General features: G+C 65.5%; 50 protein-coding genes (1 of these 50 only partly in view). 20 read left to right on the forward strand and 30 right to left on the reverse strand.

Annotated elements, in window-relative coordinates; translation table 11 throughout:
• The 6 genes from C5L14_RS13235 to C5L14_RS13265 form a co-directional block, all read right to left on the reverse strand.
• On the reverse strand, positions 1 to 1,402 hold the 5' portion of the coding sequence (locus C5L14_RS13235) for an ABC transporter permease (protein WP_105862488.1). Its footprint begins 350 nt before the window's first position; the window shows 1,402 of its 1,752 coding nt (coding positions 1-1,402); its start codon is at positions 1,400 to 1,402; the stop codon falls past the left edge of the window.
• A 690-nt stretch (positions 1,403 to 2,092) separates the two neighbouring features.
• Complete coding sequence (locus tag C5L14_RS13245; protein ID WP_105862490.1) at positions 2,093 to 2,890, reverse strand: ATP-binding cassette domain-containing protein; 798 nt, start codon at positions 2,888 to 2,890, stop codon at positions 2,093 to 2,095.
• A complete protein-coding gene (locus C5L14_RS13250; RefSeq protein WP_105862491.1) occupies positions 2,890 to 3,876 on the reverse strand; it encodes an ABC transporter permease in 987 nt (328 codons plus the stop codon). The genes C5L14_RS13245 and C5L14_RS13250 overlap by 1 nt, the downstream gene beginning before the upstream one ends.
• A 97-nt stretch (positions 3,877 to 3,973) precedes the next feature.
• Positions 3,974 to 4,993 carry a substrate-binding domain-containing protein gene (locus C5L14_RS13255; RefSeq protein ID WP_105862492.1) on the reverse strand — a complete coding sequence of 340 codons (1,020 nt, stop codon included), beginning with the start codon at positions 4,991 to 4,993 and terminating at the stop codon, positions 3,974 to 3,976.
• Between the two features lie 143 nt (positions 4,994 to 5,136).
• Positions 5,137 to 6,699 carry an FGGY-family carbohydrate kinase gene (locus C5L14_RS13260; protein WP_105862493.1) on the reverse strand — a complete coding sequence of 521 codons (1,563 nt, stop codon included), beginning with the start codon at positions 6,697 to 6,699 and terminating at the stop codon, positions 5,137 to 5,139.
• 199 nt (positions 6,700 to 6,898) lie between these two features.
• On the reverse strand, positions 6,899 to 7,942 hold the full coding sequence (locus C5L14_RS13265) for an LLM class flavin-dependent oxidoreductase (protein WP_105862494.1): 1,044 nt from the start codon (positions 7,940 to 7,942) through the stop codon (positions 6,899 to 6,901).
• A 119-nt stretch (positions 7,943 to 8,061) separates the two neighbouring features.
• On the opposite strand from C5L14_RS13265, the gene C5L14_RS13270 reads away from it, so the two are divergent.
• Positions 8,062 to 8,529, forward strand: a complete 468-nt coding sequence (locus C5L14_RS13270) for a winged helix-turn-helix transcriptional regulator (protein ID WP_245443376.1) — start codon at positions 8,062 to 8,064, stop codon at positions 8,527 to 8,529.
• On the opposite strand, the gene C5L14_RS13275 is transcribed toward C5L14_RS13270, so the two are convergent.
• Both C5L14_RS13275 and msrB read right to left on the reverse strand, forming a co-directional pair.
• On the reverse strand, positions 8,501 to 9,010 hold the full coding sequence (locus tag C5L14_RS13275; protein WP_105862496.1) for a hypothetical protein: 510 nt from the start codon (positions 9,008 to 9,010) through the stop codon (positions 8,501 to 8,503). The genes C5L14_RS13270 and C5L14_RS13275 overlap by 29 nt on opposite strands.
• A gap of 106 nt (positions 9,011 to 9,116) precedes the next feature.
• Positions 9,117 to 9,593, reverse strand: a complete 477-nt coding sequence (msrB, locus tag C5L14_RS13280) for a peptide-methionine (R)-S-oxide reductase MsrB (RefSeq protein WP_105862497.1) — start codon at positions 9,591 to 9,593, stop codon at positions 9,117 to 9,119.
• Between the two features lie 204 nt (positions 9,594 to 9,797).
• Between msrB and C5L14_RS13285 the strand changes: the two genes are divergently transcribed.
• From C5L14_RS13285 to C5L14_RS13300, 4 genes are all read left to right on the forward strand, one after another.
• Positions 9,798 to 10,163 carry a Rap1a/Tai family immunity protein gene (locus C5L14_RS13285; RefSeq protein ID WP_105862498.1) on the forward strand — a complete coding sequence of 122 codons (366 nt, stop codon included), beginning with the start codon at positions 9,798 to 9,800 and terminating at the stop codon, positions 10,161 to 10,163.
• A 235-nt stretch (positions 10,164 to 10,398) separates the two neighbouring features.
• The gene (locus tag C5L14_RS13290; RefSeq protein ID WP_105862614.1) at positions 10,399 to 10,725 is read left to right on the forward strand and encodes an ArsR/SmtB family transcription factor; all 327 of its coding nucleotides are present in this window, start codon (positions 10,399 to 10,401) and stop codon (positions 10,723 to 10,725) included.
• Complete coding sequence (locus C5L14_RS13295) at positions 10,722 to 11,153, forward strand: SRPBCC family protein (protein ID WP_105862499.1); 432 nt, start codon at positions 10,722 to 10,724, stop codon at positions 11,151 to 11,153. The genes C5L14_RS13290 and C5L14_RS13295 overlap by 4 nt, the downstream gene beginning before the upstream one ends.
• Before the next feature lie 53 nt (positions 11,154 to 11,206).
• Entirely contained in the window at positions 11,207 to 11,419 is a 213-nt protein-coding gene (locus C5L14_RS13300; RefSeq protein WP_105862500.1) for a hypothetical protein, read from the forward strand.
• A 40-nt stretch (positions 11,420 to 11,459) separates the two neighbouring features.
• Here the strand turns inward: C5L14_RS13300 and rocF are convergent, their stop codons facing one another.
• A complete protein-coding gene (gene rocF / locus C5L14_RS13305) occupies positions 11,460 to 12,395 on the reverse strand; it encodes an arginase (RefSeq protein ID WP_105862501.1) in 936 nt (311 codons plus the stop codon).
• Between the two features lie 125 nt (positions 12,396 to 12,520).
• Between rocF and C5L14_RS13310 the strand changes: the two genes are divergently transcribed.
• Entirely contained in the window at positions 12,521 to 12,958 is a 438-nt protein-coding gene (locus tag C5L14_RS13310; RefSeq protein WP_105862502.1) for an Lrp/AsnC family transcriptional regulator, read from the forward strand.
• Positions 12,959 to 13,190: 232 nt separating this feature from the next.
• Positions 13,191 to 13,745 carry a GNAT family N-acetyltransferase gene (locus C5L14_RS13315; RefSeq protein WP_105862503.1) on the forward strand — a complete coding sequence of 185 codons (555 nt, stop codon included), beginning with the start codon at positions 13,191 to 13,193 and terminating at the stop codon, positions 13,743 to 13,745.
• On the opposite strand, the gene C5L14_RS13320 is transcribed toward C5L14_RS13315, so the two are convergent.
• The 3 genes from C5L14_RS13320 to C5L14_RS13330 all read right to left on the reverse strand — a co-directional run bounded on the left by C5L14_RS13320 (position 13,714) and on the right by C5L14_RS13330 (position 19,084).
• Positions 13,714 to 16,767, reverse strand: a complete 3,054-nt coding sequence (locus C5L14_RS13320) for an efflux RND transporter permease subunit (protein WP_105862504.1) — start codon at positions 16,765 to 16,767, stop codon at positions 13,714 to 13,716. The two genes, C5L14_RS13315 and C5L14_RS13320, sit on opposite strands and share 32 nt — an antisense overlap.
• Entirely contained in the window at positions 16,764 to 17,822 is a 1,059-nt protein-coding gene (locus C5L14_RS13325) for an efflux RND transporter periplasmic adaptor subunit (protein WP_181161156.1), read from the reverse strand. The genes C5L14_RS13320 and C5L14_RS13325 overlap by 4 nt, the downstream gene beginning before the upstream one ends.
• Before the next feature lie 143 nt (positions 17,823 to 17,965).
• Entirely contained in the window at positions 17,966 to 19,084 is a 1,119-nt protein-coding gene (locus C5L14_RS13330; RefSeq protein WP_181161157.1) for an efflux RND transporter periplasmic adaptor subunit, read from the reverse strand.
• A gap of 286 nt (positions 19,085 to 19,370) precedes the next feature.
• On the opposite strand from C5L14_RS13330, the gene C5L14_RS13335 reads away from it, so the two are divergent.
• On the forward strand, positions 19,371 to 19,892 hold the full coding sequence (locus C5L14_RS13335) for a TetR/AcrR family transcriptional regulator (protein ID WP_181161158.1): 522 nt from the start codon (positions 19,371 to 19,373) through the stop codon (positions 19,890 to 19,892).
• Between the two features lie 9 nt (positions 19,893 to 19,901).
• Here the strand turns inward: C5L14_RS13335 and C5L14_RS13340 are convergent, their stop codons facing one another.
• Positions 19,902 to 20,852, reverse strand: coding sequence for a LysR family transcriptional regulator (locus tag C5L14_RS13340; RefSeq protein ID WP_105862508.1), 951 nt, complete (start codon positions 20,850 to 20,852; stop codon positions 19,902 to 19,904).
• Between the two features lie 93 nt (positions 20,853 to 20,945).
• Between C5L14_RS13340 and C5L14_RS13345 the strand changes: the two genes are divergently transcribed.
• Positions 20,946 to 21,821, forward strand: a complete 876-nt coding sequence (locus tag C5L14_RS13345) for an aldo/keto reductase family oxidoreductase (protein WP_105862509.1) — start codon at positions 20,946 to 20,948, stop codon at positions 21,819 to 21,821.
• A 139-nt stretch (positions 21,822 to 21,960) separates the two neighbouring features.
• On the opposite strand, the gene C5L14_RS13350 is transcribed toward C5L14_RS13345, so the two are convergent.
• From C5L14_RS13350 to C5L14_RS13360, 3 genes are all read right to left on the reverse strand, one after another.
• Positions 21,961 to 23,628, reverse strand: coding sequence for an OFA family MFS transporter (locus C5L14_RS13350; protein WP_105862510.1), 1,668 nt, complete (start codon positions 23,626 to 23,628; stop codon positions 21,961 to 21,963).
• 103 nt (positions 23,629 to 23,731) lie between these two features.
• Positions 23,732 to 24,544 (reverse strand): SDR family NAD(P)-dependent oxidoreductase, encoded by an 813-nt coding sequence (locus tag C5L14_RS13355; RefSeq protein WP_105862511.1) that lies wholly within the window; start codon positions 24,542 to 24,544, stop codon positions 23,732 to 23,734.
• Between the two features lie 301 nt (positions 24,545 to 24,845).
• Positions 24,846 to 25,772 carry a LysR family transcriptional regulator gene (locus tag C5L14_RS13360; RefSeq protein WP_105862512.1) on the reverse strand — a complete coding sequence of 309 codons (927 nt, stop codon included), beginning with the start codon at positions 25,770 to 25,772 and terminating at the stop codon, positions 24,846 to 24,848.
• Between the two features lie 268 nt (positions 25,773 to 26,040).
• On the opposite strand from C5L14_RS13360, the gene C5L14_RS13365 reads away from it, so the two are divergent.
• The 3 genes from C5L14_RS13365 (at position 26,041) to C5L14_RS13375 (ending at position 29,009) form a co-directional block, all read left to right on the forward strand.
• On the forward strand, positions 26,041 to 27,069 hold the full coding sequence (locus tag C5L14_RS13365) for an aldo/keto reductase (protein ID WP_105862513.1): 1,029 nt from the start codon (positions 26,041 to 26,043) through the stop codon (positions 27,067 to 27,069).
• A 300-nt stretch (positions 27,070 to 27,369) separates the two neighbouring features.
• Positions 27,370 to 27,954, forward strand: a complete 585-nt coding sequence (locus C5L14_RS13370) for a histidine phosphatase family protein (RefSeq protein ID WP_105862615.1) — start codon at positions 27,370 to 27,372, stop codon at positions 27,952 to 27,954.
• 173 nt (positions 27,955 to 28,127) lie between these two features.
• The gene (locus C5L14_RS13375) at positions 28,128 to 29,009 is read left to right on the forward strand and encodes an NAD(P)-dependent oxidoreductase (RefSeq protein WP_105862514.1); all 882 of its coding nucleotides are present in this window, start codon (positions 28,128 to 28,130) and stop codon (positions 29,007 to 29,009) included.
• Positions 29,010 to 29,067: 58 nt separating this feature from the next.
• On the opposite strand, the gene C5L14_RS13380 is transcribed toward C5L14_RS13375, so the two are convergent.
• The 4 genes from C5L14_RS13380 to C5L14_RS13395 form a co-directional block, all read right to left on the reverse strand.
• The gene (locus C5L14_RS13380) at positions 29,068 to 29,814 is read right to left on the reverse strand and encodes a FecR family protein (protein WP_105862515.1); all 747 of its coding nucleotides are present in this window, start codon (positions 29,812 to 29,814) and stop codon (positions 29,068 to 29,070) included.
• Positions 29,815 to 30,100: 286 nt separating this feature from the next.
• A complete protein-coding gene (locus tag C5L14_RS13385; RefSeq protein WP_105862616.1) occupies positions 30,101 to 31,615 on the reverse strand; it encodes a multicopper oxidase family protein in 1,515 nt (504 codons plus the stop codon).
• Positions 31,616 to 31,630: 15 nt separating this feature from the next.
• Positions 31,631 to 33,961, reverse strand: coding sequence for a heavy metal translocating P-type ATPase (locus tag C5L14_RS13390; protein ID WP_105862516.1), 2,331 nt, complete (start codon positions 33,959 to 33,961; stop codon positions 31,631 to 31,633).
• Between the two features lie 141 nt (positions 33,962 to 34,102).
• Entirely contained in the window at positions 34,103 to 35,314 is a 1,212-nt protein-coding gene (locus tag C5L14_RS13395) for an alpha-hydroxy acid oxidase (protein ID WP_245443378.1), read from the reverse strand.
• A 246-nt stretch (positions 35,315 to 35,560) separates the two neighbouring features.
• Between C5L14_RS13395 and C5L14_RS13400 the strand changes: the two genes are divergently transcribed.
• Positions 35,561 to 36,799: an MFS transporter gene (locus C5L14_RS13400; RefSeq protein ID WP_105862517.1), complete on the forward strand. Its 1,239-nt coding sequence runs from the start codon at positions 35,561 to 35,563 to the stop codon at positions 36,797 to 36,799.
• A gap of 100 nt (positions 36,800 to 36,899) precedes the next feature.
• Here the strand turns inward: C5L14_RS13400 and C5L14_RS13405 are convergent, their stop codons facing one another.
• Positions 36,900 to 37,784: a LysR family transcriptional regulator gene (locus C5L14_RS13405; protein ID WP_105862518.1), complete on the reverse strand. Its 885-nt coding sequence runs from the start codon at positions 37,782 to 37,784 to the stop codon at positions 36,900 to 36,902.
• Between the two features lie 172 nt (positions 37,785 to 37,956).
• Between C5L14_RS13405 and C5L14_RS13410 the strand changes: the two genes are divergently transcribed.
• On the forward strand, positions 37,957 to 39,456 hold the full coding sequence (locus tag C5L14_RS13410; protein WP_105862519.1) for a CoA-acylating methylmalonate-semialdehyde dehydrogenase: 1,500 nt from the start codon (positions 37,957 to 37,959) through the stop codon (positions 39,454 to 39,456).
• Between the two features lie 139 nt (positions 39,457 to 39,595).
• Here the strand turns inward: C5L14_RS13410 and C5L14_RS13415 are convergent, their stop codons facing one another.
• The 3 genes from C5L14_RS13415 to C5L14_RS13425 form a co-directional block, all read right to left on the reverse strand.
• Positions 39,596 to 41,020 carry an aldehyde dehydrogenase family protein gene (locus tag C5L14_RS13415; protein WP_105862520.1) on the reverse strand — a complete coding sequence of 475 codons (1,425 nt, stop codon included), beginning with the start codon at positions 41,018 to 41,020 and terminating at the stop codon, positions 39,596 to 39,598.
• Between the two features lie 255 nt (positions 41,021 to 41,275).
• Positions 41,276 to 42,619 carry an NAD(P)/FAD-dependent oxidoreductase gene (locus C5L14_RS13420; protein ID WP_105862521.1) on the reverse strand — a complete coding sequence of 448 codons (1,344 nt, stop codon included), beginning with the start codon at positions 42,617 to 42,619 and terminating at the stop codon, positions 41,276 to 41,278.
• A 72-nt stretch (positions 42,620 to 42,691) separates the two neighbouring features.
• Entirely contained in the window at positions 42,692 to 44,059 is a 1,368-nt protein-coding gene (locus C5L14_RS13425) for a glutamine synthetase family protein (protein WP_105862618.1), read from the reverse strand.
• Between the two features lie 114 nt (positions 44,060 to 44,173).
• Between C5L14_RS13425 and C5L14_RS13430 the strand changes: the two genes are divergently transcribed.
• Positions 44,174 to 44,869 carry a GntR family transcriptional regulator gene (locus C5L14_RS13430; protein WP_105862522.1) on the forward strand — a complete coding sequence of 232 codons (696 nt, stop codon included), beginning with the start codon at positions 44,174 to 44,176 and terminating at the stop codon, positions 44,867 to 44,869.
• Positions 44,870 to 44,889: 20 nt separating this feature from the next.
• Here C5L14_RS13430 and C5L14_RS13435 read toward each other — a convergent pair whose 3' ends face one another.
• The 4 genes from C5L14_RS13435 to C5L14_RS13450 all read right to left on the reverse strand — a co-directional run bounded on the left by C5L14_RS13435 (position 44,890) and on the right by C5L14_RS13450 (position 49,265).
• Positions 44,890 to 46,320 (reverse strand): sensor domain-containing diguanylate cyclase, encoded by a 1,431-nt coding sequence (locus C5L14_RS13435; protein ID WP_105862523.1) that lies wholly within the window; start codon positions 46,318 to 46,320, stop codon positions 44,890 to 44,892.
• A gap of 282 nt (positions 46,321 to 46,602) precedes the next feature.
• Positions 46,603 to 47,112, reverse strand: coding sequence for a nucleoside deaminase (locus C5L14_RS13440; protein WP_105862524.1), 510 nt, complete (start codon positions 47,110 to 47,112; stop codon positions 46,603 to 46,605).
• Between the two features lie 127 nt (positions 47,113 to 47,239).
• Positions 47,240 to 48,613 (reverse strand): sensor histidine kinase, encoded by a 1,374-nt coding sequence (locus C5L14_RS13445; RefSeq protein WP_105862525.1) that lies wholly within the window; start codon positions 48,611 to 48,613, stop codon positions 47,240 to 47,242.
• The gene (locus C5L14_RS13450; protein ID WP_105862526.1) at positions 48,600 to 49,265 is read right to left on the reverse strand and encodes a response regulator transcription factor; all 666 of its coding nucleotides are present in this window, start codon (positions 49,263 to 49,265) and stop codon (positions 48,600 to 48,602) included. The genes C5L14_RS13445 and C5L14_RS13450 overlap by 14 nt, the downstream gene beginning before the upstream one ends.
• 157 nt (positions 49,266 to 49,422) lie before the next feature.
• On the opposite strand from C5L14_RS13450, the gene C5L14_RS13455 reads away from it, so the two are divergent.
• The 5 genes from C5L14_RS13455 (at position 49,423) to C5L14_RS13475 (ending at position 54,276) form a co-directional block, all read left to right on the forward strand.
• On the forward strand, positions 49,423 to 50,175 hold the full coding sequence (locus C5L14_RS13455) for an ABC transporter ATP-binding protein (protein WP_105862527.1): 753 nt from the start codon (positions 49,423 to 49,425) through the stop codon (positions 50,173 to 50,175).
• 16 nt (positions 50,176 to 50,191) lie between these two features.
• Complete coding sequence (locus tag C5L14_RS13460; protein WP_105862528.1) at positions 50,192 to 51,058, forward strand: ABC transporter permease; 867 nt, start codon at positions 50,192 to 50,194, stop codon at positions 51,056 to 51,058.
• 95 nt (positions 51,059 to 51,153) lie between these two features.
• Positions 51,154 to 52,131 carry an ABC transporter substrate-binding protein gene (locus tag C5L14_RS13465; protein ID WP_245443385.1) on the forward strand — a complete coding sequence of 326 codons (978 nt, stop codon included), beginning with the start codon at positions 51,154 to 51,156 and terminating at the stop codon, positions 52,129 to 52,131.
• 233 nt (positions 52,132 to 52,364) lie between these two features.
• The gene (locus C5L14_RS13470) at positions 52,365 to 52,994 is read left to right on the forward strand and encodes an ankyrin repeat domain-containing protein (protein ID WP_210203236.1); all 630 of its coding nucleotides are present in this window, start codon (positions 52,365 to 52,367) and stop codon (positions 52,992 to 52,994) included.
• 22 nt (positions 52,995 to 53,016) lie between these two features.
• Positions 53,017 to 54,276, forward strand: a complete 1,260-nt coding sequence (locus tag C5L14_RS13475) for a cyanate transporter (RefSeq protein WP_105862531.1) — start codon at positions 53,017 to 53,019, stop codon at positions 54,274 to 54,276.
• 66 nt (positions 54,277 to 54,342) lie between these two features.
• Here the strand turns inward: C5L14_RS13475 and fghA are convergent, their stop codons facing one another.
• Together fghA and glmM are read right to left on the reverse strand one after the other, a co-directional pair.
• Entirely contained in the window at positions 54,343 to 55,179 is an 837-nt protein-coding gene (gene fghA / locus C5L14_RS13480; protein WP_105862532.1) for an S-formylglutathione hydrolase, read from the reverse strand.
• Between the two features lie 322 nt (positions 55,180 to 55,501).
• A complete protein-coding gene (glmM, locus tag C5L14_RS13485; protein ID WP_105862533.1) occupies positions 55,502 to 56,845 on the reverse strand; it encodes a phosphoglucosamine mutase in 1,344 nt (447 codons plus the stop codon).
• Between the last annotated feature and the right edge of the window lie 227 nt (positions 56,846 to 57,072).

Consider the following 57,072-nt stretch of genomic DNA (forward strand, 5'->3'; position numbering starts at 1 on the left):
TCGCGCCGGCGATGACGTTGAACAGGATGTACCACTGCGTCCCCAGCACCATCAGCGGCGACAGCCAGATGTCCGGGCTTGCCCCGGTCGCGACGATGGCGATCACGGCGAAGGGAAACAGCACGTTTGCCGGGAAGGCGGCGAGGAACTGCGCCATGGGCTGGACCCGCTCGGCCAGAGCCGGGCGCAGGCCGATCAGCACGCCGATGGGAACCCAGATCAGGCTTGCCACCGCGATGAGGACGATGACGCGCAGCAGTGTGACCAGGCCGCCGCCCAGCGCCTCGAGGGCATCGGTCCAGGACAGGGTCTGGCGCATATAGGCAATCGCCAGGAAGATTCCCCAGGTTGTGACGGCCAGGACGAGGCCGAGCCACAGGCGGTCGATCCAGGGCGAAGCCGTCCGCGCGCGGCGAAAGGATGCCCATCCCGATCGTCCGGTACCCACCAGCATCAGGCGCTGCCAGCCCCGGACCAGCGGGGCGGCCAGGCGCTTCATCAGCCGGGTGTGGCGGACGAGGTCATAGACCCAGGAGCGCGGCCTTTGCTGGCTGGCCGTCTGTTCGACGCGGAACTTGTCGGCCCAGGCCACCACCGGCCGGAACAGGAGCTGATCGTAGAGCACGATCAGGATGGCCATGGCCGCCACGGCCCATGCCACCGCCACGAAATTCTTCTGGTCAATGGCGAGCGCCAGGAAGGAGCCGATACCGGGAAGCTGCACGGTGGTGTCGCCCACCGTGATCGCTTCGGAGGCGACCACGAAGAACCAGCCGCCGGACATCGACATCATGGTGTTCCAGATCAGCCCCGGCGCCGCGAACGGTGCCTCGAGGCGCCAGAAGCGCTGCCAGCCGGACAGCCTGAAGCCACGGCTCACCTCGTCCAGGTCGCCGGGCACCGTGCGCAGGGACTGGTAGAAGGAGAAGGCCATGTTCCAGGCCTGGCTGGTGAAGATCGCGAAGATCGAGGCGCATTCCGCTCCGAGCTGGCTGCCGGGAAACAAGCCCATGAAGAAGGTGACCGTGAAGGTCAGGAAGCCGAGCACCGGAACCGACTGCAGGATGTCAAGCGCCGGGATGATGATCAGCTCCGCCCGCCGGCTCTTGGCCGCCAGCGTGGCCACCGTGAAGGTGAAGACCAGCGAGGCGATGATGGCGGCGAACATGCGCAATGTGGTGCGCAGCGCATAGTCCGGCAGACGGGCCGGATCGAGCGAAACCGGAGAAACGGAGAGGGCGTCCAGCGGTGTTTCCATCGCAGAGGCGCCATGCAGCACCAGGGCGATGAGCGCGATCACCAGCCCGCAGGCAATCACATCATAGAGATTGGGCAGGAGGCGCCCGCGGGCGAAAGCCGCGACGGAGCGCTGACCGGACCGGTCATGGGGCAGGAAAACCATGGCGAACCTCGTGGGAAGGCAAGGTCGTGGAGGCGGAATGTTGGAAGGAAGGCAGGCTCTTGCGGCGCCCGCACAGGGAGACGCTCAGCGCCAGTCGGCGGCCGTTCCGGCGCATTTCGAACAAAGGAGCTGGGAGGCATCCGCCCCGCCCTGGCAACCGGACAGGTCCCAGCGGCATTCGAGACGTCCCGTGTCCGGATTCAGGAGGCAGGAAGGCCGGAGAGCGGCGCGGATCGCGCCAGGCGCAACCTTCTGCCCCCTGCCCCGGACGACAGGGATGACGGCGCCGCGAACAGCCGGCGTGGCGGCCGCGACTCGGTCACGGAGCGGAATGACGTTGTTCATGTTTCACCTCGTCGGGCCGCCTTTGGCCACACCCGCGAGGCAAGCCGACGCGGACTAGAGCCGGCCGGTCATCGCCCGGCGCGCGAGACCGCCGGCGTTCCAGATCGATGGCGCACCCCTCCGGCGATGGCTGGAAGCCGAAGCCGGACGGCTACTGCGATCGTTGTCCATGAGCTTCCACAGCTGATTTTTCGGGTGTTATCCAAGGTGCCGGGCACCGCAGATACGGAGCCCTTCTGTCACTGCCCCAAAGCGGCGTCAACGGTGCTTTGGTGTGTGCAAACAATACCTTGGTATGGGTCGCGCCTTGCTAGGCTCCGGCTCGGCCCAAGGCCTCCGGCGGCATCACCCCTGCCCGCGCTTCTCGAAATCTTCGACCTTGGCCGCGCCGGTCATGATGGCCACCACATCGGCCATCGAATGGGTCTTGGGGCTCACCACCGCGGCCCGGCGCCCCAGGCGCATAATGTGGATGCGGTCGGCCAGTTCGAACACGTTGGGCATGTTGTGGCTGATCAGCACGACCGGCAGGCCGCGATCGCGGATGGCGCGGATCAGTTCCAGCACCTGGCCGGTCTCGCGCACGCCGAGGGCCGCCGTCGGCTCGTCCATGATCGCCAGCTTCTTGGCGAACAGGGCTGCGCGGGCCACTGCCACGCCCTGGCGCTGGCCGCCCGAAAGGGCCTCCACGGCATTGTGGATCGACGGCAGCCGGAACTTGAGTTCCGCCATCGCCTTGCGAGCTTCTTCGCGCATGCGCGTCTTGTCGAGGCGGCGGAACACGGTGCCGAGCACGCCTTGCATGCGCAATTCGCGCCCGAGGAAGAGGTTCGAGGAGATGTCGAGGGCCGGCGCCACCGCCAGATCCTGGTAGACGGTTTCGATGCCGCGATGGCGGGCATCGAGCGGCCCCTTGAAATGCACCGGCTGGCCGTCCAGCAGGATCTCGCCGCTGTCGGGCTTGAGGGCGCCGGTCAGCGCCTTGATCAGGGAGCTCTTGCCGGCGCCGTTGTCGCCGACGACGGCGAGGATCTCGCCCTTGCGCAGCTCGAAATCCACCCCGTCCAGCGCCGTGACGTGACCGTAGCGCTTGACGATATCGCGAGCCTCGAGGACGACCTCGGCAGAAGCGGATGCCGTCATCAGCGCCTCCCACGCGAAAGCTGGTCGAAGGCCACCGCCACGATCACCAGGATGCCCGTGATCAGGTCCTGCCAGAGCGGATCGATGCCGGCCAGCGTCAGCCCGTTGCGCAGCACGCCCACGATGAGGGCGCCGATCAGCGTGCCGACGAGACCGCCCCGGCCACCGAACAGCGAGGTGCCGCCGATCACCACGGCGGTGATGGAGTCGAGATTGGCCGTCTGCAGCGAATTGGGATCGGCATTGGGAATACGGCCGAGCGCCAGCCAGGCAGCGATGCCATAGAGCAGGCCGGCCAAAACATAGACCGAAAGCAAGTGCCGCCTGACGGGGATGCCGACCAGCCGCGCCGCCTCGGGATTGTTGCCGATGGCATAGACGTGGCGGCCCCATTTGGTCTGGTTCAGGAGATACCAGACCAGGGCATAGAGCAGCAGCATGGCGAGGACGCCATAGGTCACCACGAAGCCGCCGATGAGTTCGCCATTGCCGGTCCAACTCAGGAATTCGTCGTCGACCGGGAAGGCGCCGCCGGCCGAGATCAGGCGAAGCGCGGCCGTGATGATGCCGAGCGTGCCGAGCGTGACGATGAAGGGCGGCAGCTTCAGGCCGCTGATCAGACCGCCGGCGACGGTGCCTGACAGGGTGCAGAGCAGAATCGCCGCCCCCATGGACAGGACGGGATCATAGCCGAGCGTCGCCATTTTGCCTGCGACGATGGTGCCGAGCACGCAGATCGCGCCGACGGCGAGGTCGATGCCTGCCGTCAGGATGATCAGAGTCTGGCCGATCGCCAGCGTGCCGACCACCACGGTCTGCTGCAGGATCAGCGAGATGTTCTGCAGAGCGAGGAAGCGCTCGTTGATGCTGGCGAAAATGACGCAGAACAGCGCCAATACCAGGAAGGGTCCAGCCGAAGGCACCGCGAAGATGCGCGCCAGGAGGCTGCGCTTCTCTTCGGGCGCGGGAACCGTGGTCGTGCTCATGCGATCCTCGACGATACGGTCTTGCAGAGAGAAACGCGACTAGCCTTCTCCCCTTGCGGGAGAAGGTTTGCCGCGCCCAACTCCGTTGATCTTCAGCCTATTCGCCGCCCCAGCAGTTTTTCAGGCCCCAGGCGGTGTCCTTGGAGTCGAGGCCGGGCATCGGCTTGTCGGTGATCAATTCCGAACCGGTGTTGATGAAGCCGCTCGGCTTCTTGCCGGTCTTGGCGTATTCGGCGACGGCATCGACGCCGGCCACTGCCATCTTGTAGGGGAACTGCATCACGGTGGCGGCGACCTTGCCGGACTTGACGTCCTTCACGCCCTGGCAGGAGCCGTCGATCGAGGTCAGCATCACGCTCTTGGCCTTGCCGAAGGATTTCAGCGCCGCATAGCCGCCGGCCGCGGCCGGCTCATTGATGGTATAGACGACATTGATGTCGCCATTCTTCGACAGGAGATTCTCCATGCCGGTCTGGCCCTTGTCCTGCGCGCCATTGGTGATGGCGGAGCCGGCGATGACCGGGTCGCCCTCCTTGATGCCGAAGCCCTGCAGATAGCCATTGTGGCGGAAGGTATCAACGGTGCCGCCCGGCGTGCCGTCGAGCATGGCGAGCACCGGCTTCTTGTCGCCCATCGCCTTCTTGGCATAGGTGCCCTGCTTGACGCCGGCCTCGAAATTGTCGGTGGCGTAGGTGGCGTCGACCGCATCGGCCGGATCGGTCGCCGTGTCCAGAGCGATCACCAGAATGCCGGCATCGCGCGCCTTCTTGATGATGCCGAGCATGCCCGTGGAGTTGTTCGGCGTCACCAGGATGCCCTTGGCGCCGGCGGAGATCAGGTCCTCGATCGCCGCGACCTGGCCTTCATTGTCGCCGTCGAACTTGCCGAAGCGGGCGATCAGCTTGAGGCCCTTTTTCTTGGCCTCGGCCTCGGCGGCCTGGCGCAGCTTGACGAAATAGGGGTTGACCTCGGTCTTGGTGACCAGGCCGACGATCACCTCGCCAGCCGCCTCGGCCCTGTCGGCCGTGGCGAGGGACGAAAACACGGCAAAGCCGAGAGCGGCCGTGGTGGCAAAGGCGGTGGATGCAAAGATGCGGCTCAGGCGGAGCGCTGACATGAAATCCTCCCAGATTTATGAATGGAGCTTGGCGCTCTCTTCTCGACGACGGCTTTTCCGTCATCGGCAGCGGATTAATGCATCATCGCTGAATGAATGCAAATTTATTTTGCCTGTTTTCAGGCATAACGATCCGCCACCGGCTATCGAACAGTCCCGATCCGGTTGAGCGCGTGCATGGCGGCCCGCAGCGATGCATCGCCTGCCAAAGCGGCGTAGTTGCGATAGAGTTCGGCATAGACGGATGCGGCCCGCGCGTCCGGCCGGTAGGTCTTGAACGCCCGCGCGCCGAACCTCGCGCCGCCTTCGGGATAATCGGCCACGACGCCGGCTGCGACGGCGCCATGGATGGCGGCCCCGACAGCTGTGGGATTGTCGATTTCGGGAACCTCGACCTCCCGCCCGAAGACATCGGCCATGATCTGCACCAGCAGGGGATTGTTGCGGGCGAGGCCGCTCGACAGGATCAGGCGATCGATGCCGAAGCCTCCGGCGATGAAGAGATCCTGAATGCTGCGCGCGCCATAGGCGAGCGACTCCAGCAACGCCCGATAGATGCCGGCAGCCGTGGTTCCCGTGGTCAGGCCGACGAGCAGGCCGCTGAGGCCGGAATCGGCCAGCGGCACGCGGTTGCCGCTCCACCAGTCGAGCGCCAGGAGGTGGTTGGCACCCGGCGCGAGACCGGCCGCCTCTTCATTGTAGAGCCTGAAATTCTCCGCCGCTTCAGCGGCGCGCGGAAAGGTCTTGACGAACCAGGCGAGCGTATCGCCAAAGCCGGCCTGCCCCGATTCATAGCACCAGAGGTCACGCACCGATCCGTCGAAGGCCACGCCCTCGATGCCCTGGGGCAAGGGCCGGAACGCGCGGCCGAGCATGAGATAGACGGCGGAGGTGCCGAGCGCCCCGACGAGGCAGCCATCGGTGACGCCGCCGACAGCCGGCAAGACGACATGGGAATCGATCACTGCCACGGCGACCGCCGCCTGGCCGCGAATGCCGGTGCGCTCGCGCCAGGCCGCCGACAGCCCACCCGCGGAGGTGCCGACCCGTCGCGGCGCGCTCAGGCGATCGGCGAGCCCCGGGACGATGCCGTCGGGATAGCCGGCCCCTTCGGCATATTGCGCCTTGTAGGCGGCAAAGCCGAGGCTACGCGTCTCCCCGCCCGTCAATTGCCAGACGAGCCAGTCACCCGCCTCGATGAAGCGCTCGGTTTCCCGCCACAACTGCGGTGCTTCCTCCGCCATTTGCGCCGCCTTGGCCAGCAGCCACTCAGCCGAGAGTTTCCCGCCGAAATTATCGAGGAAGGCCCCTCCCCGGGCATTGATGGCCTCGGCCTCGGCCTGGGCGGCACCATGCTTCCACAGCTTGACATAGGCATGCGGTTCCCCCGGATGCAGGCGGGAGAGCGGCACACCGTCGGCCGTGGCCGGCAGCGGCGAACTGGCGGTGAAGCCGAGGCCGATGCCCTCGATCTGCCTGTCGCGGCCGAGAGCGGACAGAATTTCCCGCGCTGCCTCGACATAGTCGTCCGCATTCTGGAGCGCCCAGAGCGGCGGCAAGGCTGCCCCATCCGGCAGGCGGGTCATCACGCCGTGTCGATAGGGTACGGCATGGCTGGCGAGCTGCTCGCCGCTGTCGGCATCGACAAGCACGCCGCGCGCCGATTCCGTGCCATAGTCGAGGCCGATCAGATAGCGGCGTGTCATGGCTGTGCCTTTCCCGCACGAGCGGTTTGCGATCCGACGGGAAACGCCGCCAATCGCAAAGACGCGTCGAACCAAAGAACCAGAGCAGACAAGCACTCACACTTGAACGCGCTCGCTCCGGCGCAGGTCCAGCTTAGGCCCAGGCCCCAGCAAAGCAATACTTTTGTATTTTTTCAATCAAAAGTATTGTGGAGCAGTCCTATGCCGGCACGGGAGCCAGGGCCTTGCGGACGGCAGGGGCCACCACAGTGCCGAAGAGCTCGATCGATTTCATCATCTTGGCGTGGGGAATGCTGCCCATCGAGAACTTGATCAGGAAGCGCTGGTGCCGGAACAATTCGTGCTCGGCCAGGATCTTGTCGATCACCTGTTGGGGATCGCCGACGAAATCCGAGCCGCGCGGCGCGCGCGAGGCCTCGAACTGCGCCCGGCTCAGCGGCGGCCAGCCGCGCTCGCGGCCGATGCGCCCCATGACGTCGGCATAATAGGGAAAGATCTCGTCCGCCGCCCTGTCGCCGTCCTCCCCGATATAGCCATGCGAATTGATGCTGACCGGCAGCCTGGCCCGATCATGCCCGGCCCGCCGCGCCGCCTCGCGATAAAGATCGACCAGCGGCTTGAAGCGCGCCGGCTCCCCGCCGATGATGGCGAGCGCCATCGGCAGGCCGAGCGTGCCGGCGCGGATCACCGATTGTGGATTGCCGCCCACGCCGACCCAGACCGGCAGGGGCTGCTGGACCGGACGCGGATAGATGCTCTGGCGGTCGAGCGGTGCGCGATGCTGGCCCTGCCAGCTCAGCGTGGTCTGCTCGCGGATCTTCAAGAGCAGGTCCAGCTTCTCGGCGAACAGGCTGTCATAGTCCTTGAGGTCGTAGCCGAACAGCGGGAAGGACTCGATGAACGAGCCCCGCCCGGCCAGGATCTCGGCCCGCCCGCCCGACAACAGGTCCACGGTGGAGAATTCCTGGAACACGCGTACCGGGTCGTCCGAGCTCAGCACGGTGACGGCGCTGGTGAGGCGGATGCGTTTGGTGCGCATGGCCGCCGCTGCCAGCAGCACGGCTGGGGTGGAGGCAGCGAAATCGGGACGGTGATGCTCTCCGATGCCGAAGACATCGAGGCCCAGCTGGTCGGCAAGCTCGACCTCCTCCATCAGATTGGCAACGCGCTCCTGCGCGCCGATGACGGTGCCGGTGGCGGGATCCGCGGTGGTTTCCGCGAAGGTGTACAGGCCGAGTTCCATATCTGTCGCGCCTTGCCGGAACGCAGCGTCCCGGCTCCTTCAGGTTGAAATCTTCTGGTTACAAAACGTAACCGAGGCTAAATATGGTACAGGCATGGAGGGCACAAGGAGGCACATTCATGGCGGTAGGTGACATGGGTGTAACCGGCGGGGACGAGGACAAGGACAGCCTCACCGAGAGCTGCCGGCCGGTCACCGAAATCCTGTCCCGCATCGGGGACAAGTGGAGCATTCTGATCGTGATGGCGCTGAGCCAGGGTCCTCGGCGTTTCAGCGAGATCAAGCGCCGCATCGACGGCATCTCGCAGCGCATGCTGACGCTCACGCTGCGCGGCCTGGAACGCGATGGCCTCGTCAGCCGCAGCGTGACGCCCAGCATTCCGCCGCGCGTCGATTATGAGCTTACCGAACTCGGCCATTCGCTGCGCATGCCGGTGAGCGCGCTCGGCCAATGGGCCTTCGCTCACCGCACCGCCATTGTGGAGGCTCGCGCGGCGTTCGACCGGACCTGCCCTATCCAGCGGGCAACCATGCGGGATGAGCGGCAGGTGCCGGGAGCTACTCGGCCGGCGCCACGGCGAGCTTGACGCTCTGCGCTTTCACGCCGCTGATCTGCAGCGAAACCGGCCCCGGCGCCAGGTTGAAGCGCACGCTCTTGCGCAAGCCGGCGCAGGCCTTCTGGCCGGTCGCCGCCGAATATTTCACCGCTGCCCCGGCCTGCACGACATCGATCCAGCCCTCTTCCGAGAGCGTGACCTGATAGAGGCCGGCCTTCTCGACCGGCGGCAGGGTCAGCAACGCACCAAAGGTGCCGGCCGCCGGCTTGCGGCCGGTCGTGACGGGAAATTTCAGATCCGTCACCGGGCTGAGCTGCAGGTCGGCGGCCCCGTCGGCCTTGGCCAGCGCCCCGCCCGAAGCCAGCGTCGGCGGCGAGGCCTGGAACCAGCCCTGTTCGCGGGTCAGCGACCATTTGAACGGCTTGCAGGCCGTTGTCTCGGCCAGGGCTGGGCTCGTCTGCAGGGCCATCAGTGCGATCAGGGCCAGACCGGCGCGGCTGAAGGGGGGCATTTGCGCAATCTCTCCAGGAGGAAGGAATGCGCGATCATAGCAAGGACCGCACCAGAAACAAGAACAATTCACGAACAAATTGCGGCCTGGTTGTAAAGGCGATCCGTCAGGCCGCGCCCGGCGCGAAAGCCAAGGCCAGCCCGTTGATGCAGTAGCGCAGCCCTGTCGGCTTCGGGCCATCGTCGAAGACATGGCCGAGATGCCCCTCGCATCGGGCACAGGCAACCGCGGTCCTGATCATGCCGAGGCTGTCGTCCCGGCTGGTGCGCACCGACCGGCCGAGCGGAGCCCAGAAGCTCGGCCACCCGGTGCCGCTGTCATATTTGGTCCGGGACGAAAACAGGGCGTTGCCGCAGCCCGCGCAGGCGAAACGTCCCGATCGCCCCTCATGCAGCAACGGGCTGGCAAAGGGGGGCTCTGTGCCTGCTTCCCGAAGGATGGCGAACCGGTCCGGCGACAGCCGCCGGCGCCATTCCGCGTCGCTGAGGACGAGGCGAGCAGGGCCTGCCGTCGCCTTTTGCGCTAAGGCGAAGCTCGCGCCTCCCAGCAGCGCCAGGCCAAGGACATCGCGGCGTGTCGGCATGAAAGGTCTCCTCGCGGCATGCTGGTTCGGCTCCTGCTTGATCCTACGACAACCGGGCAGGGCTTGTTACCGGTTCGGGCACCGTTGCCGGCGCGACCACCAGCTTACGGCCACCAAGGCAGCGGGCCTTCCAGGCTCGGATTTGACCATGCAGCCCGGGAGATGCCAGTTTACCGGAACAAGCTGGCATATGGAGGATTTCCCATGGTGAGAAAATTCCTACTTTCGGCCCTGTGCTTGACCGGCTTTTGCATACCCGCGGCGGCCGAGACCGTGCCGAACAGCGGCGACTATTATCGCGCGGCCTGCCGCAGCCTGGCGGCCAATACCGGGCCGACGCCGAGCGAACTCGTACTTCCATCCCTCCATTGCGCGATCGAGATCGAGGATCTCGCTTCGATGGGACGGCTGCTGACATCGGATACTCGTATCTGCAAGCCGGTCGACGTCTCGGTCGCCGAGACCGCCACCGTCATATCCGCCTTCCTCGATGCCCATCCCGACCGGCTCAGGGAACCCTTCGTGGTCCTTGCCACCACGGCCCTGCGGGAGAAGTGGCCCTGCTCCTGAAGCTGGCGACGCGGGGATGACACGCCACGGGCGGTATTCGCAATGATCCGCCTTCCAGCACCTTTTTTGACGCATCTGCCTCGCGAAGAGCCGTTTTGGTTCTGCAGAAAACACCCCGGGCCGTCGCGTTCGAGCCGCGTCGCAGACTGACGGCGGTTGCACCTTTTGCTGCGGACTTGACGAATTCATAACTATCGGGCTATGCGTTAAATCCATAATCGAGGAGCTATTGATTGTGACGCCCCACTCACCCGACCTCCTGTTCAGGACGCTTGCCGATCCGACCCGGCGGGCGATCTTCGAGCGCTTGTGCCGCAAGGGAGAGCAGACCGTGGGGGCGCTCACGACCCATGCGGGCGTCTCCCAACCGGCCGTCTCGAAGCATCTGGCGATGCTGAAACAAGCCGGGCTGGTTCGCGACCGCCACGAGGGCCGGCAGACCCATTATTGCGCACAGCTCGGCGCCCTCGGCCCTCTGATCGATTGGGCGAGCCGAATGACGCAATTCTGGGAAGCTCGCTTCGACGATCTCGAAGATTTGCTGAACAGGATGGACCAATGACCAACAGCGAGAGCGAAACCCGTACCGTCATCGTCGAGCGTGAAATTCCACATCCACCCGAAAAGCTCTGGCGCGCCCTCACCCAGCCGCATCTCATCGAAGCATGGTTGATGAAGAACGACTTCGAGCCGGTTGTCGGTCACCGTTTCAATCTGCGCGGCGAATGGGGCGGCGTGCTCGATTGCGAGGTCCTCACCGTCGAGCCTCACCGGACCTTGTCCTATAGCTGGAACTTCAGCCATGAGGACGCCGCCTACGATTTGAAAAGCGTGGTGACCTTCACGCTCACGCCCACCGGCGCCGGCACGCATCTGCGCATGGAGCAGGCGGGTTTCCGGCCGTCCCAGCGCCAGGCCTATGGCGGCGCCAAGGCCGGCTGGCAGCAATTCCTCGCCAATCTGGAGCAGGTCCTGGCGGAGCCGGAATAGGCTCCATCCCCTGCCCCGTCGGGGACATCGATGCGACGACAAAGGAGGCTTCCTTGAACTTCAGCGCCCTGATCCGGCAGACCCACCGCTGGCTCTCCATCGCCTTCACGGTGACCGTGATCGCCAATTTCGTCGCCATGGCCGTCGGCGAACCGCCGGCCTTGGTGGTCTACGCGCCCCTGCTGCCGCTATTCCTGCTGCTGTTCAGCGGCCTCTACATGTTCGTGCTACCCTATGCCCGGAGGGCAATGCGCATCCAGGACTGACGGCCTGCGCAGCCAATGACGTGGCGTCTCGGCCCGCCGGCTAGGCCGTGCCCGCGCGCGTCGGCCGGTCCATCACGCGCTTCCCCATCAGGCTGGCGACGAGATCGACCATGAGCAGGGCGGTGCGGCCGCGTTCGTCGAGGAAGGGATTGAGCTCGACCAGATCGACGCTGGCGACGAGGCCACTGTCATGCAGCATCTCCATGATCAAATGCGCCTCGCGGAAGGTCGCGCCGCCAGGCACAGTGGTGCCGACGCCCGGCGCAATGCCGGGATCGAGAAAATCGACGTCCAGGCTGACATGCAGCACGCCGTTCGCCTCCGCCACGCGGCGCAGGAAAGCCTGCAGCAGCGGGCCGACGCCGTGCTCGTCGATGGCGCGCATGTCATGCACGGTGACCCCTGCCGCAGCTAATGCCGTCCGCTCGGCCGGATCGACGCTGCGGATGCCCATCATGCAGATATGGTCGGGCCTCACGGGCGCGGCCAGCGGCGGAAAATAGCCCTCGAAACCGGGCTGGCCGGTGGCATAGGCGACAGGGCAGCCATGGAGATTGCCGCTCTGCGTACTGTCCAGCGTGTGGAAATCCGGGTGGGCGTCGAGCCAGAGCACGAAGAAGGGCCGGCCCATCTCGGCCGCGCGGCGACTGAAGCCCGCCAAAGTGCCGGCCGCCATGGCGTGATCGCCGCCGATGACGATGGGCATGCCTTCGGCGCCGAGACGATAGGCCGCGTCGGAGAGAGCCTCGGTCCACGCCGCCACCTCGGGCAGGTTCTTGATGGCAGAATTGGCATGGTGAAGCTGACGCCGGGGCGCGGGCGCCAGATTGCCACGGTCCTCGACACTGTGGCCGAGTTCCTGCAGGGCGCCGGCCAGGCCCGCGGCCCGGAAGGCGCTCGGGCCCATGTCACAGCCGAGCCGTCCCGTGCCTTCCTGCAGCGGGGCACCCAGCAAGATACAATGTTTCGAAGTCATGCGAGCCTCTTGAAATCCGACCGCAGTCTATCTGCCGGAGTTGGCGATATGAACGATGCAATTTGGCAGAAGGCTCAATATACCTTATCAAACTGGCATAAATTCATGATCATTCCGGCAAGTGCATGGACGACATCGACCGCCAGCTCCTCACCTTGCTGCGCCACAATGGCAGGCGCAGCATTTCCGACCTCGCCGGCGAACTCGGCCTGTCACGCGCCACCGTGCGGGCCCGCATCGAGCGCATGGAAGCAGAGGGCGACATCATCGGCTATACGGTGATCCTCAAGGCCGACGCGATCGCCATGCCGGTACGCGGCATCGTGATGATCGAAGTGGAAGGACGGGCGGCCGACCGGGTCATCGACGTCCTCGGCGGCTTTCCAGAGGTCAGCGCGGTGCACACCACCAATGGCCGCTGGGACATCGTGGTGGAATTCGCCACGCTGAATCTCAGCGATCTCGATGCCGTCCTGCGCCGCATCCGCCTGATCCAGGGCGTCACTGCCTCGGAGACCCATCTTTTGCTGGCGACGCCGCGCAGCACGCAGGCGAGACTCTAGGACCCCTTTTTCAGGATTTCTGTACGAAGCCTGAAATTGAATGGAAATGGATGCGGTCCCGAACGCCAGCTCAACGGCGTGCTAAGATCTCGAGAGGCGGCCGTAGTGACGGCGTCGCCGTCGCAGCATATTGTCTTGGAACGTCGGCGCCCAAGCCGCGTTTCATGCCCCTGAACGTTTTTCGAAAAAAGTGTTTGGTGAACGGATAACCGCCAGCTTTGGGAGCGATGGAATGAGTGCAGTCAACATCCGGTCTGCCCGTCTCGACGACGCCAAGGCGATAGCCGACCTGCACGTCGCGGTGTGGCGCCACGCCTATCATGCCCTCGCGCCCTCCAAGGCCTTCGTCGTACTCGACGAGGAGCATCGCTTCGCAAGCTGGCACAAGCGGCTCTCCTCCCCTGCCGCCGACCAGATCGTGCTGCTGGCCGAGGCCGGCGCCGGGCTGGTGGGCTTTGCCGCGGCCGGAGCCCCCACGCAGGCGGTTTTCGACGGACGCAGCGAGATTAAACACCTCTATGTCGACCCCCTGCACAAGCGCCGAGGTGTCGGCAGGGCCCTGCTCGAAGCCATGGCGACACGGCTGATCGAGCAGGGACGCCGGAGCGCGGCCATCGGGGTCGTCGCCGGCAACGAACCGGCGATTGCCTTCTACGAGGCGCAGGGCGGCAGGCAGGCCGGATCCTACACGGATCCGGGCCCGCTCTGGCGCTCGCACAACCTCCTCTATGCCTGGGACGATCTGGAGGCGCTCGTCAGGCGGCAGCCGGTGTCTTCGGCTCCTTGATCCGGTACCAGGCCACATAGAGCGCCGGCAGAAACAGCAGCGTCAGCACGGTCGCCACCAGGATGCCGCCGATCATCGCATAGGCCATCGGGCCCCAGAATACCTCGCGGGCGATCGGGATCATGCCCAGGCTGGCGGCTGCCGCCGTCAGCAGGATCGGACGCATGCGATGGACGGTCGCGTCCACCACGGCCGTCCAGCGATCCATGCCCGCCTCCTCGTGATCTTCGATCTGCTTCACCAGGATCACCGAGTTGCGGATGATGATGCCGATCAGCGAGAGAATGCCGAGGATGGCGACGAAGCCCATGGGCTGGTTGAAGGGTAGGAGGCCGAGCACCACGCCAATCAGGCCGAGCGGCGCCACGCTGATCACCAGGAACAGCTTCTGGAAGCTCTGGAGCTGCACCATCAGGATGGTTACCATGGTCAGGAGCATGATCGGCACGATGGCGATGATCGGCCCCTGGCCCTTGGCGGATTCCTCCACCGCCCCGCCCACTTCGAGCTTGTAGTGGTCCGGGAGGCCTGCCTTGAACTCGGCGACCTTCGGCGCCAGCCGGTCGACCACCGTCGCCGGCTGGACATCGCCCACCAGAGCGGCCCGCACGGTGATGGTGGGCAGGCGGGAGCGGCGCCAGACGATGGGCTGCTCCATGCCGTAGCCGATACTCGCCACCGCGCGCAGCGGCACCACGGTGCCGCCGGAAAGCGGGATCTGCAGGTTCTCCAGCGTCTCCACGGAGTTGCGCTGATCCGCGGTGGCGCGGCCGACCACGTTGACCAGATAGATGTTGTCCCGCACCTGGGTGAAGGCGGTTCCCGCCAGCGTGCCGTCGAGGATGGAGGCGATGTCCTGCGAGGTAACACCGAGCAGACGCGCCTTGTTCTGGTCGACTTCGACCCTGAGCACGCGCGCCGGTTCGTTCCAGTCGAAGGTAATCGTGCCGAGATTGGGGTCGGCAGCGATGATGCCGGCAAGCTTGATCGCCTGCTCGCGCACCTTCTGGAGATCGGCGCCGCTGACGCGATATTGCACGGGGCGGCCGACTGGCGGACCGAGTTCGAGCGGATGGACGAGCACATCGATGCCGACGAACTTGTCGCGCGCCAGGGCCTCCAGCTTCTTCTGCACCCGGTTGCGGGCCTCGATATCCTTGGTGACCACCACGGCTTGGCCGAAGAAGGGATTGGAGAGCTGCTGGTCGAGCGGCAGATAGAAGCGCACGGCCCCCTCCCCGACATAGGAGCTCCAGCGCACCACGTCGTCATCCCCCACGAATGCCTGTTCGAAACGGTCCATCTGCGCCTTGGTCTCGCCGATGGCGCTGTTCTGCGGCAGCGTCATGTCGACCAGCAATTCGGGCCGGTCGGATGAAGGGAAGAACTGCTGCTGGACATGGCCCATGGCCACAACCGAGGCGCCGAGCAGGCCGAGGCAGATGGCGATGGTCACCCAGCGCCAGCGCATGGCGGCGAGCAGGGTGCTCTTGAAGGCGGCGGCGAACCGGCTCGGCTTTTCCTCGTGCTTCTTCATGCTGCTCGGCAGCACGGTCACACCCAGCAGGGGCGCGAACAGCACCGCGACGATCCAGGACACCAGCAGCGCCACCGCGATCACCACGAACAGGGTGAAGGTATATTGGCCCGCCGAGCTCGAATTGAGGCCGATCGGGATGAAGCCGGCCACCGTCACCAGCGTGCCCGTCAGCATCGGGAAGGCCGTCGAGGTATAGGCGAAGGTCGCTGCCTTGCCCAGGCTGTCGCCGGCTTCCAGCCGGCTGATCATCATCTCCACCGTGATCATGGCGTCGTCGACCAGAAGGCCGAGGGCGATGATCAGGGCGCCCAGCGAAATGCGCTGCAGGGAGATGCCGCTATATTCCATCACCAGGAAGACGATGGCCAGCACCAACGGGATGGAGATCGCCACCACCAACCCGGCGCGCAGGCCGAGGCTGACGAAGCTGACCGCCATCACGATGATCACCGCCTCCATCAGGGCGCGGGTGAAGCCGGAGATCGCCTCCTCGACCACCGCCGGCTGGTCGGAGACCAGATGCACGCCGACGCCGATCGGCAAGGTGCCGGTGACCTCGGTCATGGCCTCCTTCAGATCCTCGCCGAACTGGAGAACGTTGCCATTCGGCGCCATGGCGACCGCCAGGCCGATGGCGGGCTTACCGTCAAAGCGGAAGAGCGAAGTCGGCGGATCGACATAGCCGCGCGTGATGGTGGCGACGTCGGAGAGGCGGAAAAAGCGGTCATTGACGCGCAGATTGATGGCCCTGAGGTCCTGTTCCGACCTGAAGCCACCGCCGACGCGCACGCTGACGCGGTCCCGCCCGGCCTGGATCACGCCGGCGGCCGAGACGGAGTTCTGCGCCTGCAGCGAGGCGATTACCGCCTGGCGGTCGAGCCCGAGGCTGGCCAGGCGCGCCGTGTCGAAGTCGAGATAGATCACCTCGTCCTGGGCACCGAGGATCTGGGTCTTGCCGGCATTGGGCACCGCGAGCACGCGGTTGCGCACTTCCTCGACATAGTCGCGCAACTGGCGGAAATCGATGCCGTCGGCGGTGAAGGCATAGACATTGCCGTAGACGTCGCCGAACTCGTCATTGAAGAAGGGCCCCTGCACGCCACTCGGCAGCGTGTACCAGATGTCGTTCACATGCTTGCGCACCTGGTAGAAGGCATCGCTCAGCGCCCGGCCATTGGTCGTGTCCTTGAGGTTGACCATGATGGTGGCCGTGCCGGGCCTCGTATAGCTGCGCGTATAGTCGAGCGCCCCGATCTGCTGGAGCTCCTTATCGACACGATCGGTGACCTGGTTGAGGGTCTCGTCCAGAGTCGCGCCCGGCCAGTTCACCTGAACGACCATGGTCTTGATGTCGAAGGACGGATCTTCCTCGCGGCCGAGCCGCACATAGGAGAGCGCACCGGCGATCACCGAGGCGATCATCAGATACCAGATGAAGGAGCGGTGCTTGAGCGCCCAGTCCGACAGGTTGAAGCCGCTCATTTCTGTTCCTCGAGAGTCTGGCTGCGCTGAAGATCGACGGCCTGGCCGGGCTGCAGGCTGCCGACCCCAGCTTCCACGACGATATCCCCGTCCTTGAGGCCGTCGACCACGGCATAGCCCGCCTTGGTGGAGACCAGGGTCACCGGGCGGGCCGCGACCACGGCCTTTGCCACATCGACCACCCAGACGGACGGCTTGTCGCTCGGCCCGGCCAAGGCCGAGACGGGAACGGCGATATAGGGAGCGACCTTTCGCGTGGCCGACACCGAAATGGTCGAACCAAGCCGGAAGCCATCGGGCGGATCCTGCAAGGCCAGGCGGGCCCGGCGCGTGCGCGTCACCGCATCCGAGGCGGGCGCGAGCAGGCGCAGCGTGGCCGTCGTGCGGATGCTGGGCTCACCGGCCAGCATGACGTCGAAGCGAGGATAGGCCTTGAGTTCGTCGGCCAGATAATCCGGCACGTCGACCACGGCCTCGCGCACGTCGGGCCGGGCCAGAGTGACGATGATGTCGCCGGCCGACACCACCTTGCCGACATCGGAATTCACGGCGGTGATCACACCGTCATAGGGCGCCACGAGCTCGGCATAGCCGAGCACGTTGCGGGCCTGCCGCAGCGAGGCCTCCGCCTGGGATACCTTGGCGGCAGCCGTCTCGCGCGCCGCCACGGCCGTATCGACCTGGGCCCGCGAGGCCGTCTCGGTGACCACCAGAGCGCGGCTGCGGTTTTCGGTCAGCACGGCGTTGGCGAGCTGCGCCTTGGCATTGGCAAGATCCGCCTCCGCCGACTGCACGGCAAGGCGCAGCAGGGTGGCATCGACGGCCGCCAGCCTGTCCCCCTGTTTGACCCTGTCTCCGACATTCACTTCGCGCGCGATGATGCGCCCGCCGACCTGGAAGCCGAGATTGGTCTGATAGCGGGCGTCGACGCTACCGACGAAGGGGCCGAAGCTCGCAGTATCTGTGCTGTGGACGGTCAGGGTCAGCACCGGCCGGGCACTCCGGTCCTGCGCCGAGGCGCCGCCGGCCGCCACCAGCGCGAGCAGCGCCGCCACGCAGATCATTGCTGATCGGACCGCAGGCTCGGCCAGCAAAGATCTGCAGGATTTCAAACATCTGCGGAGCTGGCCCGTTTCATCCGCTCCTGGGTGGAGCAGGCCAATTCTGCTCGGGGCGATGCGGGTAGGACGAGAAAAGCTCATCGCGCCTGCTCCTCGACGGTTTCGACGATCTGGCCCGGCCGCAGCAATTGACCGCCGCGCACGACGACGGTTTCGCCATCCTCGAGCCCGGCCGAGAGCACGACGTCATGCGTGGTGTAACGATCGAGCGTGACCGGACGGGGCTGAACGGCCCGGGTATCGGCCGCGACGGTCCAGACGGCAGGCTTGCCCTGCCATTCGAACAGCGCGGAGGATGGCAGCACGAAACGCTTCTGGGCGGCGAGGCTGGCCTCCCCGCGCACGGCCGTGCCCAGCGACATACCCGGCGGCGTCTCCTTGAGCCCGATCTTCACCCGGATCGTGCCCTTGCGGGCATCGACGATGGGCGAGATCTCCCTGACATGGCCGGTCGTCTTCACGGCGGGATCCGACACCAGCGCGATGGCGATCTCCGGCGAGCCCGGCGGCTTGTCGATCAGCGCTTCATAGACGTCGAAGACCGCATCGCGCGCGCCGTCCTGGGCAATGCTGACCACTGTCTGGCCAGCCTGCACGACCTGTCCCGCCTCGACGTTGCGCGCCGTCACCGTACCGGCGACACCTGCGCGCAGATCCGCATAGCCGAGCTGCTCCTTGGCCTGTTCGACCTGTGCCGTCGCGGCCGCCACCGAAGCCTCGGCGACGCTGAGATTCTCCTGCGCGGCATCGAGGGAACTTTGCGAGGTAGCATTTGAGGTGATCAGCGTCTTCTGGCGCTGATAGGCAGCCTGACTCTGCTGGAGCTGCGCCTGTGCCGAAGCGAGGGTGGCGTTGGCGGTGTCGAGGGCGATGCGCTGCTCCTGCCCGTCGACGCGCGCCAGTATCTGGTCCGGCGTGATGTGATCGCCGATATCCACCAGCCTTTCGACGATGCGCCCGCTCACGCGGAAGGATATGTCGCTCTGGACCTGGGCCTCCACGTCGCCCGTCAGGCTGACGCTCGGCCGGTAGTCGGCAACCCGCGCGGTCACGACGCCGACACGCGCAGGCGCGCCCCCGCTCCAGGCGGCGCCGGGCGAGATCGCCACGATCAGGCTTGCAAGCAGGACGGCGCGCTGCAGCCCTACGAAGCGGCACGGCCGCGCGGGATTGCCGAGGTTTGGGATCATCGTCATCCTCGCTGATTCATGCCAATGCCGTTCGACGGAGCCGTTTCGAAGGGAAGTCCTGAGATCTGGTGCTTGTGGCATCGTCCTCACCCGCTCGGCGGTATCCAGAGGCCATGGTCCCTGCCGGGACGTCCGGTCCGGAACGATCATTTCACTTGTCGGCCGTTCCCATATCAATTAAAAACAAAACCGTCCAGACGGTTTTTATTCAATAGAGGTCATTTCAGCAACAATGCCCCAGTCTGCTCCCCCACCCCAGACCCTGCGCGCGCGCAAGTTGCAGCGGCGCAGCATGGAAACTATCGGACAGATCCTGACTGCGACGGTGGCGGTGATCGAGAGGGTCGGCGTCCACAATCTCACCATCGATCTGGTGGCGGCGGAGGCGGGCGTGAGCAAGGGCGGCGTATTGCATCATTTTCCGACCAAGACGGCGCTGATCGTCGCCGCCATGCGCCAGGACATGGAAACGCTGATGATGGAAATCGACGAAACCGCGGATGCGACCGTGAATTTCGCCTCGGCCCTGGCTCAGCTCGCCCGCCGCATCGCCCTTGAGGAAGGCGGCGTATCGCCGGCCTTTCTGGTGGCGGCCACTGAGATTCCCGAAGCAGCCGGCGTGCTGGCCACCATGTTCAGCACACTGGTCGAGAGAGCAGGTAAGGACGACAAGGCCGGCAGCATCGATTCGACCCTGGTGCTGTTCGCCTCCTACGGCATTCTCATCAGCCTGGGCATGAAGTCCTTCCAGCCGAGCATCCCGCAATTGGAAACCTTGTTTGAGAAGCTGGACGGCTTCGCCGCAAAGGCCTGATGCCGTCGCTTACCCTCCCTTACCGGGGCGGGGATGACTGTCCTCGGTGCTCGTCGGAGAGGGGCGGGAGGTCTTGACGAAATCGATGAACGCCCGCAGCGGCGCCGGGACCAGACGCCGCCCGGGATAATACAGGAAGGGACCGGAGAAGCGTTGCCACCAGGGTTCGAGCACGGGTTCGAGGGCCCCGCTCAGGAAATAGGGGCGCAGCCAGTCCTCGAACAGATAGATAATGCCGGTGCCGGCGATTGCCGCGTCGACGGCGAGGTCCGTTGCCGCGCCGACGCTCACCAGCAACGGCCCCGTCGTATCGACATTCACGATCTCGCCATCGCGCTCGAATTCCCACGCGGTCATCGCTCCGGATGAAAATCGGCCGCGCAGGCAGGCATGATGAAGCAAATCGCGCGGGTGCTCGGGCCGCCCCCGCCGATCGAGATAGGCGGGCGCCGCGGCGGCGGCAAAGCGTTGCGTCCGCGGCCCGATGGGCACGGCGATCATGTCCTGTTCCAGCCGTTCATCGTAGCGAATGCCGGCATCACAGCCGGCCGCCAGCACGTCGACGAAGCTGTCCTCGGCAATCACCTCCAGGCGGATATCGGGAAAGGCAGCGAGAAAATCGGGCACGATCGCCGGCAGTACCAGCCGGGCCGCGCTGACGGGCACATTCAGCCTGAGCGTCCCCGCCGGCCTGGCTCGAAAGCCGTTGACGACGTCGAGCGCGGCTTCCACCTCGTTCATGGCCGGGCCGAGCCGTTCGAGCAGGCGCTCGCCTGCTTCCGTGGCCGCGACGCTGCGAGTCGTGCGGTTCAGCAGCCGGACGCCGAGCCGCGCCTCCAGACGGCTCACCGCCTCGCTCAGGCCTGACGCACTGGCTCCGGTCAAACGGGCGCCGTCACGAAACCCTCCGGCTCGTGCAACGGCCATGAAGGCATGGAGATCGTTGAGGTCGACTTTCACTGTTCGCATCTCCGAACAACCTGTCCGGATTATGGACGATTGTCGGGCAAGTGGACAGGCCCTAGCTAGAGCGGACGAACAGGAGATCCGACCATGACTACGATCGAGCAGTCCAGCCGCTTCAATCTCGGTGACCGTGCCGTGAAGCGTCTCGGCTACGGCGCCATGCAGCTTGCCGGTCCCGGCGTATTCGGCCCACCCAAGGATCCGGACGCGGCGCTGGCCGTGTTGCGCGAGGCCGTCGCAGCCGGCGTGAACCATATCGACACCAGCGACTTCTACGGCCCCCACATCACCAACCGGCTGATCCGCGAGGCCCTGCACCCCTATCCGGACGATCTCGTCATCGTCACCAAGGTGGGCGCACGGCGCGGCGAGGATGCTTCATGGCTGCCTGCCTTCTCGCGGGAGGCCCTCACCCAGGCGGTGCATGACAATCTGCGCAATCTCGGGCTCGATGTCCTTGACGTCGTCAATCTTCGCGTCATGTTCGACGTTCACGGGCCGGCCGAGGGTTCGATCGAGGCGCCGCTCACGGCGCTGGCCGAGCTTCGGCAGCAGGGCCTGATACGGCATGTCGGACTGAGCAACGTCACTGCAACGCAGATTGCCGAAGGGCGCCGCATCTGTCCGATCGTCTGTGTGCAGAACCACTATAATCTCGCCCATCGCGCCGATGACGCGCTGATCGATGATCTCGCCCGCGAAGGCACTGCCTATGTGCCTTATTTCCCGCTGGGCGGGTTCACGCCGCTGCAATCCTCGACCCTGTCGGACGTTGCCCAGCGCCTCGGCGCCTCGCCCATGCAGGTCGCGCTCGCCTGGCTCTATCGCCGCGCGCCCAACATTCTGCTGATCCCCGGCACATCCTCCGTCGCGCATCTGCGGGCCAACCTCGCCGCGGCGGAGCTCGACCTGCCGGCAGACGAGGTCGCCGCTCTCGATCGCATTGCGGCCGGGCATTCCTGAGGAAATGAGTATCAGCGCCCCTGTCATCCCCGGCGGGGTCGTAAACCCTGGGAAGGGGATCCAGGAGCCAAGGTTTCGACGATTGCCCCTGGTTTCCTTCCCCTCGCTACGCGCGGCCGGGAATGACAGCTTCAGCGTGCTAGTGGAACAGCTTCAAAGCGTTGGAGAAGGTGATCCATACGCCCCAGAGGATGGGAATGCCGACGGCAAGCCAGGCCAGCGCGGCCGGACCGTTCAGCCCGCCCCGCCCGATTCCCGAGGACCTCGCCTCCTGCGTCCCGCCGCTCTTCTGCAGGGCCGCCACCTCGGCATCGCTCATGAACCAGCGGGAGGCCACCGGCTTGATCATGAGATTGACGACAAAGCCGACGGCCAGCATGCCGGCGAGCACATACATGGTGCGGTCATAGACCTGTGCGCGCGGCACGCCCGCGGCAATCTGGGCGTCACGGATATAGTTGATCACCACCGGTCCGACGATCCCGGCCGTCGACCAGGCCGTCAGCAGCCGGCCATGGATGGCGCCGACGAACTGGGTGCCGAACATGTCGGCGAGATAGGCCGGCACGGTGGCAAAACCGCCGCCATACATCGAGACGATCACGCAGAAAAAGGCCACGAACACCGCCAGCAGCCCGGCATGGGCGGCCCAGGGCGCCGAGGCATAGAGCACGATGCCGAGGCCGAAGAAGGTGGCGTAGGTGAGCTTGCGGCCGAGCTTGTCGGAGAGCGAGGCCCAGAAGAAGCGCCCGAAGATGTTGAACAAGGAGAGCAGGCCGACGAAGCTCGCCGCGATGGTGGCAACCAGCTTGGCCTGCCCTGGATCGAGCGCCCCGAAGGCGATTTCGGGCTTGCCGATCAGCGAGCCGGCGAAGATCTCCTGCAGCATCGGCGAGGCCATGCCGAGCACGCCGATGCCGGCGGAGACGTTGAGGCAGAGCGCGGCCCAGATCAGCCAGAATTGCGGGGTCTTATGGGCATTGGACAGATGCACATGACCCGAGGTGATCATCGCCTTGGTGCTCTCGGGCGGCGTCCACCCTTCCGGGCGCCAACCCGCCGGCGGCACGCGATAGCCGAAGGCGCCCGCCATCATGAAGACGAAGTAGATCACCGCGAGCGTCACGAAAGTCTGCCAGACGCCCACCCCGTCGGCACTCTTGAAATGATTCATCAGGATGTCGGCCAGGGGAGAGCCGATCATCGCGCCGCCACCGAAGCCCATGATCGCCATGCCGGTGGCCATGCCGCGCCTGTCCGGGAACCATTTGACCAAGGTGGAGACGGGGGAGATATAGCCGAGACCGAGGCCGATGCCGCCAATCACGCCCGAACCCAGCCAGATCAGCCAGAGCTGGTGAATATAGACACCGACGGCCGAGATGAGCAGCCCGCCGCACCAGCATAGAGCGGCCACGACGCCCGCCTTGCGCGGCCCGGCCCGTTCCAGCCAGCCGCCCCAGATGGCGGCGGCGGAACCGAGCAGCACGAAGAAGAGCGTATAGGTCAGCGTGAGGTCGGAAACACGCCAGTCGCAGCTGGTGGTGAACAGGGCTCTCCCCAGGCCCGCGAGAGCGCCCCAAAAGCCGGGATCGACCGCGCAGGCTACCGGTTTGCTGATACCGAGCGCCTGTCCGAGAGGCAGCCAGAATACGCTGAAGCCATAGGCCATGCCGATGCACAAATGGATGGCGAGTGCCGCAGGGGGCACGAGCCAGCGATTGAAGCCCGGCCGCGCCACGATACGTTCACGATCCAACAAACCAGGCGACAAGATACCGGCCTCAGCAGAAGCACTGCTATTCATTGGTATTTCCTCAATATTTTCTTCTTAATTTTGCGGATAAAGCGCCACTCTCGCGCGCAAACTTCCACGAAATCGAGGATTACGCAACGCCTTCACCTTGGCTTTACTGAGCTAGATATCCGCCATCCACCGGCAGGGTATGGCCGGTCACCATGGCGGCGCCCGGACTGGCGAGGAAGAGGATGGCCGGCGAGACCTCATGCGGCTCGGCGATCCGGCGCAACGGCGTCATCGCCTCGATCCGCTGCATCAGTTCGGGCTGGGCCAGAAGGGGCGCGATGAAGGGCGTACGGACATAGGTGGGAGCGACGGCGTTCACCCGGATGCAATGCGGGGCCCACTCCACCGCCAGGGCACGGGTGAGATTGACGATGGCGCCCTTGGTGGTCTGGTAGGAGATATTGGGATAGATGCCGCCGCCCGAGAGGGCCATGATCGAGGCGGTGTTGATGATCGCGCCACCCCGCCCGGCTGCGATCATGTGGCGGGCGGCCGTGCGCGCGCACAGGAAGACGCCGGTCATATTGACGGCCACTACCTTGTCCCATGCCTCCAGGCTGAGATCGACGGCAGCGTCCCGGATGGCGAGACCGGCATTGTTGACGAGAATGTCGACATGGCCGTGGCGGGCGACGATCTCCGTAAAACGCGCCGCCACTTCGGCTTCATCGGTCACGTCCATGACGAGGGCCTCGGCAGGCCGGTTCCCAGCGACGCCGGCGAGCACATCGTCTGCCACCGGCGCCCGGTCGAGGATGACGACCTGCGCACCGGCGGCTGCCAGGGCCTGCGCGGCCGCCAGGCCGATACCACTGCCCCCGCCTGTCACCGCGGCAACTCTGCCCTCGAGGCCAAAGAATCCGGAAAGGCTTACTGCGCCGCCACCCTGCTTCGCTTGTTGTTCTTGCACGCCCATGTTCGGTTTCCTCACTTGACGCCATTTTCGGGAAAGGCGCCTGCGCAGTGCCACGACAGCGGTATGGACCGCCCCGGAGCCTGCTTGTTCTTGAGACTGTGGCCGCCTTCCAAGAGGGGCCGATGTCCCGACTCAAAAGTCCGACATAATCATCTCTGGCATCAACCAAGGTTGGAGCAAAGGGTACACTGGGCGAGATGAAACGTTTTGGCGTAAAATGACAGGGTCACCCTCCTGCATGCTGTAGTGCATACGGGGCGACGAGGCGCACATCTACCGATCGACTTTCCTCGACAATGCTTCAGGCGGAAGGCTGGAAAGCAGCGGACTGGCGCAGATGCTCGGTGCAGGCCTCCACGAAGGCCCTCAGCTTGGGTTGGCTGCGGCTGGTTCTGGGGAAATAGATGAAGAGGGCGTCGCCCGCCGGCGAAAACTCTTCCAGGACGGGCTCCAGCAGGCCTTGTTCCAATTCCTTGGCCGATTGCAGGGTCGAGCCATAGAGCAGGCCCATGCCCTGCACAGCCAGAGAGCGCAGCAGGCCGGGATCATTGGCGACGATGGCGCCGGGCGGATCGATACTGAGCGCCTGGCCATCGCGCTCGAACTCCCAGCGATAGATGTCGCCGACATCCGGGCGCCGATAGCGCAGGCATTCGTGTCCGGCGATGTCCTCCAGCACCTGCGGCCGGCCTCGTCGCGCCAGATAGGCCGGCGCCGCCATCACCACCCAGCGGAAGATCGGGGTGACGCGCACCGCGATCATATCCCTGTCGATGAATTCGCCGACACGGATGCCGGCATCAAACCCGCCCTCCACGAGTTCGGCATGGGTCGAATCGACCGTCACATCCACGCGCATCTCCGGCCAGCGCCGGTGAAATTGCGGCAGGACGGGTTCGAGCACATGCACGAGCGCCATGCGATGCACCAGCAGGCGCAGCGTTCCCGACGGCTCCAGCCGTGACTGCACGAGCTCATCGAGCACGCCGACGATGGTCTCGGCGGCCGGCCCGAGCTGGGAGAGCAGGCGCTCGCCATCCTCGGTCAAGGCGATGCTGCGCGTCGTCCGGTGCAGAAGCGGCAGACCGAGCCGCCGCTCCAGCCCCTGCAGCGCCTGGCTGACGGCACCGGCCGTGACTCCGAGTTCGATTGCCGCGGCTCGGAAACTGCCTCGGCGGACAATGGCGAGAAATTCGGTGAGGCCGTCGAAGGGGTCACTGCGTGCCATCGGCGCGTTGTCGGATTAAGAGTGTCATGTCAAAGGCTTACAATGATTTTCGACTTGGGTTGAGAAAATCGCGGCAGACAGGCGCGGCAAGTTTGGTCGATGCCGCTCTTCACCATTATATAGCACAGCTATACAGCCTGTGGAGCAGCCGCCGGCTTTTGATGGCGGGCGTCATGGCCTAATTTCCTCCTGGACGCGAGACGGGATCCCGCGCCTTTCCATGCCGCCTGGACGGCAGGATGCACCTTCATTTCCTGGACATCATCTCATGCGCTACAAGACACTTGGCGGCAGCGGCCTGCTCGTATCGGAATTCTGCCTGGGCACCATGACCTTCGGTGGCGGCAGCGAATTCTGGAATGTGATCGGCACGCTCGATCAGACGGTCGCCGACGGTATCGTTGCCCGCGCCCTCGACGCCGGCGTCAATTTCATCGACACGGCCGACGTCTATTCCGGCGGGCTGTCGGAAGAGATCACGGGGCGGGCCATCGTCAATTCCGGCCGCAAACGCTCCGACATCGTGCTGGCCACCAAGGCGCTCGGCGTGGTCGGGCCGGGACCGAACGATCGGGGCGCCTCCCGCGGCCATATCATGGATGCAGTCAAGGCCAGCCTGAAGCGCCTGGGCACCGACTATATCGATCTCTACCAGATCCACGGCCTCGATCGCTTCACGCCGATCGAGGAAACCATGCGTGCCCTCGACGATCTCGTGCGGCAGGGTCACATTCGCTATGTCGGCATCTCCAATTGGTCGGCCTGGACGATCATGAAGGCCCTGGGCCTCGCCGACCGCCACGGCTGGACGAGACCCTCGACCCTGCAGGCCTATTACACCATCGCGGGCCGCGACCTCGAACGCGAGATCGTGCCGCTGCTCGAAGCCGAGAAGCTCGGGCTGATGGTGTGGAGCCCGCTTGCCGGCGGCCTGCTCTCGGGCAAGATCGACCGCGACGGCAATGGTCCCGACGGCTCGCGCCGGACCAATTTCGATTTCCCGCCCGTCGACAAGGATCGCGCCTTCGCCTGCATCGACGTGATGCGCGGGATCGCGGAAACCCGCGGCGTTTCCGTCGCCCGCATCGCCCTCGCCTTCGTGCTGCACCAGCGCTTCGTGATGTCGGTGATCATCGGCGCCAAAACGGTCGAGCAGCTCGACGACAATCTCGCCGCGGCTGATGTCGTATTGAGCGCGGACGAACTCGCCCGGCTCACCGAAGTCAGCGCCCTGCCGCGCGAATATCCCGGCTGGATGATCGAGCGGCAGAGCGCCACCCGCCTGCCGGCGAGCTGAGCATTAAGGCGGAATAGCGTCATCCCCGGCTGAGCCGCTCGCGAGCGTAGCGGGATAGCTCCTGGATCCCCTTCCCGGGGTCTTCGACTCCGCCGGTGATGACAAAACGCACCTCACGAACGGGTCAGTCATTCCGCTCCTGACTTCAGGATTGCTCCGCTGCGTTCGCAATGACGAAGGAAACGGCATCGCAATTGCCACGACGACTGTAATGCCAGACCCGGGACATTCCGGCCGGACGGGTTGGCCATCGCCCGCCTCTTCGGCCAAGATGGTCCGGCCTTCATCGGAGACAGTCGCTTGGGTACCGTCAGGACTGCCTATTTCATCACCCATGCGGAAGTCGAGATCGATCCCGCCATCCCGGTGCCGCAATGGCGCCTGTCGGCCAAAGGGCGAACTCGGCACGAAGCCTTCAACCGGCAGGACTTCGTGGCGGGCATCGGCAGCGTCTATGCCAGCGACGAGCGCAAGGCTCGGGACGGCGGCGAGATCCTGGCAACCCCTCTCGGCCTCAAGCTGCAGATCGTGCCGGCCCTGCACGAGAACGACCGATCGGCAACCGGCTTCCTGCCGCCACAGGAATTCGAGACGACCGCCGACGCCTTCTTTGCCAATCCCGAGCAGAGCATTCGCGGCTGGGAGCGCGCGGCCGACGCCCAGGCCCGCATCGTCGCGGCCGTCACCGCCATCCTGGACAGGGATGAGGGCGAAGGCGACATCGCCCTTGTCGCCCATGGCGGGGTCGGCGCTCTGCTGCTCTGCCATCTTCTGTCCGTGCCGATCGACCGCCGCTACGACCAGCCGGCCGGCGGCGGCAACTACTTTGCCCTGGACGTGGCGAGCCGGCGCGTGCTGCATGGCTGGAAGCCTATCGACCCCTGATCCGCGGCCCGAGCACCGCAGCCGAAAACAACCATCCATGCGAAACCCATGGCGACATCATTGCCGGCAAGGTTGGGCCAACGCCACCTCTCCCGCACAATCGTTCAAGATCGCCGTCTGGCCGAGGCATAGGATCCCTTTCCTAAGCATCTCTGGACAAGAAACGCGTCATCATGCCTGTCGGCTTCATCGGTCTCGGCGTCATGGGAGAGCCCATGGCGCTCAATCTCGTACGGGCGGCAACGCCGCTGCTGGTCTGGAACCGCTCCCCGGATAAATGCACCGGCCTGCAGGCTGCCGGGGCCGAAGCGGCCGGCAGCCTCGACGAGGTCTTCGCCAAAGCGCGCATCGTGATCCTGATGCTGGCGGACATGGCTGCGATCGATGCGGTGCTCGGCCACGGCACGGCGGATTTCAAAAGCCGTGCCGCCGATCATATCATCGTGCAGATGGGCACGATCTCGCCGGAGGATTCGCGCCGGCTCGACGAGGAGATCCGCGCCGCCGGCGGCCAATATGTCGAGGCCGCGGTTTCCGGCTCGCGCAAGCCGGCCGAAGCCGGGCAGCTCGTGGGCTTGCTGGCGGGTGATGCCGCCGCGCTCGCGGAGATCCGTCCCCTGATCGATGCGATGTGCCATCAGGCTTTCGACTGCGGGACGGTTCCCGGCGCCTTGACCATGAAGCTTGCCGTCAACCTGTTCCTGATCACCATGGTGACGGGACTGGCCGAGGCCGCCCATTTCGCTGAACGGCATGGTCTCGACATGCGGCAATTCCAGGCCATCCTCGATGCCGGCCCGATGGCGAGCCCGGTCTCCCGCATCAAGCTGCAAAAACTGGTCGAGGGCGATTTCGCGGTGCAGGCCTCGATCACCGACGTCCTGAAGAACAACCGACTGGTCGCCGAGGCCGCCCGCCACGCCGGGCTCGCCTCGCCCCTGCTCGATCTCTGCCACGCCCTCTATGGCGAAACGCAGGGTCTCGGCCTGGGCGGTGCCGATATGGCTGCCGTCATCCGCGCCATCGAGGCGCGATCGAGGCACTCAACGAGGTAAAAACGCTCAATTGGCGACCACTTGCCCCAGTCTGTTCCAATCCAGTGACACAGTAGAACTAGGGCTTCGGATGGCTGCCGCCCGATGTGTGATTCAGCGAGGTGCCGCCGCCTAAAGGCGCCGCGCCACCACCGCCTGACGGCGGTGTGCTGCCGCCACCGAGCGGCGACATGTCACCACCGCCAAAAGTGTTGCGCGGCCCGACCACGACGCTGCGCGCCTCGCTGATACGCAGCGGACTCCAGGGCGCAGGTGCAGCCGGCGCGGCCTGCATGCCGGTGAGCTCGGTACCGAAACCCGGGGTGAGACGCACCGTTCCCCCTCTGGTGGCGACGTCGACGACGCCATCCTCGACATAGACGCCGAACTTGCCCCAGCTCGGCCCGGCGAAGAAGCGCGTGCCGCGCGCGGCGATCAGGCCGAAGGGCGTCGTCACGCTGAGTTCGCCTGAGGGACGGTCATGCGGGCGGTCGAACATGATGGCGCCGCGCTCGAGCACCAGCCGGCCGCCACGGTCTATCAGGAACTTGTCGATGCGCACCCTCGTGCGGGCGCCCAGCAGCAGGCGGGTGGCGTCGCCAAGCTGCGCAGACAGTCGCGCCCTCTCGCCGGTCGCCAGGAGATCGTTGAGATAGACGGGATCGCCGACCGAGAGGAGACGGATACGGCCGCGCGCCTGAGCGGTGCTTTCGCCGCTGGCTCCCAGGATCGAGCCCGCCTCCGCGGCCGCCCGAGCCAGGACTCTGTCCGGCCGTATTCCCGCGAGGAGCAGGCCAGCCAGGAGGGAACGGCGGTGGATCGGCATGATGAGGTCTTCCAGACAGGTTGGCGGATCAGCGGCAAACCGGACCCGACACCGCCAAGCCGGCGGCTTCCTCCCTGCCGCGACGATCCGTTTCGACGAATGTCCGCAGACGATGGTACCGCTCTATTCTTGATGCGCAGTCTTCTTCCGGTACCGGCCGCAAAGTAAGTTCCTCGCGTTCCTTGTTTGCGGCCAGTCATTCATCCTAGCTGAAACCCTTTCGTCTACAAGCCCCTCTCGCTCATGCAGAAGTTCTAGACTTCTACTCCAGAAGTGGCAGATTTGGTCAAGCCTGCACCTCGGCGACCCCCATCATTCCCAGTTGCTCATGTTCCAGGATGTGGCAGTGATACATGCGCGGACCCGGCAGGTCCTGCCGCACCAGCAAACGCACGGTTTCGCCGCGCGCCACATTGACCGTATCCTTCCAGGCGCGATAAGGCGCCTTGCTCACGCGGCCGTCCCGCTCGGTTTCCGCCACCTGGAACTGCGTGCCGTGAAGATGGAAAGGGTGATCCATGTCGGCACGATTGACGACCTCCCACAATTCGGTCTGCCCCGCCTTGGTGACGACGTCGACACGGTTCATGTCGAAGGAGGTACCATTGATGAGGAAGGCCATCTTCATGCCGCCCTCCCCCATCGACATGGTCTCGGTGAACTCGAAGCGCCGCCTGACGGCGGGCGAACCGAGATCGGCGATGCTGCGCAACCTTGCCGGCAGAGCCGGTGCCGGCTCGGCCTTGTCCGCCGTCACCTCGACGGTCATCAGTTCGGCAGCCATATCGGGGCGTCCGGGCCCCATCCAGCCGTGATCGACGTCCTCCGTCCTGAGCACCAGCCGCCCCGGCCTGTCGAAGGCGACGACGATCTCGGCCCGTTCGCCGGGAGCGAGATCGATCGTCCGGCGCCCGGTGACCGGTGCTTCCAGAAGGCCGCCATCGCTGCCTATCAGCGTCATGGCCGCTTCACCGAAAGTCAGATGCAGGAAACGGGCATTGCTGGCGTTGAACAGGCGAAAGCGTCGCCGGCTGCCGGCTGGCAGCGTCAGGGTGGGCTTCTTCTGGCCGTTGACCAGGACATGGTCGCCGACCCGCCCATTCATCAGGTCCGCCATGGTGTTGGCCGGGATCAAGCCGTCCGCCGCCAGCCGCAGATCGGTGAAGAACAGCGGCGTATCGCCATAGGCGGCCGGGATCGGATCCTGCCGGGGCTTGACGATGAAGGCGCCGGCGAGACCGAGATAAACCTGCTCGGCCGTGCGGCCATGAGGATGGGGATGATACCAGTAGCTGCCGGCGCTGCCTTCCGGCAGCTCGAAGGCATAGAGCCGTTCGCCGCCGGACAACACCGGGTCCATGGGATTGCCGTCCTGGTCCGCCGGCACCGGCATGCCATGCCAGTGGATGGTGGTCTCCCAGCGGAAAAGGCGATTGGCGAAACGGATGGCGACCTTGTCGCCCTCGGTCACTTCGATCAGAGGGCCGGGTGCCTCGCCATTATAGGCGAGGATGGGCGTATCGATCCCCTCGGCAAAACGCACGATGGCAGGCTTGGCCGTGAGTTCGGCCTCGAAACGCCCGGGCTCGTCGGCGCGGTTGGCGAGGCGGGGCAGGTCGCGCAGCGGCGCCCCTTCGGGCAGCGTGGGCAACGCTTCGGGAGCCGCCGTCTTGCCGTCCTCGCCGGACATGCCCGGCATGTCATGCATGCCGTGCTTGGAATGATCCTGCATCTGTGCCGCGGCCGGCCCTGAAATCACCAGGGCGGCAACGCCCGAGAGCAGAAATTCGCGTCTGTTCATATCCATGGTCCTCACTCAGAGCTGGCGCGTGCGCAGCCGCAACGCATTGGCGATCACGCTGACGGAAGAGAGCGCCATGGCGGCCGCCGCGAAGATGGGCGACAGCAGAATGCCGAAGAGGGGGTAGAGCACGCCGGCCGCGACGGGCACGCCAGCCGCGTTGTAGACGAAGGCGAGGAAGAGATTCTGGCGGATATTGGCCATGGTGGCCTGCGACAACCGTCTTGCCCTGACGATCCCCATGAGATCGCCCTTGACCAGGGTGACGCCGGCGCTCTCGATCGCCACATCGGTGCCCGCGCCCATGGCGATGCCGACATCGGCCGCGGCCAGGGCCGGCGCATCGTTGACGCCGTCGCCCGCCATGGCCACGACCTTGCCTTCGCGCTTGAAGGCCTCGACCAGCGCGCTCTTGCGTTCGGGCAGGACCTCGGCCTCGACCGTATCGATGCCGAGACGGCGGGCGATGGCCTCGGCCGTGACCCTGTTATCCCCGGTCACCATCACGACGTGGATGCCCTCCTGGCGCAGGGCGGCCAGAGCAGCCGGCGTGGTTTGCTTGACCGGATCGGCAATGGCGAGCAGGCCGGCCAGGCGGCCCTCGACGGCAGCGAGGATCACGGTTGCCCCGTCCTCGCGCAGTTGATCGGCCTCGGCAGCCAGGGCGACCGCAACGCCCTCCTGCGCCATGAAGGCCGCATTGCCCAGGAGAACGAGCCGGCCCTCGACCGAGCCCCGCGCGCCCTTGCCGGTGGGAGAGTCGAAATCGGCGACAGGAGACAAGGCAAGCCCCTTCGCCTCTGCGGCCGCGACCACCGCCCGGGCCAGAGGATGTTCGGAGGCGCGCTCCACACTGGCGGCCAGCCGAAGCAACTCGTCCTCGCCAAAACCTTCGGCGGGCCGTATGGCGATGAGACTCGGGCGTCCTTCGGTAAGCGTGCCGGTCTTGTCGACCACCAGGGTATCGACTTTCTCCAGCCGCTCCAGTGCCTCGGCATTCCGGACGAGCACGCCGAGGCCGGCGCCCTTGCCGACGCCGACCATGATCGACATCGGCGTCGCCAGGCCGAGAGCACAGGGACAGGCGATGATCAGCACGGTTACCGCCGCGACTAGCCCATAGGCAAAGCGAGGCTCCGGCCCGAACACTGCCCAGGCGATGAAGGCCGCCGCCGCGACCAGGATGACCAGCGGCACGAACCAGCCGGCGACCTGGTCGGCCAGGCGCTGGATCGGGGCACGCGAACGCTGCGCCTGCGACACCATCTGCACGATCTGGGCCAGCATGGTGTCACCTTCGACCTTGTCGGCCCGGATCACCAGGGCGCCGGTCTGGTTGAGCGTGCCGCCGATGACGCTGTCGCCCGCGGCCTTGCTCACCGGCATGGATTCGCCGGTTACCAACGCCTCGTCGAGCGAGGAGCGCCCCTCGAGCACGCTGCCGTCCACCGGCACCTTCTCGCCGGGACGGATGCGCAGGCGGTCCCCCACCGCCACCTTGTCGAGCGTAATCTCCTCCTCCGAGCCGTCCTCCCTTACCCGTGTCGCCGTCTTCGGGGCGAGGTTGAGCAAGGCGCGGATCGCTCCCGACGTATGTTCGCGGGCCCTGAGTTCGAGCACCTGACCGAGCAGCACCAGCACGGTGATCACCGCGGCTGCCTCGAAATAAACGGCCACGCTGCCGTCATCGCCACGGAAGGCCTCGGGGAACAGGCCAGGGGCGAGCACCGCCACCAGGCTGTAGACCCAGGCGATACCGGTGCCCATGGCAATCAGCGTGAACATGTTGAGGCTGCGGCGCAGCACCGACTGCCAGCCGCGGACGAAGAAGGGCCAGCCGCCCCACAACACCACGATGCTGGCGAGGACGAGTTGGATCCAGGCCGATTGGGCCGGCGGCACCAGATGATGCAGCGCGGGAACCAGGTGGGCTCCCATTTCCAGGACGAGGATAGGCAGGCTCAGCGCCAGGCTGACCCAGAAGCGGCGCGTCATATCAGCGAGTTCGGGATTGGGACCCGCTTCGGCCGTGATCTGCAGGGGCTCGAGCGCCATGCCGCAAATCGGGCAGAAACCCGGTCCCCCCCGCCGGATCTCGGGATGCATCGGGCAGGTGTAGATCGTGCCGGCGGGCGCGGCGGCGAGGGGCTCGGCTTTGCCGAGATAACGTCCCGGCTCCGCCTCGAATTTCGACTTGCAGCCGGCCGAGCAGAAATAATAGGGCCGCCCCTCATGCCGGAGCGAATGCCTGGCGGCCGCCGGATCGACCTCCATGCCGCAGACGGGATCCTTCACGCCGGAATGTGCCCCGGCATGATCGTGGTGATGGTGGTGAGGGTCGTTCATCAGCCCGTCCCATGCTTCTCGGATTATTCCCGCTGGACTCCCAGCCTTCCGAGAAGGGCGTAGGGCTTGACACCGTGGGAAGGTCAAGGGGGTGTTAGGAAGGCTGGCAATTTGTTTTGGCTTCGGGGTGATACGCCTCGATCAGCCCACCGCCCGCACATGCATCGGCTGCAGTTCGTCGAGGCGGCTCACGCCCAGCATGGCCATGTTGCGCGCGATCTCCGCCTGCAGGAGACCAAAGGCGTGGCGGATACCGCGCTCCCCGCCGACGGCGGCGGCGAATAGGAACGGGCGGCCGACGAAGACGAAGTCGGCCCCGAGCGCCAGCGCCTTGAGAACGTCCGTCCCCCGACGAAAGCCGCCATCGATCAGCACGGCCATCCCGCCGGCCGCCGAAACGGCCTCGCGCAGGACCGACATGGGGGCGATCGCCGTGTCGAGCTGGCGCCCGCCATGGTTGGAGATCCAGACGCCATCGACACCCCTCTCGCGCGCGATCGTGACATCCTCGGGGGCTAGAATGCCCTTCACCACCAGCCTGCCGGGCCACAACTGCCGAATAAGATCGAGATGGCTCCAGTCAAGGCCGTCACGGGCGCCGATATCCCGCACCGCATTGCGGGACAGCAGGGTCGGTCCGCGAAAGGCATCCATGTTCTCGAAACGCGGCATGCCGCTGGCCAGAGTGCGCGCGAAGGTGCCCAGTGACCAGGACGGATGGGTGATGCCGTCCCAGAACAATCTCAGGCTTGGCTTCAAGGGTGCCGAAAAGCCGGTGCGGGCATTGTTCTCGCGATTGGCGGCCACCGGCACGTCGGCGGTAAGCACCAGCGTCTCGTAGCCTGCAGCCGCCACGCGCGCCACCATGCGCCTGATGCGTTCGGGCTCGCCCGGCAGATAGGTCTGGAACCAGCAGGCCTTTCCCTCTTCCGCCAGCCTTTCCAAGGGCATCAGCGAGGTGGCGCTGGCCACCATCAGGGCGCCCTCGACCGCCGCGGCTTTGGCAAGAGCCAGATCCCCTTCGAAGGTGGCGAGGCCCGACAGCCCCATGGGCGCTATGCCGACCGGCAGAGAATAGGCATGGCCGAACAGGGCATGGCGTGTCGAGCGAGCCCTGGTATCGACGAGGACACGCGGCACCAGCCCCAGGGCGGCCAGCGCCCGGCTGTTGCCGGCATGCGCGGCATTCGTCTCGGCGGCACCGGCATAATAGCCATAGATCTGGCGCGGCAGATGCCGGCGGGCGACCGGCTCGAAATCCTCGAGCGCCAGGAAGCGCCGCAGGGACCGCGGCACATTGGCTTCAATGCGGCGGGCGGTGATCACGGTTCGGGAATGCGAATTGTCGGGCACTCTTGCTGTCTTCTCCGGCCTGGATCGTTTTCGCCTCGCCCCTCTATCCCTTGGCGCAAGCAGAGCCGTTTCGTCAATCAAGCGTACCGTTCACCATGCAGGTATACCGTACAGTGAGTGTACAGACCGGCCATTCAGGTGAATCGTCCCTGCCATCGATAGAGTTCTCTCGAAAAGCGGGAATGAAGCGGCACCGGCGCGAACGCGATCGCCCTCTTCCTGGAGCAATACGCGATAGGAGGTGGAATGGCCCTGTCCGATCCAATCAACGTCAGGCCGGCCGACAGTCGCCAGACGCTGCTCATCCTGTCCGCCGCCGTCGTCCTGAGCGCGGCCATGGGCATCCGGCAGACCTTCGGCCTCTTCGTCGAGCCCTTCTCGCTCGACCGGGGCCTTCCCGTCACCCTGATCGCCTTTGCCATCGCCATTCACAACCTGGTCTGGGGCGTGGCGCAGCCCTTTGCGGGAGCCGCGGCCGACCGCTATGGCTCGGCACCCGTGGTGGCATTCGGCACCGCCATGTTCGCGCTGGGCCTCGGCATTGCCGCCATGGCGCCATCGGGCCTCATGCTGGTCCTCGGTCTCGGCATCCTGGTCGGCATCGGCATCAGCTGCACGGCCTTCGGTGTCGTGCTGACCGCGGTCGGCCGCGGGACCTCGCCCGAAAAGCGCAGCATGGCCATGGGCATCGCCAGTGCCGGCGGTTCGTTCGGACAGGTCGCGATGGTTCCCCTGGCCCAGATCGTCTCGGAACATTCGGGCCTCTCCACCGCCCTCGTCGTGCTGGCGCTGGTGATGCTCGCAGCCGCCCCTTTCGGCCTGTTCCTGGACGGGCGGTCGCGACAGGGTACAGCCGGGACGGAGGAGGCTGCCCTGCCGCTGAGGGCGGCGCTCGAACAGGCACTCGGTCATCGCGGCTACTGCCTTCTCACGCTCGGCTTCTTCACCTGCGGCTTCCAGCTCGCCTTCATCGCCACCCATCTGCCGGGCTATCTTTCGCTCTGTCACATGCCTTCGGGCACCGGGGCGAAGGCCCTCGCCCTGATCGGCCTGTTCAACATGGCGGGAAGCTGGGCCTGCGGCTGGCTGGGCGGGCGCTACCGGCAGCAGCATGTGCTCGGCTGGCTCTATCTGATCCGGGGCGTCGCCATCGCCGCATTCTTCATGGCACCCAAGTCGGACGCGTCTGTCACCCTCTTCGCCGCCGTGATGGGCCTGACCTGGCTCGGCACGGTTCCCCTGACCAGCGGTCTCGTCGCCAAGGTCTTCGGCTTGCGCCATCTCGGCACCCTGTTCGGCATCTGCTTCCTCAGCCACCAGATCGGATCTTTCCTGGGGGCCTGGCTCGGCGGCCTGACCTTCGACCTCACCGGCTCCTACACGCTGGTCTGGTGGGCGACCGCCCTTGCCAGCCTGATGGCGGCAGCGCTGCATTTTCCGATCAACGATACGCCGCAGGTCGCGGTGGCCTCGGGACGAGTGTGAAAGCTTCCCTGGGACCGCCGGCATCCTGCCGGCCTCTTCCAATCCAGCGAGCGTGGGCAATCAAGAGCCGCAAAGATGCCGGCGGTCCCAGGAAATCTTTTCAATCCCGGGCGAAATGGGCCCGTTCGGCCCGGACACGCAGGGTGATGTGATCGGCGACGGCGGCGACGCGGCGGGTATTATGCGTGTCCGGATGGGAGACCAGCCAATAGCTGCGGGTGAAGCGCGTGCCCGGCAGGCGGGTGAGCTCGGGATATTGCCGGGCGGCATAGTCGTGCAGGATGCCGATGCCATGGCCGGCCCTGACAGCCTCCATCTGGGCGACCACGCTGCCGCATTCGAAGCGCCGGCGCATCAGCCGGCCCAGCGTCTCGGCATAATCGAGCGCCCGGCTGTAGACGAGGTCGTCGACATGGGTGACGAAAAGATGCCCGGCAAGGTCCTCCTCCCTGTCGATGGGAGCGGCTGCCTCAAGATAGCTTCTGGAGGCATAGACGCTCAGCGTATAGTCGGTCAGCTTCTTGACCATCAGCCGCCCCTGCACCGGACGGTCGAGCGTCACCACGATGTCGGCCTCCCGGCGGGAGAGCGAGAAGGTTCGCGGCAGCGGCACCAGCTGCACCACCAGTTCGGGATGACGGGCCGCCAGGGCGCCCAGTTCATGGGAGAGGAAGTAGTTGCCCAGGCCGTCCGGCGCGCCGACACGCACCGTGCCGCTGATCTCCGCCGTGGTGCCGGAGACCCGGGCGCCGACGCGCAGGAATTCGGATTCGGCCTTCTCCGCCGCGACGAGCAGGGCCTCCCCGGCAGCCGTCAATGTGCAGCCCTGGGTCTGACGCTCGACCAGCCGCGTCCCGAACGTTTCCTCCAGCGCCGTGAGCTGGCGGCCGACGGTGGCATGATTGAGCCCGAGCTGGCGCGCCGCACCGAGCAGCTGTCCGTTGCGCGCCACCGCCAGGAAGATGCGGATGTGGTCCCAGTTCATGGGGGCTCTCGCCAGATTGGATGTGCGACGCCTTCGGATGCCCGTGCGCCCGGATCGACTTTAATTTTCGCACATCGGAAGTGCAATCTCTCTCATTGCTGTGCGAACGGATCAACTGCATAGATCGCGCCGAACGCCGCCCCACCGGAAGGCGAAGGACAGGAGGAAGAGGATGACGCGCGAGATCTCTCATTTCATCGGCGGCAAGCCGGTCGCAGGCCGCAGCGGCCGCAAGGCGGCGGTCTACAATCCCGCCACCGGCGAAGCCGCGGCCGAAGTCGCCCTCGCCTCCATCGCCGAAGTGCGCGAGGCCTCTGCTGCCGCCAAGGCCGCCGCTCCCGGCTGGGCCGCCACCACCCCGCTGCGCCGCGCCCGCATCCTCAACAAGTTCCTGCACATCCTGGAAGAACGTACCGACGAGCTCGCCGCCGTGATTACGGCCGAGCATGGCAAGGTGCTGTCAGACGCCAAGGGCGAGATCCAGCGCGGCATGGAAGTGGTGGAGTTCGCCACCTCCGCGCCCCAGCTCCTCAAGGGCGAGGTGACGGAGAATGTCGGCACCCGCGTCGACAGCCATTCCCTGCGCCAGCCGCTCGGTGTCGTCGCCGGCATCACGCCGTTCAATTTTCCCGCCATGGTGCCGATGTGGATGTTCCCGGTGGCGCTGGCCTGCGGCAACTGCTTCATCCTCAAGCCCTCGGAGCGCGATCCGTCCGCTTCACTGCTGCTCGCGCAGTGGCTCAAGGAAGCCGGCCTGCCGGACGGCGTCTTCAACGTCGTGCAGGGCGACAAGGAAGCTGTCGACGCCATCCTTACCGATCTCGACATTTCGGCTGTCAGCTTCGTCGGTTCCACGCCGATCGCCCGCTACATCTACGAGACCGCCTCGCAGAACGGCAAGCGCTGCCAGGCGCTGGGCGGCGCCAAGAACCACATGATCATCATGCCCGACGCCGACATGGACCAGGCCGTCGACGCCCTGATGGGCGCGGCCTACGGCTCGGCCGGCGAGCGCTGCATGGCGATCTCGGTGGCCGTGCCGATCGGCGAAGCCACCGCCGAGGCGCTGCTCGCCAAGCTGGAACCCCGGGTGCGGGCCCTCAAGATCGGCCCCGGCACCGATCCGGAAGCCGAGATGGGTCCGCTCGTCACCAAGCAGCATTTCGACAAGGTGCGCGGCTATATCGATACCGGCGTCGCCGAAGGCGCCAGGCTGGTGGTGGACGGGCGCGGCTTCACCATGCAGGGCTATGAGAACGGCTATTATCTCGGCGGCACGCTGTTCGATGGCGTCACCACCGACATGACGATCTACAAGGAAGAGATCTTCGGCCCGGTGCTGTCGGTGGCGCGCGCTCCCGACTATGCCACCGCTGCCCGCATGATCAACGAGCATGAATTCGGCAACGGCACTGCGATCTTCACGCGCGACGGCGATGCCGCCCGCGAGTTCGCCCATCAGATCCAGGTTGGCATGGTCGGCATCAACGTGCCGATCCCGGTGCCGATGGCATTCCACTCCTTCGGCGGCTGGAAGGCCTCCTTGTTCGGCGACCACCACATGCATGGCCCCGAGGGCGTGCGCTTCTACACCAAGCTCAAGACCATCACGAGCCGCTGGCCCACCGGCATCCGCGCCGGCGCCGATTTCGTGATGCCCACGATGAAGTAAATGTCATCCCGCGCGCGGTGCAGCATGCAATGCTGCGCCGCAGACGCGGGACCGCGCTCAGAATAAGCCCCACTCCGCCTGCGATCCCGGATCTGCGCTGCACCACTGCGTGCTGCAGCGCGTCCGGGATGACTGTTCCTTACGGCCTGTGCACCGTCTTCACCTCGAGGAAATCCTCCAGGCCGAAAATGCCGCCTTCTCGGCCATTGCCGGACTGCTTGTACCCGCCGAAGGGGCTGCCATAGCGGTGCGGCCCGCCATTGATGTGCACCATGCCGGCACGCAGGCGTCCCGCCACCCGCTCGGCCCTGGCGTCGTCGCCTGTCTGCAGATAGGCGGCGAGACCGTAATTGGTGTCGTTGGCGAGCTCGATCGCCTGCTCCTCGGTGTCGAAGGGAATGATCGATAGCACGGGGCCGAAGATCTCCTCGCGGGCGATGCGCATGTTGGGATCGACATCGGCGAAGATGGTCGGCTTGACGAAATAGCCCTTCTCATAGCCCTCCGGCTTGCCGGGGCCGCCCACCAGCACGCGCGCGCCCTCGGCGACGCCGGCCTCGATCAGGGCCTGCACGCGCCCGAACTGAATGTCGCTGACCAGCGGGCCGATATGCTCGCCTTCCTGCTTGGGATCGCCGACGGCCTGGGTCTCGCCTGTGCGCTGGGCGATCTCGACCACCTTGTCATAAACCGAGCGCTGCACCAGCATGCGGGTCGGCGCATCGCAGGACTGGCCGGAATTGTTGAAGCATTCCAGCACGCTGCCGGCAACGCGATCCTCGAGGTCGGCATCCTCGAAGATGATGTTGGGCGACTTGCCGCCGAGTTCGAGCGTGACGCGCTTGACGGTATCGGCTGCATCCTTGCTGACGGCGATGCCGGCCCGGGTCGAGCCGGTGAACGACATCATGTCGATGTCCTTGTGCTTGGAAAGAGCGGCGCCGACCGAGGGGCCGTCGCCATTCACCAGGTTGAACACGCCGGCGGGAAAGCCGGCCTCCTCGACCATCTCGGCATAGAGCAGCGCATTGAGGGGCGTGAACTCGCTCGGCTTGAGCACGCAGGTGCTGCCAGTGGCGAGCACGGGCACCACCTTGAGCGCGATCTGGTTGATCGGCCAGTTCCAGGGCGTGATCAGGCCGCAGACGCCGATGGGCTCGCGCAGCACCACGTCGCCATTGGGCAGGGTCTCACGATTCTTGAGATGGCGCAGCGCATCGATGAAGCCCTGCAGATGGCCGACGCCCACATCGGCCTGCTGGGCCCGGCTCATCGAAATCGGCGCACCGAGCTCGAGCGTGATGGTCTGCGCCATCTCCTCATAGCGGCGCTTATAAACTTCGAGCAGCTTTTCGAGCAGTGCCAGGCGCTCCTCGACGCTGGTCCGCGAATAGGTGGCGAAGGCCTTCTTGGCGGCAGCGACAGCCTTGTCGACATCGGCGGGCGTGCCCATGGAGATCACGGCGACCGGCTGCTCGGTCGCCGGATCCAGCACCTGGAGATCGTTGGGAACGACGGGATCGACCCACTTGCCGTCGATGAAGAACTTGCGCTTGTCGAGCATCGCTCACTCCCTGATTGCGGAGACGGTCTCCCGCCCCTCGTGAATATGTCGGACTTACACTGCCCCAGCGCACCGATCCACCGGAACAGCCATCATGTCGCAGGTGGAGGCATACCCACGCGCAAGCCGGCATGGGATTGGAGTGTCAATCTTCAGATTGACATGCGTCTTCCCGGCAAGACCCACTTCCAAGAATGTCAATCTGAAGATTGACACTCCATGTTTCGCGCCGCGGGTCTAAAGACCCGCCCCCCGTTAAAGCCCCAACCTGTCGCGCAGGCCATACCACCAGGCCCCGAGCACGGTCAGTGGCACCCGAAAGGTCTTGCCGCCCGGGAAGGGGTAATAGGGCAGGCTGCTCCAGACATCGAAACGTTCGGCCTGGCCGGCGACAGCCTCGCCCAGGATCTTGCCGAGGAGATGGGTGGTGGTGACGCCATGGCCGCTGTCCCCATGCGAGAAATAGATCGAGGGCGACAGTCGCCCGACATGCGGAATGCGCGTCAGGGTCAGGGCGAAATTACCGCTCCAGGCATAGTCGAGGCGGATATTGGCGAGCTGCGGAAAGGTCTTGGCCAGGCTGGGCCGGATCTTGGCTTCGATGCTGGCGGGATCGCCGCCGCCATAGACGATGCCGCCGCCGAAGAGCAGGCGGTTGTCGGCCGTACGGCGGTAATAGTCGAGAATGTAATTCATGTCCTCGACGCAGTAATTGGCCGGCAGCAGGTCACGGATCACAGCCTCGTCCAGCGGCTCGGTTGCGACCACCTGGCTGGAGACCGGCATCATCTTGCCGCCGATCTCCGGAAGGAGATTGCCGAGATAGGCATTGCCGCAGACCAGCAGGTAGTTGCAGGTCACCGCCCCGTGCTGGGTGTGTACCACCGGCCTGACCCCCTGCTCGACCGACAGCACCGGCGAGCGCTCGAAGATCCGTCCGCCATGCTTTTCCACGGCCGCCGCTTCGCCCAGTACCAGGCTGAGCGGATGGATATGGCCGCCCTTGCGGTCGACCAGCCCGCCGACATAACGATCCGACTTGACGATGCCAGGCAGGCCCGCCTTGTCGACCCGCTCGAGGCCGCCATGGCCGTGGCGCTCCCAGATGCGCTGCTGGTGGTCGAGTTCGCGCAGCTGCTTGTCGGTGAAGGCGGCGAAGAAGCCGCCGGGTACGAGGTCGCAATCGATGCCATATTGGGCGATGCGGCTGCGGATGATGTCGGCGCCCTCCCCGGCCATGGCGCCGAGTGCCTTGGCAGCCTTCGCGCCATAGCGCTTTTCGATCACGTCGAGGTCGCGGCTATAGCCGTTGACGATCTGGCCGCCATTGCGCCCGGACGCGCCGAAGCCGATGCGCATGGCCTCAAGCACAACCACGCTATAGCCGCGCTCGGCCAGTTCCAGCGCGGCGGAGATGCCGGTGAAGCCGGCGCCGATGACGCAGATATCGGCGCTCAGATGCTCGTTGAGGACAGGACGTTCGAAGCCACCCTTGGCGGTCGCGGCATAGTAGGACGGCGCGTGGCCGGCGCTGGACGACGGCGCGTGGCCGGCGCTGGACGACGGCGCATGGATGGTGGCGAACTCGACGGTGGACATGGCGGGCAGACCTCACGGACCGGCCGTCGCGTATCGGGGGCAGCGGCCGGTGTCGATGGAGTGAAAGAGAGCTCAGACGATTTCGAGATAGGCGGCGAATTCGTAATCGGTGACCTGTTCGGCGAAACCGGCGATCTCCTGGCGCTTGCAGGCGATCAGCATGGAGCGCAGCACCGGGTCGAAGATCTCGGCGGCGATCTCGCCGGCCTCGAAGGCATCGACCGCCTGTCCCCATTCGGACGGGATCTTGGCCGACGCGCTCGGCAGATGGGCGCGCCCCATGATGGGCTCGGGCGGCGTCCATTGCTTGCGGATGCCGATCAGGGCTGCGCCCAGAATGGCCGCGACCACCAGATAGGGGTTGGCATCCGCCCCGGCGACCCGATGCTCGATGCGGCGCGCGGCCGGGTTGCCGCCGGGAATGCGGACGGCTGCGGTACGATTCTCATAGCCCCAGGCGATCGTGGTCGGGGCGTGGGTATCCGGCCGCAGGCGGCGATAGGAATTGAAGTGCGGCGCGAACAAAAGCGTGGTCTCGGCCATGCCGCGCAGCAGACCGGCCACGGCATGGCGCAGGATCGGCGAGCCTTCCTTGCTACCGTCGTTGAAGACGTTGCGACCCTCGGCGTCGAGCAGGCTGAAATGCACATGCATGCCATTGCCGGAACGGGTTCCGTAAGGCTTGGCCATGAAGGTGGCGGCGAGGCCATGCTTGCGCGCGACACCCTTGACGATGCGCTTGAAGAACACCGCATCATCGGCAGCCTTGAGGGGATCGTCGCTGTGCAGGAGGTTGATCTCGAACTGGCCGATGCCGTTCTCGGCGATCGCCGCATCGGCTGCCACGTTCTGGCGCTCGCATTCGGCATAGACGTCCGAGATGAACTCACCGAAATCGTTGAGTTCGTCGATGGAGAGAATGGCGTCCGAGTCGAGCCGCTTGCCGGTATAGGGCGAGATCGGCGGCACCGCGCTGTCCGGCTCCGGATCGATCAGATAGAACTCCATCTCCGTCGCCACCACAGGCCGTAAGCCGAGCTTTTGGTATTCGCGCACCACGGCGGCAAGCGCCTGGCGCGGATCGGCGAGGAAGGGCTCGCCGCTCTCCAGAAAAAGCCAGAGCGGCACCAGAGCGCTCGGCCGCGAGGTCCAGTTCACCGGCAGGATGCCGCGCCCGGTCGCCCCGCAGATGCCGTCCATGTCGCCCGAGGCGAACACATGCTCGCTGTCGATGATGTCCTCGCCCCAGACGTCGACGCCCACGATCGACAGGGGCATGCGGATGCCGCCGCCCAGCACCTTCTCGGCCTGGCTGACCGGCACGCGCTTGCCGCGCATGATGCCGTTGAGGTCGCAGACCACGGCCTGGATGCTCTCGATCGGGCTATCTTCCTTCAGCAAAGCTGCCAGGGTGTCCCGATCGATGCTGTCGGCCGTCATCATGTGCGCTCCATTTTGTGATCACATTATTGAGTATGTGACATCATATCCGACTGGAATCAAGCCCGGCTTCGCGATAAGCAAATGCGTGGGGTTCCGAGGGAGGCGAGATTATTGAAGAAGCTGGCACTGCCGCCATTGGCCCGGGCCGATGGCATGACGACGCATGATTATGTCTTCCTGCGCCTCAGGCAGGCCATCATGGTGGGGGCTTTCCGGCCGGGGACCTCGCTGACCATACGCGGCCTTGCCGCCGCGCTCGAAAGCAGCTCGACGCCGGTGCGCGAGGCGCTCAGGCAGCTCACCTCGATCGGTGCCCTCAAGCTGCTCGAAAACCGGCGGATCCAGGTGCCCGTCGTCACGCCCGAACTCTTCGAGGAGCTGATCTCGCTGCGAGTGGTGCTGGAACAGCATGCGGCGAAACGCGCCGTGGCGCATATCACCGAGCACCAGATCGATCAGCTGGTCGAGATGGACCTTGCCATCGACCAGGCCATCGCCGAACAGGACAAGGTCGGCGCCCTGCTCGCCAACCAGCAGTTCCATCGCGGCATCTATAGCATCAGCCCCGATCGCATCGTGCTGCCGATGATCGAGAGCGTCTGGCTGCAGCTCGGCCCGGTCCAGGGCGTCGCCATGGAACATGTGGCCGAACTCTATGTGGTCGACCGCCACCAGGAAATCATCCAGGCACTGCGGCAGCGCAACGAAGAGGAGCTGGCGGCGGCCATCGGCGCTGATATCCGCGAAGGTATCGGCGGCTTCAACGCCGCGGCGATCGCTTCCCTGCTGGACGCCGCGGCGGCCTGAACGGCGCGGCTGGCGACGCGCTAGCTCGGATCGGAATGATGCCTGTGCTTGTTCTCATACATCAGGAGATCGGCTCGCCTGGCGACGGATTCGAGCTTTTCTCCGTCCTGGCTGGTGGCAGCGCCCATCGAGACGCTCAGGGCCATCTGTGAATAATATTGATTGTTGATCTCGACGAGGCGCTCGATGTTTTCCATCATGGCCGTCGCGCCGCGCTCGTCGACATAGGGAAGGACGACGGCGAACTCGTCGCCGCCGATGCGGGCCGCATGACCCGGCTTTTTGACGGCCTCGTTCAAGATCTCGCCAACACGCCGCAACAAGGCGTCACCGGTCGCATGGCCCCACTGGTCGTTGACGGTCTTGAGCCGATCGAGATCGATGGCGATGATCGACACCGGAGAATGCCGGTTGCGCTCCAGCCGGTTCAGCTCATCGACATAGAAGGCGCGGTTGAACAATTTCGTCAAAACATCATGCTTGCCGAGATATTCGAGATAGGCTTCCGCCTTCTTGCGTGCGGTGATGTCGGTCAGCGCGACCTGCACCTGGGACCAGTCCGCCTCATACCCCGGCAGGATGGACAATTGCAGCAGAAGATAGCGTTCGGTGCCATCGAGCGCGTGATTGAGCACCTCCCGGCGCTGAAAGAAAACACCGTTCCACAAATCGATCAACTGTTCGCGGAAATGACCTTCCATATCGGATTGGAACACTCGCGGGAGATTTTGCAGCAATGTCGGCTTGTCGGCGGCGAGGAAGAGAGCCAGCGTCTCCTTGTTGACGTCGAGAACACGGATCTCGCTCATGCATTGGCGCACGAATTCGGGATGGACATCCGTGAAAACCCGAAAATCGACGATGCCGCGCCCCCGCAGATCGTCCATCAATTGCTTGATGCGGCTGAAGTCCTCGACCCAGAGCGAAACCGGTGAGTGCTCGAAGAGGGCTGAAGCATATTGCTGCTGTTTCACCGTCTGACGGCGGGCATCCTCGAGGGGAGTCACGTCCTCGATGGCCAGGAGCACACGGTCCCAGAGCTGCTCATGTCCGGGCAGGATGATGCCGCGCAGCTGAATATCGAGACGCTTGCCGCCCAAGGTGTAATTGACCGTGTTGCTGCGGAATTCCGTCGCGCCGTCCCAGAGCTGCTTCAACTCATCGATATGCGCCTCGAGCATGTCGTCACGCAGCACTTTGCCGAGATTGGCGACGAGATGGTCGACACTGTCGGCTTCATAAAGAGAGAGGGTCTTGCGGTTGACCTTGAGCACACGAATGAGGCTCGAACAATGCGCGAGCCTGGCGGGGTCGGCCAAAAGAAAGGCTCGCAGATCCGTCACCCCGTCGGCGCGCCATGCCTCGAACTGCTCACGCAGGGCCGTGTAATCCTCCAGCCAGAGCGACATTGGCGCCAGATCGAAAATATTGTCGCTGTCGTCTGGAACCATCTCACTACTCTTCGCTAAAACTCTTGATAGAAATCCTGCCGTGCGGTCCGCGGCCCGGCACTCGGCCCCACCGCCCCGAGGTTTCGGACACGTTTCGAATCAAGACCTTGCACAGCCGGCTGGACTTCCAAAGCTTGCAAGATCGCGTATGCCGCAGCAAGGCAAGACTGCTGGTCTTTCCTACGACGGACGTTTAGTCAACGGGCGCGCAAGAGTGCGGCGACACGGCGATAATCGTCCGGGGAAAGCGCGCCAAATATATATCCCAAAGCCACCCGTTCCTCACGTCCAGAAGCCCTGGTGAGGCACCGCCGCCTCGTCTTCCAGCGCGGGGCCGACCACGTCGATCCGCCGCTGTCCCCGTGCGAACACCTCGCGGCAGGGCAGAGAGAAGGTAGGATTTTCGGGATGTGCGCGGGTGAGTTCGAGCAAGCGATGCTCGGAGAGGGCATAGACCACCCGCCCAATGCCCGTCCAATAGACGGCGCCCGCGCACATGCAGCAGGGTTCGGCGCTGGTGTAGAGTGTCGAGGCGGCGAGTTCCTCGGGCGTTCTGGCCTTGGCCGCCGCAGCGACGGCCACCAGCTCAGCATGCTGGGTCGGATCGCCCTCCGGCGGCACCGAATTGTTGCAGGCGGAGGAAACGACGTTGCCGTCCCGGTCGACCACCAGCGCGGCGAAGGGATGGCGCCCGCGCCGCCTGGACTGCTCCGACAGCGCGATCGACTGCCGCAAGAAAGCCAGATCCAGTGCGGACAGGCCGTCCGCTTGCGTGTCGTCGCTGGCGCTCACGAAACTCTCCCCTTCATCGTCCGGCCGAGGTCACGATATAGCATTGCCGGTCCGAGGAAAGGCGGTGGCCGTGACTCGGATCGCAACAAGCCGCCGTTTGCAGACAAATGGCCGGGCCTCCCCCACTTCATTCGCGCGATACCGAGAGGCACAGGCGCACCACCGTGAGGCCACCCTCCTCGGCGAATTCCAGCGCCCCGCCATGGGCACGCGCCACCTCGTCGGCAATCGCCAGCCCGAGCCCAGAGCCGGCGGAGCGCTCGCCCTTCTGGAAAGGGGCGACCAGTTTGCCGCCCTCCACCTGATAGAAGCCCCCGCCATCGTCCCGCACCTCGATCCAGGCCCTGTCACCGGCCTGGCCAACCGCCACGACGAGGCGGCTCTTCGCGCCATGAACGAGGGCATTGTCGATCAGATTGGCCAATGCCTCGCGCACGCTGATGGCATCGCCCTCGATTTGCGGGGCCGGCGATGCCGGCTCGAAGGCGATGTCGACCTCACGCGCAAGAGTGAGGGGCACTGACTTGGCCAGCGTAGCCTTGGCGACCTCGTTGAGATCGAGCGACGAGGTCTGCGCCATGTCCGCCCGATGCGTGACCATGGCATGGTCGAGCAGCTGCTGGGTCAGGCGCGCCAGTTCCGTGGTCCGCTCGCGCACGCGCGCCAGGTGTTCGGCCCGCCGCCTGGTGCCCTGCGGCCCCGAAAGCAGCTCGACCTGAGCATCGAGCGCGGCAAGCGGCGTGCGAATCTGGTGGGCAGCATCGGCGATGAAGCGCTGCATCAGCGCCATCCGCTCGGACAACCGGCGCATGAAATCATCGATCGCCTGCACGAGATTGCGGATCTCCACGGGGCGTCCGGCCTCGATCGGGCGCAAATCGTCCGGCCGTCTTCCCACGATCTCCTGCTCGATCAGGGCCAGCGGCTTCAGGCCGAAACGTACGGCGAGCCCGACGGCCAGCAGCGCCAGCACGCTCATCGCGGCAATGACGGCAAAGGCCTTGAAAGTCAGGTCGCGCGCCAGGGCGGTGCGGGCATTCACCGTCTGGGCAACGATGATGGTGGCCCACTGCCCGGCGTCCTTGTCGTCGATCCGGCGCGCAATGGTGGCGATCCGCACCGGATGGTTCTGGTAATGCCCATCCTCCAGGACGATGCCGCTGCGCATCGCCGCCGGCGTGGCCGACGATGTCAGGTCTTCGTAACCCGCCACGATCACGCCGCGCGGATCGACGACCTTGTAATAGACCAGGTCATAGGCCGAGAGCGTCGAGAAAGCCGCCACCGGCGGATCGAGCGCGACGACGCCGCCCTGCACATAGACGTTCTCGGCGACCTGGATGGTGGCGCCACTGAGCAGCCGGTCATAGGCCTGCTGGGCCGCGATCAAGGCATATTGCCAGGCGGCCAGGCCCAATACGACCGCCCCCGCCGACAGTACCGCCGAGAGCACGGCGATGATGCGGATGCGCAGCGACAGGCGGAGATCACCGCGTTGCAAGCCGGTAGCCCAATCCACGCAGGGTCTGGATCTCGACGGGCGATCCCGTCAGCTTGCGCCTCAGGCGGGCGACGAACTGCTCCACCGCGTTGGGACTCGGATCCTGATCGAAATTGAAGAGCTGCTCGACCAGTTCCTCCTTCGGTACGATCCGCTCGGGCCGGATCGCCAGGATTTCCAGGACTGTCAGCTCGCGCCGGGTGAGATTGAGCGGCCGGTCCTCGATGCTGGCAACCCGGCCGGCGCGATCGATGGCGAGCGGGCCCACGCGCAGCACATTGTCGGACAGGCCGGCGCTCCGGCGCAGGAGCGCGCGGGCCCGGGCCTCGAATTCACGGAAATCGAAGGGTTTGGTCAGATAGTCATCGGCGCCGAGATCCAGCGTATCGACCCGCGCATCGACAGCCGAGCGGGCCGTGATGACCAGCACCGGCACCCCGGCGCGCCGCGCCCGCAATTTCCGCAGGAGTTCGAGGCCGTCCTGGCCCGGAAGACTGAGATCCAGCACCACCAGGTCATAGGCCTGGACCTCGAGCAATTCGGAAGCCGTGGATCCGTTGTCCTCCCAATCGACGGCGTGTCCCATCGCCTCCAGCCGCGCCACCACGGCCTCGGCGATATCGGCTGTGTCTTCGACGACCAAAACGCGCAAGGCGGCTCCGCAACGACAGAATGAGGCGCCGAGAGTCAGGCCCTCAAGAGTCAGTTCCAAGTCAGCTTCGAGTGCTAGGCCTATCGCAAGCGCCGAGAGTGCGCAAGGAAACCATCCAAGGGAGAAAAGTGTGCCCAGCTCCTCGCCCCAGGGCGTCATGACCCCGCTTTTGTCGGTCAAGGACGTAACGCTGCAATACAAGACGCCGGACGCCCTCGTTACCGCCACCAGGCGCGTATCCTTCGACGTCTACCCTTCCGATCGCTTCGTGCTGCTGGGCCCTTCCGGCTGCGGCAAATCCACCATCCTCAAGGCGATCGGCGGCTATCTGACGCCCGTGGAAGGCAGCATCAGCCTGAAGGGGACCGGCGTCACCGAACCCGGCCCGGACAGGATGATGGTGTTCCAGGAATTCGACCAGCTCCTGCCCTGGAAGACCGTGCGCGAAAATGTCGTCTTTGCCCTGACGTCCAGCCGGCGGGTGCCGGCTTCCGAGGCGGCCGAGCGCGCCCGTTCCTATATCGACAAGGTCGGCCTGACGAAATTCATCGACTCCTATCCGCACATGCTTTCCGGCGGCATGAAACAGCGCGTGGCGATTGCCCGCGGCATGGCTATGGAACCGGACGTGCTGCTGATGGACGAACCCTTTGCCGCCCTCGATGCCCTCACGCGCCGCAAGATGCAGGACGAATTGCTGCGGCTATGGGACGACACGCGTTTTACCGTGCTTTTCGTGACCCATTCGATCGAGGAAGCCATTCGCATCGGCACCCGCATCCTGCTGCTCTCCCCCCACCCCGGGGAGGTCAAGGCCGAGCTCAACAGCGTGCCGCCCGAGGAGATGGGCACCGGTACGCAGGCCGCGCTCGAAACCCGCATCAACGACATGCTCTTTGCCGCGCATTGAGCCGGGGACCCCAGACATGACCGATCTTCTCTCCTTCCGTCCCGAGATCATCCGGGAAGTCCATTCGGGCAACGCCCCCGTCGTCGCGAAGTCCCTCGGCATCGCCGAACGACTCTATCGGCTTGGTTTCGTGCGCAAGGGACTGATCCTCGCCGTGCTGGCACTGGTATGGGAGGCCTATGGGCGCTGGCTCGGCAATCCCCTGCTGTTTCCCACCTTCGGCGAAACGGTGCAGGCCTTCGCCGCCAACATCGCCAATGGCATCATCCCCGAGCGCATGCTGGTATCACTGCAGACGCTCGTCATCGGCTATGCCATCGGCATCGGGCTCGCCGCCTTGCTGACCACGCTGGCGATCGGCTCGCGCATCGGGGCGGACCTTCTGGAGACCCTCACCTCCATGTTCAATCCCCTGCCGGCGATCGCCCTGTTGCCGCTCGCCTTGATCTGGTTCGGCCTCGGTACGGGCAGCATCATCTTCGTGCTCGTCCATTCCGTGCTCTGGGCCATCGCCCTCAATACCCATGCGGGGTTCCGGTCCGTATCCAACACGCTGCGTATGGTCGGCCTCAATTATGGCCTGCGCAATCTGCGGCTGGTGCGTCTCATCCTGATCCCCGCTGCCTTCCCCGCCATCCTGACCGGGCTCAAGGTCGGCTGGGCCTTCGCCTGGCGCACCCTGATCGCCGCCGAACTGGTCTTCGGCGTCTCCTCCGGCTCCGGCGGGCTGGGCTGGTTCATCTACGAAAACCGCAACCAGCTCGAAACGGCCAATGTCTTCGCCGGCCTGTTCACCGTGATCCTGATCGGTCTGTTCGTCGAGAACGTCATCTTCGCCGCCATCGAGCGCAGGACGATCCGGCGCTGGGGCATGCAACACTGAACCACCACCATCCGACAAAGCCGGAACGGCTCATCCAACAGGGAGGATTCTTCATGACATTCAAACATTGGCTCAGGACGGCCCTGGCCGTGGCGATGCTCGCGCCGGCGCTGGCGGTGGGCAGCGCCCGGGCCGAAGTGAACGAAGTACGCATCTCCAAGGGTTTCGGCATCCTCTATCTGCCGCTGATCGTCATGCAGGACCAGCAATTGCTCGAAAAGCGCGCCAAGGCGGCCGGCCTCGGCGACGTCAAGGTCACCTGGCTGATGCTGGACGGCGGCAACGTCATCAATGACGCGATGATGGCGGGTACGCTCGACTTCGCCGGCACCGGCGCGCCCGGCTTCGTAACCCTGTGGGCGAAGGCCAAGGGCATTCCGAATGTCGAGGTGGTCGGCGTCTCCGGCATGAGCTCGACCTCGCTCTGGCTCAACACCAACAAGCCGGAGATCAAGAAGCTGGAGGATTTCACCTCGGCGGACAAGATCGCCCTGCCCGGCATCAAGACCTCGCTATCGGCCGTGGTTCTGCAGATGATCGCCGCCAAGGAGTTCGGCCCCGAGAACTACGCCAAGCTCGATCCGGCCACCGTCAGCCTGCCGCATCCGGAGGCGGTCACCGCCCTCATCGGCGGCAAGACGGAGATCCGGGCCCATTTCACCTCGCCGCCCTTCCAATATATCGAAGCCAAGGCGCCCGGCATTCACCGCGTGCTCAGTTCGGTCGACTATCTCGGCAACATCACGCTCGACGTCACCTTCGCGCCGAAGAAATTCGTCGACGCCAATCCCAAGATGACCCAGGCCTTCATCGATGCGATGGACGATGCCAACCAGCTGATCGCCAAGGACAAAAAGCTAGCGGCGGAGATCTTCACCAGGAGCTCGAAGGTCAAGGTCGACGTAGCCGAGGTCCAGCAGATGCTCGAGGACCCGGATGCGCGCTTTTCCACCACGCCGCAGGGCGTGATGCAGTTCGCCGACTTCATGCACCGCGCCGGCACCATCAAGGTCAAGCCTTCCAAGTGGAGCGACATGTTCGTGCCGCAGCTTTCCGACCGCCCCGGCAGCTGACGGGGCCGGCGGCCGCCCGGCCTCACCTTGGCCCGCCGCTTTTGTGAATGTTCGACAGGAACGAGCCCGGCTTAAGAGCCGGGTCCGTCATTCATGTTTCGAATGCCGGCCATGGGGACATTTAATTTCCAAATCGCCAAACGGAAAGCTACGCATGGCCTCGGGGGAGGCCGACCATGCGCAGACCTTTGTCGAGACGAAATGTCCTGATCATCACAGCGGGAGGTTCTTTCATGGCCCCAGCATCGCAAAAGGCCGCGGCGAATGCCGCCGCGCCATCCCCTCTCATCGCTGAGGCCGCATGCGGCGACCTGCCTGCCGTGAAGGCCGCCCTGGCTGCCGGCGCCTCGCTGGAGGAGCGGGACGGCAGTCGCCGCACCGCGTTGCTGGCAGCCGTCCAGGGCAATCATGTCGCGGTCGCGCGCCATCTCATCGAGGCCGGCGCCGACGTCAACGCCAAGGATGCCATCGAGGACAGCCCCTATCTGCTGGCCGGAGCGCGCGGCTATCTCGAAATCCTGCAATCGACGCTTTCGCATGGCGCCGATCTCAAGAGCACCAATCGCTATGGCGGCACCGCCCTCATTCCCGCCAGCGAACGGGGGCATGTCGAGACGGTGCACACCCTGATCGAAGCCGGCGTGAACGTCGATCACGTCAACCGGCTCGGCTGGACCGCCTTGCTGGAAGCCATCATCCTCGGCGATGGCGGGCCGCGCCATGTCGCGATCGTCCGGCTCCTGATCGAGGCAGGCGCCAAGGTCGATCTCGCCGACAAGGATGGCGTGACGCCGCTTCAGCATGCCCGGCAGCGCCACTATCGCGAGATCGCCGGCCTGCTCGAAGCCGCTGGTGCCCATTGACCGGGACCGAGACCGGCCGATCATGTCCCGGATGCCGCCGCAATCGCCGGCCCGCCTGCCTGCATCATCCTCATCCCTGGTTCTGCTGTCCCTGGTGGTGCTGATCGGGCTCAACCTGCGTCCCTTCCTGACCGGTCCCGGTCCCCTGCTTCCCGGCATCCAGGCCGATACGGGCCTCGGCTATGGCGGCATCGCGATGCTGACGCTGCTGCCCATGCTCCTGATGGGGCTCGGCGCCTTCCTGGTGCCCGGGCTGCAGGCCAGGATCGGCACCAGACGGGGCATGCTGTGGGCGCTCATCCTTCTGCTTCTGGGATCGCTGCTCCGGCTCTGGTCTCCGGACGGGCTCTCCCTGATTCTGACGGCGGCCCTATGCGGTGCGGGTGTCGCCTTCATCCAGGCCGCCTTTCCAGGCCTCATCAAGCAGGGTTTCCCGCACAAGGTCGCCGCCGCGACCGGCCTCTACTCGGCCATGATCATGGGCGGCGGTGCCGCGGGTGCCCAGCTGACGCCGATCCTCGCCCATGGCGGCCAGGACTGGCGGACGGCCCTCGCCTGGCTTGCCCTGCCCGTGGCAATAGCCTTGCTGCTGGCTTGGCGCGTGCTCGCCGATGGCAGGACCACCCGCCCCGACAGGGGTTTGGTATCGCGCCTGCTCCGTCGTCCGCGCAGCTGGCAATTGATGGCCTGTTTCGGCCTGGTGAACGGCGGCTATTCCTCCATGGTCGCCTGGCTTGCCCCCTATATGCAGGGGCGCGGCTGGGGCGTGGCGCAAAGCGGCAGCCTGGTAGCCATCATGGCCGCGGCGCAGGCGGTGGCCGCCCTGATCCTGCCGATCCTGGCCGCGCGCAGCGGTGATCGCCGCCCGTGGCTCTTTCTCACCCTCGCCATGCAGGCAGCCGGTTTCGGCGGCCTTGCCTTTTTGCCAGGCACCCAGCCTTGGCTGTGGATCATGCTGGGCGGCGCGGGCCTCGGCGGTTGTTTTTCGCTTTGCCTGATAACGGCGCTCGACCATCTGCCGCGCCCCGAGGACGCTGGCGCCCTCGCGGCCCTGATGCAGGGCGGCGGCTTCCTCCTCGCCGGCCTCGCTCCCCTGGCGGTGGCCCTTCTGCAGGGCTGGAGCGGCAGCTTCGCCGAGGGCTGGGTAATGCATCTGGCCTGGGTGGCGGCCGCCGCGCTCATCGCCACGCGTTTCGATCCGGCAGGCTACGCTGCCGCCATGGGAGCGGATGAAAAACCCGCCATTGCCGCCGGCCATCCGTTGAGGTCGACGGGCGGCTGACGCCGCTCGGCTACCGGATGGGAGGGCGCAAGCGTCTCTTCGCCGGCGCGGCCTACACCTTGCCCCTCACGTGCCGAGCCGCTCGGCGTGCCAGGCAAGGTGATCGTCCATGAAGGTGGAAATGAAATTGTAGGAGTGGTCGTAGCCCTCCTGCATGCGGAGGGTCAGCTCAATGCCGGCCTTGCGGCAGGCTTCCTCCAGCAGCCAGGGACGCAGCCCCTCCTGCAGGAAACTGTCCGCCGTGCCCTGGTCGACCAGGAAGGCGTCGAAACGGTGGCCGTCGGCGATCAGGGCCGTGGCGTCATAGGGGCGCCAAGCCGATTCGTCGGCGCCGAGATATTTTTCCAATGCCGGCCTGGACCAGCCTGCGGTGCTCGGTTGCACGATCGGCGCGAAAGCCGAGCAGCTCCTGTAGCGCTGCGGATTCTTCAGGGCGATGGTAAGCGCGCCATGGCCCCCCATGGAATGGCCGAAGATCGACTGACGCGCCATGTCGGCCGGAAAACGTTCGCCGATCAGAGCCGGCAATTCCTGGGTGAGATAGGAATACATGCGGTAGTTGCGGGCAAAGGGCTCTTGCGTGGCGTCGAGATAGAAGCCGGCGCCGGAGCCGAACTGCCAATTGTCCTTCTCGTCCGGCACGCCTTCCCCACGCGGGCTGGTGTCGGGGCACACCACGATCAGGCCGAGCTCGGCGGCGAGGCGGCGATATTCGCCCTTGTCCATCACATTCTGATGCGTGCAGGTCAGACCCGACAGATACCACAGCACGGGGCACACACGCTCCGCGGCCTGGGGCGGAACGAAGACCGCGAAGGTCATCTCGCAATCGCAGCTCGACGAGGCATGGGAATAGACGCCCTGGGTCCCGCCATGCGATCGAGAGGTGGAGATGGTTTTCATCAGCAAGGCCTTTCGCTCAAAATCGAGCCGACCATAGCCATCTCCGTCCGCGCGCGTCGAGTTTCGGGCCGGTCGCAGCCCCCGCGCAAAATGCCGCAGCAATGTCGGGCTCGGAGGGCAAGTGACCTCCTGGAAACCGGGACCGCCAGTGCAAATGGCTCTCGCTCACGCGCAACCCGCACGCAGCACGACCGGCCCTGGCGCCGCTGCATCCGCAACCAGGCAAACCGGCTTTGCGTTTACGCAAGATCGGATCGCGACATCATGCAGCTTGAGAGTGGCGATCGGCGGGCGGATTCCCTCGAATCCGCCCGCCGCAATCTCACGCGGCGGCCTTGGCGATGGCGTCGATCACCTCGTCCACGGCGGTCTCGACATTCATCGGGTCGTCGGCTTCGGCCATGACGCGGATCACCGGCTCGGTGCCGGAGGGACGGATGACGAGGCGCCCGCCATCGCCGAGCTGCTTGCGCGCGCCCTCGATCACAGCGGCGACCTTGGGATCGTCCAGGACCTTGCGGCGCCGAATCCGCACATTCTTGAGGATCTGCGGCAGCGGATCGAAGCGGTGGCAGACCTCGCTGACCGGGCGATCGGCCTTCTTGAGCACGGCCAGCACCTGCAGGGCGGCGACCAGGCCGTCCCCGGTGGTGGCGAAGTCGGACAGGATGATGTGGCCCGACTGCTCGCCGCCGACATTGTAGCCCTGCGCCCGCATGCGTTCGAGCACGTAGCGGTCGCCCACCGCCGTGCGCTCGAGCTGCAGGCCGAGGCCGCCGAGATAGCGCTCCAGGCCGAGATTGGACATCACCGTGGCGACGATGCCGGGCTGGGTGAGCTTGCCCTCTTCCTTCCAGTCCGAGGCGACCACCGCCATCAGCTGGTCGCCGTCGATGACCCTGCCCTTCTCGTCGACCATGAGGACGCGGTCGGCGTCGCCGTCGAGGGCGATGCCGATATCGCCACGCAGGTCCCGCACCTTCTGGGCGAGTGCCCTCGGCGCGGTCGAGCCGACATCGCGGTTGATGTTGAAACCGTCCGGCTCGACACCGATGGTGATCACGTCGGCACCGAGCTCCCACAATGCTTCGGGGGCGACCTTGTAGGCGGCGCCATTGGCGCAGTCGACCACCACCCTGAGGCCATCGAGGCGCAATCCGCGCGGCAGGGTGCGCTTGGCGAATTCGATGTAGCGGGCATGCACGTCGTCGATGCGGCGGGCCCGGCCGAGATCGCGCGAGCCGGCCAGCCGCGACGACAGGTTGGTGTCGATCAGGGCCTCGATGGCACGCTCGGTCTCGTCGGAGAGCTTGAAGCCGTCGGGGCCGAACAGCTTGATGCCGTTGTCTTCGTAAGGATTGTGCGAGGCCGAGATCATCACACCGATGTCGCAGCGCAGCGAATTGGTGAGCATCGCCACGGCGGGGGTGGGCATCGGCCCCAGCAGCATCACGTCGACGCCGACGGCGGTGAAGCCCGCCACCAGGGCATTCTCGATCATATAGCCCGACAGGCGGGTATCCTTGCCGATCACCACGCGATGGCGGTGCTCGCCGCGCTGGAAGGCGAGGCCGGCCGCCATGCCGACCTTCATCGCCAGTTCCGGCGTAATGACACTATTGGCCAGGCCACGGATGCCATCCGTGCCGAAATATTTGCGGCTCATGTGATAACCCTGAGATTTCGAGGCATGGCTGCAGCATCTTTCTGCAGAGCCTCAGTTATTGTTTCCGCGTTACTGATCCAGAAGCATCGGGCCGGTCGAACCGCCCTTTTGAAGGGCAATTCCGGCCCCATGCCGCGATGTCATGAACAAAGCACTGTCATCGCGGGGAATCGCTCTGCTCCGGCTCTGTGTTTCCGCGCAGCCTTGCGATGCAGGGCAGCCCCTTC

Source organism: Labrys okinawensis (genome assembly GCF_002982075.1).
Classification (GTDB): domain Bacteria; phylum Pseudomonadota; class Alphaproteobacteria; order Rhizobiales; family Labraceae; genus Labrys; species Labrys okinawensis_A.

Excerpts from the sequence above, each read along its gene's own strand:
- C5L14_RS13245 (WP_105862490.1), bottom strand. The coding sequence starts at position 2,890 with ATGACGGCATCCGCTTCTGCCGAGGTCGTCCTCGAGGCTCGCGATATC.
- C5L14_RS13250 (WP_105862491.1), bottom strand. The coding sequence starts at position 3,876 with ATGAGCACGACCACGGTTCCCGCGCCCGAAGAGAAGCGCAGCCTCCTG.
- C5L14_RS13255 (WP_105862492.1), bottom strand. The coding sequence starts at position 4,993 with ATGTCAGCGCTCCGCCTGAGCCGCATCTTTGCATCCACCGCCTTTGCC.
- C5L14_RS13260 (WP_105862493.1), bottom strand. The coding sequence starts at position 6,699 with ATGACACGCCGCTATCTGATCGGCCTCGACTATGGCACGGAATCGGCG.
- C5L14_RS13265 (WP_105862494.1), bottom strand. The coding sequence starts at position 7,942 with ATGGAACTCGGCCTGTACACCTTCGCGGAAACCACCGCGGATCCCGCC.
- C5L14_RS13270 (WP_245443376.1), top strand. The coding sequence starts at position 8,062 with ATGGCGGTAGGTGACATGGGTGTAACCGGCGGGGACGAGGACAAGGAC.
- C5L14_RS13275 (WP_105862496.1), bottom strand. The coding sequence starts at position 9,010 with ATGCCCCCCTTCAGCCGCGCCGGTCTGGCCCTGATCGCACTGATGGCC.
- msrB (WP_105862497.1), bottom strand. The coding sequence starts at position 9,593 with ATGCCGACACGCCGCGATGTCCTTGGCCTGGCGCTGCTGGGAGGCGCG.
- C5L14_RS13285 (WP_105862498.1), top strand. The coding sequence starts at position 9,798 with ATGGTGAGAAAATTCCTACTTTCGGCCCTGTGCTTGACCGGCTTTTGC.
- C5L14_RS13295 (WP_105862499.1), top strand. The coding sequence starts at position 10,722 with ATGACCAACAGCGAGAGCGAAACCCGTACCGTCATCGTCGAGCGTGAA.
- rocF (WP_105862501.1), bottom strand. The coding sequence starts at position 12,395 with ATGACTTCGAAACATTGTATCTTGCTGGGTGCCCCGCTGCAGGAAGGC.
- C5L14_RS13310 (WP_105862502.1), top strand. The coding sequence starts at position 12,521 with ATGGACGACATCGACCGCCAGCTCCTCACCTTGCTGCGCCACAATGGC.
- C5L14_RS13315 (WP_105862503.1), top strand. The coding sequence starts at position 13,191 with ATGAGTGCAGTCAACATCCGGTCTGCCCGTCTCGACGACGCCAAGGCG.
- C5L14_RS13320 (WP_105862504.1), bottom strand. The coding sequence starts at position 16,767 with ATGAGCGGCTTCAACCTGTCGGACTGGGCGCTCAAGCACCGCTCCTTC.
- C5L14_RS13330 (WP_181161157.1), bottom strand. The coding sequence starts at position 19,084 with ATGACGATGATCCCAAACCTCGGCAATCCCGCGCGGCCGTGCCGCTTC.
- C5L14_RS13335 (WP_181161158.1), top strand. The coding sequence starts at position 19,371 with ATGGAAACTATCGGACAGATCCTGACTGCGACGGTGGCGGTGATCGAG.
- C5L14_RS13345 (WP_105862509.1), top strand. The coding sequence starts at position 20,946 with ATGACTACGATCGAGCAGTCCAGCCGCTTCAATCTCGGTGACCGTGCC.
- C5L14_RS13350 (WP_105862510.1), bottom strand. The coding sequence starts at position 23,628 with ATGAATAGCAGTGCTTCTGCTGAGGCCGGTATCTTGTCGCCTGGTTTG.
- C5L14_RS13355 (WP_105862511.1), bottom strand. The coding sequence starts at position 24,544 with ATGGGCGTGCAAGAACAACAAGCGAAGCAGGGTGGCGGCGCAGTAAGC.
- C5L14_RS13360 (WP_105862512.1), bottom strand. The coding sequence starts at position 25,772 with ATGGCACGCAGTGACCCCTTCGACGGCCTCACCGAATTTCTCGCCATT.
- C5L14_RS13365 (WP_105862513.1), top strand. The coding sequence starts at position 26,041 with ATGCGCTACAAGACACTTGGCGGCAGCGGCCTGCTCGTATCGGAATTC.
- C5L14_RS13375 (WP_105862514.1), top strand. The coding sequence starts at position 28,128 with ATGCCTGTCGGCTTCATCGGTCTCGGCGTCATGGGAGAGCCCATGGCG.
- C5L14_RS13380 (WP_105862515.1), bottom strand. The coding sequence starts at position 29,814 with ATGCCGATCCACCGCCGTTCCCTCCTGGCTGGCCTGCTCCTCGCGGGA.
- C5L14_RS13385 (WP_105862616.1), bottom strand. The coding sequence starts at position 31,615 with ATGAACAGACGCGAATTTCTGCTCTCGGGCGTTGCCGCCCTGGTGATT.
- C5L14_RS13390 (WP_105862516.1), bottom strand. The coding sequence starts at position 33,961 with ATGAACGACCCTCACCACCATCACCACGATCATGCCGGGGCACATTCC.
- C5L14_RS13400 (WP_105862517.1), top strand. The coding sequence starts at position 35,561 with ATGGCCCTGTCCGATCCAATCAACGTCAGGCCGGCCGACAGTCGCCAG.
- C5L14_RS13405 (WP_105862518.1), bottom strand. The coding sequence starts at position 37,784 with ATGAACTGGGACCACATCCGCATCTTCCTGGCGGTGGCGCGCAACGGA.
- C5L14_RS13410 (WP_105862519.1), top strand. The coding sequence starts at position 37,957 with ATGACGCGCGAGATCTCTCATTTCATCGGCGGCAAGCCGGTCGCAGGC.
- C5L14_RS13415 (WP_105862520.1), bottom strand. The coding sequence starts at position 41,020 with ATGCTCGACAAGCGCAAGTTCTTCATCGACGGCAAGTGGGTCGATCCC.
- C5L14_RS13420 (WP_105862521.1), bottom strand. The coding sequence starts at position 42,619 with ATGTCCACCGTCGAGTTCGCCACCATCCATGCGCCGTCGTCCAGCGCC.
- C5L14_RS13425 (WP_105862618.1), bottom strand. The coding sequence starts at position 44,059 with ATGACGGCCGACAGCATCGATCGGGACACCCTGGCAGCTTTGCTGAAG.
- C5L14_RS13435 (WP_105862523.1), bottom strand. The coding sequence starts at position 46,320 with ATGGTTCCAGACGACAGCGACAATATTTTCGATCTGGCGCCAATGTCG.
- C5L14_RS13455 (WP_105862527.1), top strand. The coding sequence starts at position 49,423 with ATGACCCCGCTTTTGTCGGTCAAGGACGTAACGCTGCAATACAAGACG.
- C5L14_RS13460 (WP_105862528.1), top strand. The coding sequence starts at position 50,192 with ATGACCGATCTTCTCTCCTTCCGTCCCGAGATCATCCGGGAAGTCCAT.
- C5L14_RS13465 (WP_245443385.1), top strand. The coding sequence starts at position 51,154 with ATGCTCGCGCCGGCGCTGGCGGTGGGCAGCGCCCGGGCCGAAGTGAAC.
- C5L14_RS13470 (WP_210203236.1), top strand. The coding sequence starts at position 52,365 with ATGGCCCCAGCATCGCAAAAGGCCGCGGCGAATGCCGCCGCGCCATCC.
- C5L14_RS13475 (WP_105862531.1), top strand. The coding sequence starts at position 53,017 with ATGTCCCGGATGCCGCCGCAATCGCCGGCCCGCCTGCCTGCATCATCC.
- fghA (WP_105862532.1), bottom strand. The coding sequence starts at position 55,179 with ATGAAAACCATCTCCACCTCTCGATCGCATGGCGGGACCCAGGGCGTC.
- glmM (WP_105862533.1), bottom strand. The coding sequence starts at position 56,845 with ATGAGCCGCAAATATTTCGGCACGGATGGCATCCGTGGCCTGGCCAAT.